The 57,671-nt window shown below is 61.5% G+C and carries 53 protein-coding genes and 2 tRNA genes (2 of these 55 cut by a window edge); 32 read left to right on the top strand and 23 right to left on the bottom strand.

Annotated elements, in window-relative coordinates; all coding sequences use genetic code 11:
• Window positions 1–857, bottom strand: the start of a protein-coding gene (locus HPY55_10520) for a HAMP domain-containing protein (GenBank protein NPV71061.1). Its footprint begins 1,003 nt before the window's first position; the window shows 857 of its 1,860 coding nt (coding positions 1–857); its start codon is at window positions 855–857; the stop codon falls past the left edge of the window.
• 240 nt (window positions 858–1,097) lie between these two features.
• Between HPY55_10520 and HPY55_10515 the strand changes: the two genes are divergently transcribed.
• Window positions 1,098–1,328: a DUF2164 domain-containing protein gene (locus HPY55_10515; GenBank protein ID NPV71060.1), complete on the top strand. Its 231-nt coding sequence runs from the start codon at window positions 1,098–1,100 to the stop codon at window positions 1,326–1,328.
• 3 nt (window positions 1,329–1,331) lie between these two features.
• Here HPY55_10515 and HPY55_10510 read toward each other — a convergent pair whose 3' ends face one another.
• Genes HPY55_10510 through HPY55_10475 form a run of 8 tightly spaced genes read right to left on the bottom strand, consistent with a single transcriptional unit; the run spans window position 1,332 to window position 8,841 of the window.
• Window positions 1,332–2,546, bottom strand: coding sequence for a phosphopentomutase (locus HPY55_10510; GenBank protein ID NPV71059.1), 1,215 nt, complete (start codon window positions 2,544–2,546; stop codon window positions 1,332–1,334).
• Window positions 2,539–3,735: a YhfX family PLP-dependent enzyme gene (locus tag HPY55_10505; protein ID NPV71058.1), complete on the bottom strand. Its 1,197-nt coding sequence runs from the start codon at window positions 3,733–3,735 to the stop codon at window positions 2,539–2,541. The genes HPY55_10510 and HPY55_10505 overlap by 8 nt, the downstream gene beginning before the upstream one ends.
• 28 nt (window positions 3,736–3,763) lie before the next feature.
• The gene (locus HPY55_10500; GenBank protein NPV71057.1) at window positions 3,764–4,687 is read right to left on the bottom strand and encodes a phosphotriesterase; all 924 of its coding nucleotides are present in this window, start codon (window positions 4,685–4,687) and stop codon (window positions 3,764–3,766) included.
• Window positions 4,632–5,072, bottom strand: coding sequence for a PRD domain-containing protein (locus HPY55_10495; protein NPV71056.1), 441 nt, complete (start codon window positions 5,070–5,072; stop codon window positions 4,632–4,634). Before HPY55_10495 ends, HPY55_10500 begins: the two co-directional genes overlap by 56 nt.
• Before the next feature lie 28 nt (window positions 5,073–5,100).
• Window positions 5,101–6,027: a hypothetical protein gene (locus HPY55_10490; GenBank protein ID NPV71055.1), complete on the bottom strand. Its 927-nt coding sequence runs from the start codon at window positions 6,025–6,027 to the stop codon at window positions 5,101–5,103.
• A gap of 58 nt (window positions 6,028–6,085) precedes the next feature.
• On the bottom strand, window positions 6,086–7,366 hold the full coding sequence (locus tag HPY55_10485; protein NPV71054.1) for a hypothetical protein: 1,281 nt from the start codon (window positions 7,364–7,366) through the stop codon (window positions 6,086–6,088).
• Window positions 7,367–7,381: 15 nt separating this feature from the next.
• Entirely contained in the window at window positions 7,382–8,455 is a 1,074-nt protein-coding gene (locus HPY55_10480) for an aminotransferase (GenBank protein ID NPV71053.1), read from the bottom strand.
• Between the two features lie 32 nt (window positions 8,456–8,487).
• Window positions 8,488–8,841, bottom strand: coding sequence for a DUF2620 domain-containing protein (locus tag HPY55_10475; protein ID NPV71052.1), 354 nt, complete (start codon window positions 8,839–8,841; stop codon window positions 8,488–8,490).
• 362 nt (window positions 8,842–9,203) lie between these two features.
• Between HPY55_10475 and HPY55_10470 the strand changes: the two genes are divergently transcribed.
• On the top strand, window positions 9,204–9,446 hold the full coding sequence (locus tag HPY55_10470; protein NPV71051.1) for a hypothetical protein: 243 nt from the start codon (window positions 9,204–9,206) through the stop codon (window positions 9,444–9,446).
• 99 nt (window positions 9,447–9,545) lie between these two features.
• Here HPY55_10470 and HPY55_10465 read toward each other — a convergent pair whose 3' ends face one another.
• On the bottom strand, window positions 9,546–10,418 hold the full coding sequence (locus HPY55_10465; GenBank protein ID NPV71050.1) for a LysM peptidoglycan-binding domain-containing protein: 873 nt from the start codon (window positions 10,416–10,418) through the stop codon (window positions 9,546–9,548).
• 59 nt (window positions 10,419–10,477) lie between these two features.
• A complete protein-coding gene (locus HPY55_10460; GenBank protein NPV71049.1) occupies window positions 10,478–11,350 on the bottom strand; it encodes an MBL fold metallo-hydrolase in 873 nt (290 codons plus the stop codon).
• Between the two features lie 291 nt (window positions 11,351–11,641).
• Between HPY55_10460 and HPY55_10455 the strand changes: the two genes are divergently transcribed.
• The 6 genes from HPY55_10455 to HPY55_10430 all read left to right on the top strand — a co-directional run bounded on the left by HPY55_10455 (window position 11,642) and on the right by HPY55_10430 (window position 14,470).
• Entirely contained in the window at window positions 11,642–11,884 is a 243-nt protein-coding gene (locus HPY55_10455; protein ID NPV71048.1) for a hypothetical protein, read from the top strand.
• A gap of 159 nt (window positions 11,885–12,043) precedes the next feature.
• Window positions 12,044–12,120 (top strand) — tRNA-Met (locus HPY55_10450).
• 71 nt (window positions 12,121–12,191) lie between these two features.
• Window positions 12,192–12,267, top strand: a tRNA-Lys gene (locus HPY55_10445).
• Between the two features lie 186 nt (window positions 12,268–12,453).
• Complete coding sequence (locus tag HPY55_10440; GenBank protein NPV71047.1) at window positions 12,454–12,825, top strand: hypothetical protein; 372 nt, start codon at window positions 12,454–12,456, stop codon at window positions 12,823–12,825.
• A gap of 407 nt (window positions 12,826–13,232) precedes the next feature.
• Entirely contained in the window at window positions 13,233–13,802 is a 570-nt protein-coding gene (locus tag HPY55_10435) for a flavodoxin family protein (protein ID NPV71046.1), read from the top strand.
• Window positions 13,799–14,470 carry a hypothetical protein gene (locus HPY55_10430; GenBank protein NPV71045.1) on the top strand — a complete coding sequence of 224 codons (672 nt, stop codon included), beginning with the start codon at window positions 13,799–13,801 and terminating at the stop codon, window positions 14,468–14,470. Before HPY55_10435 ends, HPY55_10430 begins: the two co-directional genes overlap by 4 nt.
• Before the next feature lie 380 nt (window positions 14,471–14,850).
• On the opposite strand, the gene HPY55_10425 is transcribed toward HPY55_10430, so the two are convergent.
• Window positions 14,851–15,672, bottom strand: a complete 822-nt coding sequence (locus tag HPY55_10425) for an HAD-IIB family hydrolase (GenBank protein ID NPV71044.1) — start codon at window positions 15,670–15,672, stop codon at window positions 14,851–14,853.
• A gap of 257 nt (window positions 15,673–15,929) precedes the next feature.
• Here HPY55_10425 and HPY55_10420 point away from each other — a divergent pair, with 257 nt between their 5' ends.
• Window positions 15,930–17,018: a hypothetical protein gene (locus HPY55_10420; GenBank protein NPV71043.1), complete on the top strand. Its 1,089-nt coding sequence runs from the start codon at window positions 15,930–15,932 to the stop codon at window positions 17,016–17,018.
• Between the two features lie 134 nt (window positions 17,019–17,152).
• Here the strand turns inward: HPY55_10420 and HPY55_10415 are convergent, their stop codons facing one another.
• The gene (locus HPY55_10415) at window positions 17,153–17,290 is read right to left on the bottom strand and encodes a hypothetical protein (protein ID NPV71042.1); all 138 of its coding nucleotides are present in this window, start codon (window positions 17,288–17,290) and stop codon (window positions 17,153–17,155) included.
• A 402-nt stretch (window positions 17,291–17,692) separates the two neighbouring features.
• Here HPY55_10415 and HPY55_10410 point away from each other — a divergent pair, with 402 nt between their 5' ends.
• The 5 genes from HPY55_10410 (at window position 17,693) to HPY55_10390 (ending at window position 23,230) form a co-directional block, all read left to right on the top strand.
• Window positions 17,693–18,397 carry a FadR family transcriptional regulator gene (locus HPY55_10410; GenBank protein NPV71041.1) on the top strand — a complete coding sequence of 235 codons (705 nt, stop codon included), beginning with the start codon at window positions 17,693–17,695 and terminating at the stop codon, window positions 18,395–18,397.
• Window positions 18,398–18,478: 81 nt separating this feature from the next.
• Window positions 18,479–19,600 (top strand): mandelate racemase/muconate lactonizing enzyme family protein, encoded by a 1,122-nt coding sequence (locus HPY55_10405; GenBank protein ID NPV71040.1) that lies wholly within the window; start codon window positions 18,479–18,481, stop codon window positions 19,598–19,600.
• Between the two features lie 57 nt (window positions 19,601–19,657).
• Window positions 19,658–20,998: a GntP family permease gene (locus HPY55_10400; GenBank protein NPV71039.1), complete on the top strand. Its 1,341-nt coding sequence runs from the start codon at window positions 19,658–19,660 to the stop codon at window positions 20,996–20,998.
• A gap of 105 nt (window positions 20,999–21,103) precedes the next feature.
• The gene (locus HPY55_10395) at window positions 21,104–21,511 is read left to right on the top strand and encodes a cupin domain-containing protein (protein ID NPV71038.1); all 408 of its coding nucleotides are present in this window, start codon (window positions 21,104–21,106) and stop codon (window positions 21,509–21,511) included.
• 6 nt (window positions 21,512–21,517) lie between these two features.
• Window positions 21,518–23,230: an aldehyde ferredoxin oxidoreductase gene (locus tag HPY55_10390; GenBank protein ID NPV71037.1), complete on the top strand. Its 1,713-nt coding sequence runs from the start codon at window positions 21,518–21,520 to the stop codon at window positions 23,228–23,230.
• A gap of 34 nt (window positions 23,231–23,264) precedes the next feature.
• On the opposite strand, the gene HPY55_10385 is transcribed toward HPY55_10390, so the two are convergent.
• A complete protein-coding gene (locus HPY55_10385; GenBank protein ID NPV71036.1) occupies window positions 23,265–24,926 on the bottom strand; it encodes an HD domain-containing protein in 1,662 nt (553 codons plus the stop codon).
• Window positions 24,927–25,097: 171 nt separating this feature from the next.
• Here HPY55_10385 and HPY55_10380 point away from each other — a divergent pair, with 171 nt between their 5' ends.
• The 12 genes from HPY55_10380 to HPY55_10325 all read left to right on the top strand — a co-directional run bounded on the left by HPY55_10380 (window position 25,098) and on the right by HPY55_10325 (window position 40,799).
• Complete coding sequence (locus tag HPY55_10380) at window positions 25,098–26,135, top strand: PilT/PilU family type 4a pilus ATPase (GenBank protein ID NPV71035.1); 1,038 nt, start codon at window positions 25,098–25,100, stop codon at window positions 26,133–26,135.
• Between the two features lie 22 nt (window positions 26,136–26,157).
• A complete protein-coding gene (locus HPY55_10375; protein ID NPV71034.1) occupies window positions 26,158–26,982 on the top strand; it encodes a GGDEF domain-containing protein in 825 nt (274 codons plus the stop codon).
• 196 nt (window positions 26,983–27,178) lie between these two features.
• The gene (locus tag HPY55_10370; GenBank protein ID NPV71033.1) at window positions 27,179–27,910 is read left to right on the top strand and encodes a GntR family transcriptional regulator; all 732 of its coding nucleotides are present in this window, start codon (window positions 27,179–27,181) and stop codon (window positions 27,908–27,910) included.
• A gap of 86 nt (window positions 27,911–27,996) precedes the next feature.
• Window positions 27,997–29,046 (top strand): TAXI family TRAP transporter solute-binding subunit, encoded by a 1,050-nt coding sequence (locus HPY55_10365; protein NPV71032.1) that lies wholly within the window; start codon window positions 27,997–27,999, stop codon window positions 29,044–29,046.
• A 61-nt stretch (window positions 29,047–29,107) separates the two neighbouring features.
• A complete protein-coding gene (locus HPY55_10360; protein NPV71031.1) occupies window positions 29,108–31,006 on the top strand; it encodes a TRAP transporter fused permease subunit in 1,899 nt (632 codons plus the stop codon).
• Between the two features lie 65 nt (window positions 31,007–31,071).
• Window positions 31,072–32,313, top strand: coding sequence for a hypothetical protein (locus HPY55_10355; GenBank protein NPV71030.1), 1,242 nt, complete (start codon window positions 31,072–31,074; stop codon window positions 32,311–32,313).
• A 1-nt stretch (window position 32,314) separates the two neighbouring features.
• The gene (locus HPY55_10350) at window positions 32,315–33,073 is read left to right on the top strand and encodes a cyclase family protein (GenBank protein ID NPV71029.1); all 759 of its coding nucleotides are present in this window, start codon (window positions 32,315–32,317) and stop codon (window positions 33,071–33,073) included.
• 278 nt (window positions 33,074–33,351) lie between these two features.
• A complete protein-coding gene (locus tag HPY55_10345) occupies window positions 33,352–34,140 on the top strand; it encodes a DNA adenine methylase (protein NPV71028.1) in 789 nt (262 codons plus the stop codon).
• A gap of 51 nt (window positions 34,141–34,191) precedes the next feature.
• Window positions 34,192–34,635 (top strand): hypothetical protein, encoded by a 444-nt coding sequence (locus HPY55_10340; protein ID NPV71027.1) that lies wholly within the window; start codon window positions 34,192–34,194, stop codon window positions 34,633–34,635.
• 418 nt (window positions 34,636–35,053) lie between these two features.
• Window positions 35,054–37,228: a SpoIIE family protein phosphatase gene (locus tag HPY55_10335; protein NPV71026.1), complete on the top strand. Its 2,175-nt coding sequence runs from the start codon at window positions 35,054–35,056 to the stop codon at window positions 37,226–37,228.
• Window positions 37,229–37,481: 253 nt separating this feature from the next.
• Window positions 37,482–38,900, top strand: a complete 1,419-nt coding sequence (gene tilS, locus HPY55_10330; GenBank protein NPV71025.1) for a tRNA lysidine(34) synthetase TilS — start codon at window positions 37,482–37,484, stop codon at window positions 38,898–38,900.
• A 54-nt stretch (window positions 38,901–38,954) separates the two neighbouring features.
• Window positions 38,955–40,799 (top strand): ATP-dependent metallopeptidase FtsH/Yme1/Tma family protein, encoded by a 1,845-nt coding sequence (locus tag HPY55_10325; protein NPV71024.1) that lies wholly within the window; start codon window positions 38,955–38,957, stop codon window positions 40,797–40,799.
• Window positions 40,800–40,926: 127 nt separating this feature from the next.
• On the opposite strand, the gene HPY55_10320 is transcribed toward HPY55_10325, so the two are convergent.
• From HPY55_10320 to HPY55_10280, 9 genes are all read right to left on the bottom strand, one after another.
• Window positions 40,927–41,334 (bottom strand): OsmC family protein, encoded by a 408-nt coding sequence (locus HPY55_10320; protein NPV71023.1) that lies wholly within the window; start codon window positions 41,332–41,334, stop codon window positions 40,927–40,929.
• Between the two features lie 83 nt (window positions 41,335–41,417).
• Window positions 41,418–42,350: a cysteine synthase A gene (gene cysK, locus HPY55_10315; GenBank protein NPV71022.1), complete on the bottom strand. Its 933-nt coding sequence runs from the start codon at window positions 42,348–42,350 to the stop codon at window positions 41,418–41,420.
• A gap of 32 nt (window positions 42,351–42,382) precedes the next feature.
• Window positions 42,383–43,090, bottom strand: a complete 708-nt coding sequence (locus tag HPY55_10310; protein NPV71021.1) for an ABC transporter ATP-binding protein — start codon at window positions 43,088–43,090, stop codon at window positions 42,383–42,385.
• Window positions 43,083–43,892, bottom strand: a complete 810-nt coding sequence (locus tag HPY55_10305; protein ID NPV71020.1) for an ABC transporter ATP-binding protein — start codon at window positions 43,890–43,892, stop codon at window positions 43,083–43,085. The genes HPY55_10310 and HPY55_10305 overlap by 8 nt, the downstream gene beginning before the upstream one ends.
• Entirely contained in the window at window positions 43,889–44,881 is a 993-nt protein-coding gene (locus HPY55_10300) for a branched-chain amino acid ABC transporter permease (protein NPV71019.1), read from the bottom strand. The genes HPY55_10305 and HPY55_10300 overlap by 4 nt, the downstream gene beginning before the upstream one ends.
• A gap of 7 nt (window positions 44,882–44,888) precedes the next feature.
• Window positions 44,889–45,758, bottom strand: a complete 870-nt coding sequence (locus tag HPY55_10295) for a branched-chain amino acid ABC transporter permease (GenBank protein NPV71018.1) — start codon at window positions 45,756–45,758, stop codon at window positions 44,889–44,891.
• 77 nt (window positions 45,759–45,835) lie between these two features.
• Window positions 45,836–47,044 carry an ABC transporter substrate-binding protein gene (locus tag HPY55_10290; protein ID NPV71017.1) on the bottom strand — a complete coding sequence of 403 codons (1,209 nt, stop codon included), beginning with the start codon at window positions 47,042–47,044 and terminating at the stop codon, window positions 45,836–45,838.
• Between the two features lie 71 nt (window positions 47,045–47,115).
• Window positions 47,116–48,363: a threonine synthase gene (locus HPY55_10285; GenBank protein NPV71016.1), complete on the bottom strand. Its 1,248-nt coding sequence runs from the start codon at window positions 48,361–48,363 to the stop codon at window positions 47,116–47,118.
• Window positions 48,350–49,357, bottom strand: a complete 1,008-nt coding sequence (locus HPY55_10280) for a M20/M25/M40 family metallo-hydrolase (GenBank protein NPV71015.1) — start codon at window positions 49,355–49,357, stop codon at window positions 48,350–48,352. Before HPY55_10280 ends, HPY55_10285 begins: the two co-directional genes overlap by 14 nt.
• A gap of 490 nt (window positions 49,358–49,847) precedes the next feature.
• On the opposite strand from HPY55_10280, the gene HPY55_10275 reads away from it, so the two are divergent.
• The 6 genes from HPY55_10275 to HPY55_10250 form a co-directional block, all read left to right on the top strand.
• Window positions 49,848–50,882 (top strand): GntR family transcriptional regulator, encoded by a 1,035-nt coding sequence (locus HPY55_10275; protein ID NPV71014.1) that lies wholly within the window; start codon window positions 49,848–49,850, stop codon window positions 50,880–50,882.
• A 179-nt stretch (window positions 50,883–51,061) separates the two neighbouring features.
• Window positions 51,062–52,363: an insulinase family protein gene (locus HPY55_10270; protein NPV71013.1), complete on the top strand. Its 1,302-nt coding sequence runs from the start codon at window positions 51,062–51,064 to the stop codon at window positions 52,361–52,363.
• A 24-nt stretch (window positions 52,364–52,387) separates the two neighbouring features.
• Window positions 52,388–53,677 carry an insulinase family protein gene (locus HPY55_10265; protein ID NPV71012.1) on the top strand — a complete coding sequence of 430 codons (1,290 nt, stop codon included), beginning with the start codon at window positions 52,388–52,390 and terminating at the stop codon, window positions 53,675–53,677.
• Between the two features lie 19 nt (window positions 53,678–53,696).
• Window positions 53,697–55,280, top strand: a complete 1,584-nt coding sequence (gene hutH, locus HPY55_10260; protein ID NPV71011.1) for a histidine ammonia-lyase — start codon at window positions 53,697–53,699, stop codon at window positions 55,278–55,280.
• Between the two features lie 109 nt (window positions 55,281–55,389).
• Window positions 55,390–56,430 carry a hypothetical protein gene (locus HPY55_10255; protein ID NPV71010.1) on the top strand — a complete coding sequence of 347 codons (1,041 nt, stop codon included), beginning with the start codon at window positions 55,390–55,392 and terminating at the stop codon, window positions 56,428–56,430.
• 17 nt (window positions 56,431–56,447) lie between these two features.
• On the top strand, window positions 56,448–57,671 hold the 5' portion of the coding sequence (locus tag HPY55_10250; GenBank protein ID NPV71009.1) for an imidazolonepropionase. 57 nt of this gene lie beyond the right edge of the window; the window shows 1,224 of its 1,281 coding nt (coding positions 1–1,224); the start codon lies at window positions 56,448–56,450; the stop codon falls past the right edge of the window.

The following is a 57,671-nucleotide window of genomic DNA, read 5'->3' as shown; positions in this document are numbered from 1 at the left end:
TGGATCGCGTTAGAAGCCTCCTCCGAGGTTGCTGACAACTGTTCACTTGAGGCCGCTACCTGCTCAGCCGATTTGGAAGTCTTCCTTACGATCTCTCTCAAGCTATCCAGCATTCCCTTGAACGCGGCGGTGAGTTGTCCAATCTCGTCCTTGCTCTTCACGACGGGCACGTCCACCGTCAGGTCCCCGCCCGCCATGGACGTCGCGGCCGCCGTCAGGGCGCCGAGCGGCCTCACTATCGACCGCGCCATGAGCATGCCCGTGCCGACCGCGAATACCGCCGCCACCACTGTGATGATGAGGGTCACTGTCTGAACCGAATCCGCCGTCCGCTTCGCTTCCACCCTGGCTACGTTCGCCTGTCCTTTGGCGAGCGTCACCCAGCTGTTCAACACGTCACTCAGGCGCTTTTCGAGTTCTGCACTCATGTAAAGGTCACGGTTAAGGGCAACCGTGTCACTGGCTTTCGTATGAGTGACTATGTCGGCGGCGACAGCGTTGTACTCATCGATCTGGGCGCGGGCGTTCGCCAGGAGCTGCCGGTCTTGTTCCGACTGCGCAATCTGTTCAGCCCGGGCAAGTAGCGCCGCGGTGTTGTTCTCATGCTCCTGCGCCTCGCTGAGATACGTCTCCTCGCGAGTCTCAGCGTAGTTGGTCACTGCGACGATTCTCTTTGCGACCTGGGCGTCCAGCTCGTGGATAACGGTGATGGCTTCAACGTGGTGGTCAAGGATCTGGTCGCGATAGGTGGAATCAACTTGCCGGATTCCGTTCGTTCCGTAGAGGCCCACTGCTGCCAGTGCCAGGACGAGCACGGCATAACCGCCCGCGATCCTGGCTCCTACCCCTATCTTCATGTCCAAACCCCCGTTTGCTCCCCGGCCGCTGCAAGTAGGAGTGCTGCTACTACAGCTCGATCCAGGGAGATCTCAGTAATACCGGTTTCTGGGTCCTACTAGACGGTATCGGGACAGCCGGAGAGATGCTTTAGGCCTGACTTGCAGCCGGGCAGGAGGGGGAAGAGCGCGGAAAGGTCTCCGCCGCCCGATGTTGAATCTGATTGGCTGCTAGCCCCGGGTGAAGGTGGGAGCGCGGATATGGATAGCAGGTTTAAGCTGAGCAAAGAAAAACGTGACGACATGATCTCATTGATCAAGGACTACTTCCGCAAGGAGAGAGATGAGGATCTGGGAGACCTGGCTTCGACGCTCATACTGGATTTCTTCATCGAGAAACTGGCCCCCGAGTTCTACAACCAGGGCGTCTACGATTCTTACAGGTACATGACTGAACGGGTCCAGGACCTGCTCGAAATCCAGAAGTTGTAGTGACTAGCCCCCCAGCATGCTCAGGAAACTCTCGCCGGTCTCGGTGGGTCCGGTCCCGAGATACTCCGAGATCGTCGCGCCGATATCGGAGAGGGTGCGGCGGAGTCCCAGGTCCCTGGCGGGTTGGGCCCGGTAGAGGGCGAGGAGCGGGACCATCTCCCGCGTGTGGCTGCGGTGGATGATGGTAGGGTCGTTGCCGTGGTCTGCGGCGACGACAAATAAGTCGCGGGCCGCCAGGCAGGCCAGGATGCGGCCGATCAGCTCATCCGCCGTCATCAACACCTGGGCGTACCTGGCGGTGTCCTTCTCATGTCCGGCAAGATCCGTCTCCTGGACGGTCGCCGCAATCAGCCCGTCCTCGATACGGTCCATCTCCTCGAGCACGTGGTGCAGTACTTCGCGGGTGGGCACACACGGCACGGCGTGCGCGCCGGGGCAGTCTATCACGTCGGCCATCTTCCCGATGAGCGTAACCGGAATGCCTGCTCTGGCGGCAAGACCCGGAGCCTGGCGACCGGGATTTACGCCGTATCCCATGTGGCGTACCTGGTATTGTTCGTTGTATATGTTCAGGTTCGGTGTGACCACCCCTGTCTGGCCCGATGCGGTCGACCTGACCTCGTTGACGATGTCGTGTATAGTGATGCGGGGTCCGCCGAGCGCGATCACGCGGCTCACGGGTACCTCCCCGCGGACTGCACGGGCAATGGCGAGGACGGTCTCGAACGGGATGGCATCCAGCGCCGCAGTCACGTTGAACACGGCTCCAGGGTCTGCCTCGAGGTTGTCCCCGACAAGCACGGCATCCTCGACTACAAGCGCCGGCCCACCGGCGGGGACCGCAGCGACCCTGTAACCCCGGCTTTCCAGGACAGAACGCACGCGCGCGGATACTTCAGAGAAAAGCATCCGGGCGGATCTTGGCGGGCTACTTCCAGCGATCTCGTTGTGACCCGCGTACGTGTCCGCACCCTCGTGACCGAGCATGCACCGGCCGTAACTGGACAAGGCGGCGGGACCGGCCGGCCTCAGGCCTGTGGCCCGGACAACATTCCCCAAACCCATCGCCTCCAGCACGGGGAGGCGGAGACCGGGCGATCTCTCGAGAATGTGAGCCAGCGTGTTTGCGCCGGCGTCCTGTGGTCTGAACCTGGTGACGTCGGGCATCTCGCCGATGCCCAGCCCGTCGAGCACAACCAGGATCGCTCGCCTATTCACGGGCCTCACGCGTCTCCCTCCGGTCACCACGCGGGCTGTAGACGGAGACCAGATCCGGATCATCCGAAGAAACCCGCCTGGCCAGGGCGAGGGACGAACGCGAGGCGAACATCTGCGCGCGAAAGGCGAAGACCACCGTGTCTCCGGTCCGGATATCGAGGCCCCGGGAGTTGATCAAGGTGCCATAATAGTCGATGCTCTCGTTGGAAATCCCCTCGAAGGTGAGGGTGCGGCCGAACAACTCGTCGGGGTCGCGACCACTAAGCGCCGCCCTGGCCTGGGAACGCGGGTAGAAGCCTCCGCCGAAGCAGTACACCCTGCCGCCGAAGACGTGGGACACCTCGGTCACATAGACGACCGCCGGAGTCTCGGGCTGGTCCGAACGGGCGTGCAGCGGAGTCGTGCCCGTGAGTGAGTGGCCGGGTTCAGCGTGTGTCGCTCCTTCGCGGGCGAGCAGGTCCATGGTGCCCACTGCAGTCATGCTGGGGGCGTTTACCTGGCTCACCCGTATACCCAATTCCTTCTCCAGCAATAGTGCGCAACGCCGGAGGGTCCTCATATTGGGGGTCGCGACCGCTGTCCGTCTACGCTCGTCGAACGTGACGCACGGAAACGACGTAACACCCGCTATCTTCACTCCACCGAGGTGTGCGATGGCGTTGGCGACGGACGGCAAGTCCCTCTCCGCTATGCCTCCCACCTGACCCGGGTGGAACCAATCACCACGGCCCACCACCCTCAGGAGTATCGGCTGCTCCATCCCCCTGTTTATGGCTTCCGCGGCGATCTCGGCCGCCTTGTCCAGGCTGAAGACCGTGATCACCTCGGGCTTCATGGAGAAAATGGGGCCGATCGCCTTGCACGGAAGCTGGACCAGGTGCCCCACGTGACCGACCCGGACGCCGGCCTGATCGAGGGTCATGGCCTCCTCCCAGTCAACGGCTACCGCCCTGGCGATCCCCTGCGAGGCAATAGCCCGCGCGATCTCGGGGTTACGGTTCAGCTGCTTGGTCATGAAGTATAGGGATATTCCGGCCGAACGGGCCGCCCCGGCGATGAGACGCGCGTTTGCCTCGACTGCGTCGAGGTCCACCACGTACGTATTGGGCCATATCCGGCCCGACTGGTGGAGCCTGACAGCCGCCCTGATGAGGCCGGGATTACGCCTGCATGTCACGTCCAGGAACAACCGCAATCACTCCGTCGCCGCAGCCAGGCTAGAAGGCGAGAAACCTCGCCGGATTGTCGTTAGTGATCACCTTGACGCTTGCCTGGTCCAGGCCCCCCGCCATCAGCTCCGGCAGGAAAACCCTGAAGAGGTAGTCGTAGCCGTTTCCACCGCTGGATTTCAGGTGGGACCTCCGGGTCACATCACAGGACAGCATCACCTGTCTCACGAAACCCCTGTCGAGCATGTCCAGAATGAGCCTGATTCGCACATCGTCCGGCTGGTAGTTGTGCTTGCCCACGGTATCGTACTGGACGAACGCCCCTCTCCTGGCTACTTCGGAATGGTACTCGATATCGTCGACCAGATCGAGGTGGCCTATCGCGACCCTGTGCAACTCGACCCCTTCGGATTCGAGAATGTCCAGTTGCTCCGTCGCCATGGTGCCCAGGGTGCAGTGGGTTGAGATCGGGACGCCGGTCCGGAGGTTGGCCCGTGCGGCCGCCCTCAGGACCCTCTCCTCCTCAGGGTGCACTCTACTCCTGCTCGTACCGATCTCCCCGATTACGCCCGCCTTCGCGGCCGTGCCGTCGATACCGCAGGTAACCTCGCGGACCATGATGTCCGCGATTTCGTCCACGGTCTTGCTGCGCAGCCATTCCGGATGATAGGACACCTGATAGAACCCGGTCGCCGCGATCACGTGACAGCCCGTCGCGGAGCTTATCTCGCGAAGCCGGTCGATGTCGCGTCCCATGCCGGTGTTGGTGAGTTCGACGATTGCCCTGCCGCCGGCACCGACCATGGCAGCTACCTCCGGGATCATGACCGAAGGGGTACCGATACAGGCGTCGGGGTCGTTCTTGGGGCCGGACAGGTCTATCACCAGGTGCTCGTGCACGAGCGCCGGCCCCAACTCATTCGGGTAAATCGGCCCGAGGACTGTCTGTATTTTCGAGTTCGTTCGGCCCACCTTCCTTCCGGCAGTCGCAGGGCCCTCCGCCGGGAAGATGCAGCATTCTCAAGTAGAGTGCGATATACCCGATCTCGGCTTCCGGAATAGGATGCTTAAATCGCCCTTCTACACGAGACGCGATTTTCTGAGCGAACTCCCACTCTTCTTTGAAGGTCCGTGCTTCTTCCAGTACCACGGGGGGAATGCTGTCGATCCCGCGGCCCAGCCTCAGCCTCTCCAGTGCAAGCGCGAGGTGGTTTACGAACATCCCGCTCTCCTGGTCGTCGACACGTACCCCGTAGTGACTCTCGATTTGGTCGACTATATCGTGCACTTCCGCGATTACCTCGTGGGATGCCTGTCCGCTTTCCTTCAGCAACCGTAGACGCAGTTCCACCGCCAAAACCGGGACCTCCTCGCGGACACACTCGTCAGTAGCTCGGGATCCTTTCGCCCGACAGAACCTGGCGCTGGACCTCCAACACTTCTGACGGCACCACGACGTGCGAGAGGATGCGTTCGATCTCCGTCCGGTCTTTTCGGGCCACCAGTACAGCCTCGGTGTTGCTGGACTGTGGCCCCAGATCGATCTGAACGACCCTGACCTTGCCCGACCTCGGGACTTCGTCTGCGTTCCAGACGACGGCATCGATCCGGCCGAGCTCCAGCATTTCAATGACCTGCGTGTACTTGATCTCGACCATCTCAACGCGCTTTCCCTCACACAGTCTCCGCGTCAGCTGGCACTGGTCGAGGCTGTGGGGGTCGACCCCCACCCGCATCCCCTCGGTGATTGCCCCGTGGACCCCCTTCCGCAGGACCAACGCATGCTCGCCGACGTATGTCCGCGGGCCGAAGCCGACTACGATCGTAATATCATGTTCCTTTTGCGCGGCTTCGACCGACATCCTCGACAGTACGACGAAGTCCCCCTGGTTTCGCTCGAGCGCTTGCAGCCGGTTGGCTGAACCGCGGATATACGCGAGATTGAACGGGACGTTCGCCTTGCGAAACGCCTCGTACACCCCTGTTGCCAGTCCCTCATACCTGCGACTGTACGGGAGGGGCATCAGGCCAAGTATGAATGCCTGTCCACTGATCTCCCACAGCTTCTTGCAGTCCATCGCAGCCAGGTACGTCCCCAGGTGCCCGCGGGCCTCCAGCGCTATCGCCCCGGCTTCTACGAGGAGTTTGAGGCCGTGCTGGATCGTGCCGTGGCCGGTCTGAAATGTCTCGGCGTAGTCCTGGACGCGCGGTAACCGTTCGCCCGGGCGCCTGCCGAGCAGGTCCCTGGCTATCTGCACCGCGACGTAGCCGTCTTTCCTGAGCAGACTCTGGCTGATGTCGGTCATCTTCATTGCCGCGATGCTCTCCTTGGGACCTGGGCCGGTTTCTCCCCGGCCCAGGCCGGGTACGTTACTTTACCGGGACTATGAACAGCCCCAGGACCTTCAGTATGTTGATGGCCACGCCCACAAGGATGGCCGCCACAGGGCCGACTGCCATGCGAGTGATGGGCATCCCCGCGATTTCGTTGAGAATGTAAACACCCGCCACGAGGAAGAACCCGAGGCCGGGGGCCATGGAGTTGCCCGCCGTCATACCTCCAACAAGCAGCGCGATCTCGAGCACCTTGGTCATAGCCGTCCGGATGTGCTCGCCGGCCCTGCGAATACCGGGGTACCTGTCCATAAACCGGGCCAGCACGTCCAGAAAAAGGACCTCGGCACCAATGACGGCTGCTCCGAGGATCCCCGCCACGACCGGATTGGGGGAGAGGAGGGCAGCGCCGAATACCAGTGTCATGCCTACGGGACCGTACACGCCGGTGGCGATGGCGGTTGTGCCCACGAGGGGAATGAAGCCGATCGCGCGGGCGAATGCCGCTATCGCCGCGTCAGTGATGTTCCCCTTCGCCACGAGATTCAGGGAAATGGGGTCGCCGGCGACGATATGTAGTTGAGTGGCGATACCTACAAGCGCCCCCATGACCGCGAGGTAGGGCAGGTTCTTCTTGATCCGCGTCACGCGGTTGGCAAATATCGATGCCGTGTCGACTTCGTGCCCGCCGGCCTTTTCACGCATGGCATACATGAGCAGGAACACCATGCCCGCCACAAGGGCCGAACCCTCAGGATTGATGTTGAGCTTGGCGGTGCCCAGCGGAATAGGACTGAATCTGACGACGAGCTGCCTGACAAGCAGCGAGAATAGGAGGGTGTAGATTCCCTTCCTGGCGCCGTACTGGTAGCCCACCGCAAGGGCTGGGAAGACTGCAAACGCCACCACGATCGGAGTCCCGACATCCCCGAGAGCCCCGAGGAAGTTGACCGGCAGCATTTTTATCAGGTTGACTATCCACTGAAGCCCGACCGCAATCCCGCCGCCGTACAGAGCGCCGATCGCTGCGGCGACAGGTGTACTGGGCGAGAACGCGGCTATGATGTCCGTCGCGAGGAAAACCGAGTGGATCAGCAAGAGTGCGCCCGTCAACGAGACCGGTATGCCGTAGCCGACCACGAGTCCGAAACTGAGGGCGAAGCTGGTCAGGGCGAGTTCTCTGCGCTTCATGCGCCCCTCCAGGAACTCCGGCATAACCGGCCTGAGCCCGTCGTGAAATACTGCGATACCCTTCTGTGCAAGTGCCGCCGCAAGCCCGCCCATCGCTGCCGCCACGATGATCTTCCCGAACAACATGGGATCGCCTCCCTCTCAACCAGAATTGCGCACGTAATCCAGGGTCTGGCGGAGGACCCTCAGGACGGTATCCGATCCGGCCCGCATGGGGTTGACCCGGATCATGTACGACTGCAGACTGGGGTCATCCTCGAGATAAGTTCCGGAGACACGATAGAACAGGGCAGCTACCTCATAACGGGACTCCGCTCCGACCGGGTGTGGCGCCGCTCCGAACCTCCAGGCGTGTTCGAGGACCCTTGGAGCGATTGGATCGCGGAATTCCACCAGCGCCACACTTGATTGCGCGTTGGCTGCGTGCGCGGCTTTCACCTCGGGGATCTCGCCTGCGCAGAGCCGTTCGACCACCTCCCGGACCACCCGGCCCTGGATAGCGAGGGCAACCGGAGCGTAGACCAGGCTGCGCAGCGCGTCCATGGCTTCGGGCCCCTGGACCTGACTGCCGCCGGAGTAGGTCTGTTCCCTTATCCGGCGGATCAACTCGCTCTTGCCGACTACGCACCCGATTCCCTCAGGGCCGAGGAGTTTGAACAGCGAAAAAGCCGACGCCGTGGCGCCGGACTCAAAACCTATCTTCGGCACCCTCATGACGGCATAGTTGTCGTCGCTGAGGATGAACAGACCCGGGTCGGATGACCTCAGCGTGGCGATAACCTCACCGGGACGGCAGCGGTCCCGTGGCGACTGCCGGGTGTGCTGGACCAGGGCCGCGTCGACCCCCCGGCAGGCCTCTCCCGTCTCGTCAAGGTCGTTGAAATCGCACTTCAGGAGGGTTACGCGCATCGATTCCAGGGTAACCCGGGTTGTGGGGTATATCGGGGCACTGTGGACCAGCACGCTCGCCCCCGGCCGGAGACCGGCCTGCAGTGCTGAGCGGATTGCCCCCGTCCCCGCTCCCCGTACGAGCACAGCGTCATCGGCGCCGAAGAACTCCGCGAGCGTCGACTCAACCATTGCGGTGGTCCGGGGCCTACCGAGGGATTCCACGACCCCGAGGTCTCCCGATCCTATGACGGAATACCCGTCAAAATGCCGCTGAATGGTATCGACGAGGCGGAACTGTATCCGAATCGCACTTTCGAGGTCCATACACTCCAAGGGGTGACTCTCGAGGCTCCCGGTCACTCCGCCACCTCCAGCAGGGCCTGGATGATTGCCGGCACGGCCGCTTCCGCATGGTCCGCCGTAAACCCGAAGGCTTTCTTGCCGGCCCTGACGTGTTTGCGGATTTCCTCCGGCTTTGGAGGCCTCCCGGGGGACGAGACGGTCACGCAGCGTTCGATCCCCAGCAGCGCGATGGCCATTGCGAGACCGCCTCCACCGGTGAGGCACGCGCCCAGGTAATAATCGGCGCGGCCCGACTTGACCTCCATCGCGGCCTCGATGTCGCTGAGCGCGATCGCCTCAACCCTGGCTCCGCCGTGCCGTCTTGCGAGGGTGAGGACCGTCCCCTTGTCGACCTGTCCGCCTATCATGATCCTTACGGTCACGGGGATCAGCCTTCTTTATACAATCTACTGATTTGTGTATATTCCACACGCCGGAGCAGAATCCTCTATGAGGGACTCACGTACACTCGCAGTGCTTAAACAGTGCAGCCATGCGTTCCGGGTCGACTACGGTCCTCCATCATGGGGGCCCAGATGTAGACAAGGCGTGCTTAGGGCGGTCATCCGACAGGCTGGATTAGTAGTGAAGGAGCTTAAGAATTTACTCGCCTGAGCAGTATTGCCATTCCCGCCCCCGGCCCCATTTTTGGATGTGGCCTCATCATGGAACTCTCCTGCCGGCAGGGCGTCTTAATCAGGGTTGCTATTTGAAGGGGGGCGTTTCCATAGTGTCAAGAAGAGGGGCTGGCGTGGCACTGGTAGCAGTGGCTGCCTTCCTGCAGGCGACGCGATATCTTAGCGCTGCCGTGTTCGGTTCCGGTATCTCATCATGGAGCAGTGAGCTGTTCGACGCGATGTTCCGGTATGTTGGGCCTGATCTCAGCCGGATGGCGTTGCTGTCGCTTTCGGCAGGGGTAGTGTACCTCCTCTGGGCAGAGATTACCGAGCGCCGGAGTGCTTCAAGGTCGTAATTTGGACAGGTTGATAGATGTCCTGTCTACCCGTTTACCCGGGTTAAGGCAATTCCCGGAAGATGTGCGTCAGCGGGAAAGCCGTGGGAGCGACCCGCGTCATGCCAGAGGTATGCAGATCCTCTGGCCAATCTGCAGGTTCAGCGGGTCGACACCGGGATTCGCCATCTGGATCCGTTCAACCGTCGTATTGAACCGTAGGGCCAGGTTATAGAACGTATCCCCGGGCCGGATTGTATACGCGAACGCGCCCGGCGGGCATAACCTCAAGGGCGTGGGGATGCATATCCGCTGGCCGACGAACAGCCTGTATGGGTCTATTCCCGGATTCAACCTGATGATAACTTCGACTGTCGTGCCGAAACGGCGGGCGATGAAAAAACACGTGTCGCCCGGGGCTACGACGTAGAAGGTCGAACCCGGCGGGTGGGACCTGTGCAGCGGTTGCGGGATGCAGATGACCTGACCTATCTGGAGGTTGTACGGATCCGCCCCCGGGTTCGCCGCCTGGATGGCTTCCACGGTGGTGTTGAACCGCATGGCCAGGTTCCTGAATGTATCACCCGACTTGATTACGTACCGGAAGTACCCGGCCGGGCAGATCCGCCGCACGTCGGGGATGCAGATCTGCTGGCCGATCAGAAGCGCCTCGGGGTTGACGCCGGGGTTTGCCTGAATAAGGGCACCCACGCTCACTCTGAAGCGCTTGGAGATGCTGAAGAAGGTGTCTCCGCGGGCGACGACGTACGTTATGGAGCCCGGCGGGCAGGCGGGCACGGGAACAGCCAGGGGTATGCAGATGACCTGGCCAACCTGGAGGTTCTCCGGGTCGACGCGACCGCGGTTGGCCTCAATGAGGTCGTCTACCGAGATATTGAACCTGCGCGCGATGAAGAACAGGGTATCGCCCGAACGGATTGTGTAATAATTGCCTTCAGGGCAGGGAGGCAAGCCGTTCGTGGAAACGCTCATGCCGCTATCCCCTTGTTTTTGCTACATAATATGGGGGACGCGGTCAATTGGTGAACGTACTACGATACCTTGACCTCCTCGCCGACCTCCACCTTCACGCCGGCCGCGTTGACGAAAACCTTGCCGGGGAATGCGTTACTGAATGCGACCATCGCCCGGAAACCGGTGCAGTGGCCGATGACGAATGAACCGGGGGCGTGGGCTCTAAGCCCCTTGGTGATGGACAGCAGCTCGTGCTCTTCCCTCTTCAGGAGGTGCAGGCCGCCTGCAACCAGCCTCAGCCTGGGGTTCCTGGATATGCATACAGCGTGATACAGGGAGTTCTCCAGCCCCGCATGACAGCACCCGGAGACCACGACCGTACCTGCCGGGGTCAAAGCCCAGAGGAACTGGTCGTCAGGCAGGTGGTCCTCGCACAGCGTCGAGTCGCGCCTCGCCCGGAACCTCTTCTCGACTGCCTCGGGACCATGACCGCGCGGTATCTCACCACTCGTCCAGATTCCGGGCGCGACCTCGAGCGGCTCTTCTGATAAGACCAGATCCGCCCCGAGTTCGCGGACTCCGTCAGGAGTCAGTCTCATACCAATGGAGCGAAGTCCTGTGTCTTCGCGACTGAACTTGGCCTCAACAGCGTTGGGGTGGGCGTACACCTTCACGCGGCGGCCCCGGCTCCTGAGATAGCGTAGAACCCGCGCGAGGCCACCCGTGTGGTCGATGTGTCCGTGGCTGAGTACGATCGCCTCGACTCTTCCGAGGTCGACCCCGAGCTTCCTCGCGTTGGCCAGGACCAGCGCTGTCCGGCCACAATCGAGCAGGACTGCGGAGTCTCCGGATTCAATCAGCATCGATGAACCATGCTCCGCCATGAGGCCCATCCGGCCGACGTAGTTGTCGACCAGCGTGGTAATTCGCAGTTCATTGACCACCGGCATCGGTAGTTCACCCTCCCGGGCTCTGGCACTCGAGCCATGGAACCCATCGTTCGTGGTTCGAGACTCCGGGCGTGGTTCCTCCAGAACCCATTTGGAACGAATACTATGAGAGCAGGACTGGGACGTCCCGTCCGGGAGACCCAACGCGCGCCGCCCTCGAAGCCGGGGGACCGGTTGAAGAGGCGGCTGCCATCTCGCCCTGCTGCGGCGGGGCCGTTGGAGGCGAGGCAATCCGTAAGCTCGGCCACAAGTCAAGAAGAAAGAGTCACCATCCGGATAAGGTGCTCCGCTTTGGTAGCGGAGATTACACACTGCCAGATCGAGGTCCTAACGCTGTACGGCAATACGCTGGGCGGACTGCTCGATTACCTGGGACGGCTATATGGCGGTGAGTTCCGAAAAATCGTGGAGGACTTCCGTCACGGCGACGGCTCGTATTATGTCGAGGTGAACGGGTCACGCACCGTCGACCCACTGCACGAGCTGCACGACGGAGACGAGGTCCATATCCGTATGCCGCTGGCCGGTGGTTGACGGGGGTTGTCGCGATGAGCGCGAGAATCGGGTTGGAATCGACTCCAGCGTCGATGGGATGCGCTCCTGGCGCAGTACGTTTGACCAGCCTGGAGCGCTTGACGCGACCATGGGTTGATGCTAGAATTGAACGTGCTGACCTTGGGGTTCGGACTTTGAGGCGGCGTAGCTCAGGTGGCTAGAGCATACGGTTCATACCCGTAGTGTCGCTGGTTCGAATCCAGCCGCCGCTACCAAATTGAATACGACGGCGGACGCAGGACGCCACGCAGGCGCGTGGCGTGAACGCTGAAGCCGCAAATCGCGTGGACCATTAGCTCAATTGGTAGAGCATCCGACTCTTAATCGGACGGTTGAAGGTTCGAGTCCTTCATGGTCCACCATATTATTCTCATGGAGCCGCAAGCCCTTGCGCTGACAGGGGTCGAGGAGTTGTTGGGCACGGCGGACAGGAGAACCAGACTGTCTTGCTGAATGCGCAAGGGCTGTGGGTCACCCCTGTATCGAGACTCACCCCGGAAGAAGTCGCCAGATGGGGACCTCCGCGGTACGGTGAAGGGAGTGGGGGATTGTGGGTCAGTCTGTCTACGCCGGCAGGTTCGAGCATAGATGTGGTCACTGCTGACGATATCGCCCAAAAGGGCGTAGAGCCCGCACTGGGACCCGTTCTGGAGGCAGTGGCCTCACGTGTTGGAGGCGTTTATCTTCACGTTGACATAGACGTAGTGTCGTGGTCCAAGGCAACAAATGATTTCCCTACGGTGCGTGGCGGGGTGAGCCTGGATGACCTCGAGGAAGCTATAGCAGTGGTAGCACGCTGCACGAGGATCAGAGCGGCAGCACTGTCGGGGTTCAACCCGGAGCTCGACGAGCAAGGCGAGGTGCTCGCTCCTGGAGGGACCCTTGTCCTGTGTCGTATGGTTGCTGAAGAAAACACGTAGCCGACGCGGCGATCCCCACTGATATAACGCAACACCCCCCAGGCCATATTCGAGAACAACATGCTCATCAGATTCAACGTGTTCGAGGCGTGCAAGGACTGGAAGATCGTCGGCCTGAGGTTTGCCAACATAATATGAGCCCGACGAGTACGCGAAGGTCCCCTCTCATTGGACAGAGAGAGAGAAGGAGAAACAGAAAAAGAACCTCTGGGCGTATTGTACAGTTTGAAGAGGTTTCAAGGTGCTGTTCATTGAGGCGGATGGGATATGGGTATCGCGGCAGAGGATTGGCAGCCATACCTACACCGGAGCGGCTTGTTGAAAAGTTCTCTAGACTTCTACCCGATTCCGTTTCACTCTATAATGCACATGCGTAGGAGCCATCTTTGCATTCACGGGAGGTTGACGTGGGCACAGTCATACTGAACGGCGCTGCCATCGAGGACAGCATGGTTGACGAGTTGGACAGGATCCTGGTACAGATACTGACGGGAAAAGGCGAGTCATTTCGGGATTTTAGGCTAAGAGAGTATGATATTTCGCCGTGCAGATCCTGTGGGTCTTGCGCCTTTAGGTCGCCAGGGAAGTGTACCTTTGATGATGACATGCCTCAGATCATTCGTGCCGCAGCGAATAGTCCGCTTCTGGTCATGCTCACGCCTGTTAGATTTGGAGGCTACTCATCTCAGCTTAAGAAGGCTGTTGACAGACTGATGGTGATGGGACTCCCTCTCTACATAGTGAAAGGGGGACACTTGCTGCATCCAACGCGCTACGGCAACCCTACCGCACTTTTGGGGATAGGTGTGGCAGAAAATCCCCTGCCCGGAGAGGAAGACGCTTTTGGAACTTTGGTGGCAAGAAACGCCCTGAATATGCTGGTTAAATCGCACAAGGCGCTTGTACTCCACCCCACGGATTCCATAGCCGACATGGAACACAGAATCCGGGAGGCGCTCGAGGGGGTAGGGTATTGATGAAAGCCCAGCGACTACTCATTTTCGTTGGAAGCCCTCGAAAGAAAGGAACCTCCTACAGCTTCTCTCAAACCATTAAGGCCCTGGCTGAGGAATCCGGCCATAACGCAGAGATCGTGTACGTTATCGACTATTTTGACGGCAAGCAAAGCTTTGATGACCTGAAGAGCATTGTCTCGCAGAGTCATGTCATAGGCCTGGTGACACCTTTATACGTAGACACACTTCCCTACCCCGTTATCTGGTTCATGGAACAGCCAGCCACGAACCTTCGCAATGAACTCAAGGGGAAAAGTCTATTTGCGATCGGGCAGTGCGGCTTTCCGGACGTAACCCTATGTGGATCACTGCTTGAGTCCTGCAGGTACTTCGCTGAATCAGCGCAGATGAGTTGGCTGGGGGGTCTGAGCTACGGGGGTGGACCGATCATCAATGGAGCTCCGCTTGAGAGTCTGGGTGGCAAAGGCAGAAGAATCTCTTCGGCCCTAAAACTTGCTCTGGAAGACGTTTTGGACGGTAAGACGATATCTAGCAGGGCACAGCAGTTGATTGCCGAGAGAATCCCCAAAGCCCTGTATTTCCCTCTGGCAGTTTTCTTGAACTATAGAGCGAGAAAGACTGCCCGAAGCCTCGGCACGGACCTAACCAGGAAAGCTTATCTCGAGTAGCCGAGAAGACGAGGCTTGCGCCCAACTCAAAGCCGGGTGGAAACCCCGCCAGTCTGACAATCCGCTGCGCCACCTGACAGAGACTATTGGGCACGAACTTCGCAGGCCACACCGATGTACACGTGGCCCTGACTGCGGGCCTGCGATTCCCTTGCCCGGGATCTTCGCACAACGGGCCAAGCACAGGCCGAATCCCATCGGCCCAATTACAGGCCCAGGACTGCACCTCGCCGCGACAGAGCCTCGTCTGAGGATAAGCTCAACTTGGTCGAATCACTAATCGAAAGGGGGGCAGCCCTCTCAGGGGACTGCTCCGCTGTCTCTCCTGGAAGGACTACCAAGCGTCCTTTTGCAGGGCGGGACGCCTCCTTGACGGCGCCTCAACCCGCCGACTCCTTGCCGAGTTCATCGCCACGCCAGCCTTCGTCCTCAGGCGTCGCACCGAGGTCACGTTCATCCATGAACCCGTGGTGGCACAACCCTTCAATGATTCCTTCGGCACACTGGCCGCAGGCTCTGTAAACAGCCTCCGGCAGCCGGACTCCCAGAACCTCCTCGGTGGCGTTCCCGACAACAACCCCGTTCAGGCCGAGCAGCAGCATGTCGAGGTCGTTCCCGCTGTCCCCGCACACGATGACACACCTGTCCTCCCAGCCCATTACCTGCATGACGTACCGCAGCGCACGCCCCTTGCCAGCCTGAGCAGGTATAACGTCCATGAAACCGCCCGTGCTTACTACCACCGTAGCGGGCAGGCCTGCGTTCCGTAGAGAGTCGGCAACCGCAGCGCGGGTTTCCGAGAGGCCCGAGTCCGTATGATAGGCTAGCCGCAGCTCCGTGGGCAAGTCATGGTAGACCAGGTGCGGGAACTTCGCCTTGAGATGTGCGCACACCAGGGCCTGGTTCCACCCTTCGCGGACTCGTGCCTCCCAGGCTGGATCGGGGTCGTACGACGGTGCAAACCGTATCTCCGCCCCCACGTTGCACACCAGGACGTCAGGTCGGACCAGTCCCTCGCATTCAATCAGCCCAGAGGCCGAGCCCGAGTGCCGGCCGGTAAGATAGACTACCGCCACCGCGTCGCGCCTGTCGCGTATCCACTTGTTGAGCCGTACCAGCGAAGGCCCGTCTCCCACCAGCGTGCCATCCAGGTCCGTAGCCAGTACCAGGCGTGACTGGCCGCCGGCGCTGTCGCGTCGCACCAAAACCACCCCATATCAGAGAATCTCTCGTTGCCCAGAGGTAGTTCTTCGTAACCACCCCGCCGAACTCCTCGAATTACCCGCGGAACCCGGCGGGTTCACGCGCGTCTGTAGTGACGGGAGCACGGCCGGGTCGTGACGGCTGGTCATGCAGCAAGCCACACTGTACGGTCCAGAACTGCGGGGATTATCCGGATGCCGCAGCGCCGGATGGGTATGCGTGGGTTTAGCGGATAGACCACAAGGAGTGACCCATTATGCGTTCCGTGTTGAAGATGGCTGTTAGCGCTCTCGTTATCTCGGTTACTCTGGCCGGATGTTCGATGACTGGACCAGCTGCGGCGCCGTCGTTTACATGCATGAACATGGTTGACGATACCACGGGATGGGCCTTGACTGAGTCGGCAGTGCTGTGCACCACCGATGGCGGGCTTACCTGGAAGTCCGTGACGCCGGCGGGTTGCCGGTTGAACCAGTGTGCCAGGGGCTTCTTCATGGACGGAAATCGGGCATGGGTTGGGGCTTACGGAGATCGTTCGACGCTCGTCGTCTACCGGACGTCTGATGGTGGCCGGACATGGGATAACTCGGCAATAGAACTCGAAACCGTGGAGGGCGTGGCGCCTCAAATGCAGTTCATCGACCCCTCTAACGGGTGGATGATGGCGCATCAAGGTGTCGCCATGCACCACGAGGTGGTCACTCTCTTGCGTACGACCGACGGGGGCAAGACGTGGTCGGTCGCGTCCAAGACTGATCCCCGCGTGTTCAAGCCGGGCGAGATACCCTTTGCCGGCCACAAGACGGGGTTCGCGTTCCGCAATGCTGAGGAAGGGTGGATTACGGGTTACGAACCGGTTGATGGTACGGCTTACCTGCTCAGGACTGTTGACGGCGGGCGGACCTGGGAACGCGTGAGCCTGATGCTCCCCGAAGCGCACAAGAAGTCGCAACTCACAACGATGCAGCCGGTGTTCTTCAGCGCTAGCGACGGGCTGATTCCGGTCTCGTTTGCCGGCAACCAGATGGAGATGGGATTCTACGTAACCCATGACGGCGGAAAGGCGTGGGCTGTCGGATCCATGTTGAAGTCCGTCGGCGAGTACGGGCTGGTATGGACCTTCGCCAGCATTACTAATGGGTTTGCAACCGACGGGACGCAGGTGTACGTGACGACGAATGGTGGCCGCAACTGGACCGCGGTGAAGCCGGACCGCAGACTGAAGGACGTGAGGGCACTGGAGTTCGTATCTGACAAGACAGGGTGGGCCATTGGCGAAGGCCTCTTGCTCAAGACCGCCGATGGCGGTCACACGTGGGCAGAGGTTCCGGCCAGGGTACAGTAACCGCAACCATCCAGTAGGAGTGAGAGGCCGGCGCAGGAAAGTCTCAGCGAACCATGCTCGCGCTTCAGGGGGCCGGGCGACAGAATCCGGCCCCCGTTCCTCCTTAGTGCGGATTCGGCCGGTGACTGCTAGTGCTATACAAACAACCGCGAAAACCCGGGGTACGGCTTCAACGGGATTACGTCGAACTCGATCAGTCCCTGTTGGACCAGGGGCAGCGTGGCGAGGATCTCGGGCGCCTCTGCAGGGCCCGTGCACTCGAGGATCAACACAGCACTGGCTTGGTCCTGCTTGGCCGGACAGGGGTCGACTCCTCGGCAGGTCGAAGTCCTCGCACTTGTCGCGCAGGGGAAAACGCATATGGAGGTGGCAGATACCCTTAATCCCAGACCCCATACGGCGACGTACCCACATGACAAAAATCCTCGAGGACCTGCATCTTAAGGATCTAGCGCAGGTCATCGCGTACGCCGCGAATATGGGCTTAGCCCCCCAGAGATGGAGGCCCACATCAGGAAGATCCGGATGAGTCCGCGCAAGGAGGATTTCCTCGAGTTGCGTCCAATTGATATTAATGTAATACATTATTACCTTCGTACATGAGCCCGAAGCGGACTCGTGAACGGCCGAGAGCGCCGGGCGCGCACGAAAGCCTTACACGCGGGGTGTTGAATTTGCAGCTCACCAGGGTCGACTTCACGAAGAAATCCACTCACGTGGCAGAACAGCTTCTGGCCCAGATCGAGAACGGGGGCCTGAGAGTGGGAGACAGGCTTCCTTCTGAGCAAGTCATCTGCGAAGAAGTGGGGGTGAGCAGGACCGCGGTCAGGGAGGCGCTGTCCGCACTGGAACTGGCGGGCGTGCTGGAGCGGAGACCGGGGGACGGGACGTACGTCCGGTTCGCCGCGCCGCTCGCATTCGCCAGGGCCGCTGCGATGGGCACTCTCGAAGAAGGGCAGGGGGCCTACGACGCTGTCGAAGCAAGACTGGTGGTGGAACCCGGTTTGGCTGAGATGGCGGCGGAGCGTTTCACCTACGACGATGTTGTCAAGATGAAATCGGCGCTCGCCGGAATGGAGACCGCAGTACAAGTGGGCGACGTCGAGGGTTACTTGCAGAGCGACTATGATTTCCATGAGGCCATTGCCAGGGCCTGCAAGAACCACGTGCTTCTCAACACTGCTCAACAATACCTCGCCTTCATGAAACGTGGGCTCTGGGGCTACATGAAGGCCAAGTGCTTCTCCAGGGAAGGCCACCTGGAGGAATCGCTGGACATACACCGTCGCCTGCTGGACGCGCTCTCCAATCGCGACGGTGCGGCTGTGAGGCAGATCATGGTCCGTCACTTCGACCACATCTTTGAGGGCCTGAAGTAAGCCCCGCGGGGTCGCCACATCGCGGTGGAAGCGGGGCAAAAGACGCCTCATCTGGGCATCTGGTCTGGAGGAAGAGCATCAATGAAGATAACCGGCGTTAAATTCTACGGCCTCAAGTATAAATTGGCACAACCCCTGAGCTTCAGCCTCGGCACCATCACGCATCGGAACTTCGCCCTCGTGAAGGTGGAAACCGACGAGGGTATTGACGGCTGGGGCGAGACGTTCGTGAACTTCCCATTCTGGGCTCTCGAGGAGCGCCGGATCACGGTTGAGAAGGCGGTCTCCCCGCTGCTGATTGGGCGCGATCCGCTAGACCCGCCGGCGACCACAAAGTACCTCGAGTCCATGCTATACAGGCTGGCCCTACAATGGGGCGCCAAGGGCCCAATCTACCAGGCAATCGCCGCGGTGGACATCGCAATGTGGGACATAAAGGGCAAAGCCACCGGCGAGCCCATATATCGGTTGCTCGGGGCCGAGAAACCTTCCCCGATCCCCCTCTACGCCACCGGTCTTGACTCCTCGCGGATCGTCGATCACGCGCTCGATTGCCTGGCCGAGGGCTACCTTGCTGTGAAGGTCCGCGTGGGTTTTGACGAGCGCCAGGACATGGACATGGTGCGCACTGTTTGCTCGGCCGTTCGTGGGGCGGGCAGGGGAAAGGTCTACGTGGACGCGAACCAGGCCTGGACGCGGGAGCAGGCTCTGAGGCTCGCGCCGGTCGTCGACCACTCCGGTGCATCCTGGCTCGAGGAACCGGTCCCCTGCGACGACATCGAGGGCATGGCGCAGATTGCCTCCTCGGTTAGGGTGCCTGTCGCGGCCGGTGAGAACTACTTCACGGTTGACGAGTTCCACCGCGCGGTGGCGGCGGGTGCGTTGCGGGTGGCAATGCCGGACATAACCAGGGCCGGTGGCTTTACCGGGATGAGGGAGATTGCCGGCACGGTGCGGTCGCAGTCGATACCCTGTTCACCGCACCATTTCGGGACTGATCTTGGATTGGCCGCATCACTGCATCTGATGACCGCCGTGCCGGCAGGTCTTGAAATGCTGAGGGATGTCTCGAACTGTTCTTTGAAGTGGGAGGTTATCGGAGAACCGCTACCAGTCAGGAACGGCCAGGCGTGTGCGCCCGATGGCCCGGGTCTCGGCGTACACGTCGACGAACAGGCCGTCGCCAGGCACCTGTCGACCTGATACCACATCCGTCGACCGCGACACCGCTACACCGGCATACTAAGGAGGGGAGAAGACATGTTGGTGCTCCATCTACTCATCGCTGTTGCCATTGCGCTGGTCCTCGTCATCAGGTTCAAGATCTCACCCGTTTTCGGCCTCATTCTCGGCGGCTTCTACTACGGCATAGCCTCCGGCGTCGGCGCCATGAAGACCGCGGGTCTCATCGCCGAGGGCTTCGGGGGTACGATGCGCGGCATCGGGCTGACCGTGGGTTTCGGCGTGATCATCGGCCAGCTGCTCGCGGATTGTGGCGGGGTACAGAGGATAGTCAAGTCGACCCTCAGCGTGTTCTCCGCCAGGAAAGTCCCCGAGGCGCTGTGCACCACCGGTCTCATAGTGTCAACACCGGTTTTCTTCGACGTAGGATTCATCATCCTGACTCCCATCGCCAAGAAGCTCGGCAAGGCTATTAAGGCCGCGCTGCCCATCGTAATCGCGCCGCTCGTCATCGGGCTTGGGACCGCTCACATGCTGATCCCGCCGACGCCCGGCCCGCTGGCGGTCGCCGACACTCTCAAGGTCCCGCTCGGTCAGATGATCCTGGGCGGCGTCATAGTCGGTGCGCCGGCGGCTTTCCTGGCTCTCTACGCATACAACTTCCTTGCCAAGCGGCAGGCGTTCTGGAACCCGGATCAGGATGAGGAGCCGTCACTGTCCGACGCCAAGTTCGAAGAGATTGACGAGAAGAACCTCCCGTCTCTCCCCGCGTCCCTGCTTCCTATTGCCGTGCCGGTAATCCTTATAGTGCTGGCCTCTATCGTCCCCATAGCCTTCAAGGGACAGCAAAGCGCAGTGATAGATACACTGAAGTTCATTGGTGAGCGCAACGTCGCCATGCTGCTGGGCGCGGTCGCAGCACTGTTTGTGGCGTATAGCCGGATGAACTCCGATCAGGTATCCAAGTCGGTCAACGTTGCGCTGGCCGACGCTGGACTCGTACTCCTCGTGACCGGCGCGGGCGGCTCGTTCGGCCAGGTCCTCGGGGCAACCAACATCGGCAAGGTACTGGCGCAGGGGATGATCTCATACAACGTTCCGGCTATTCTCCTGGCCTGGTTCATCGCGGCCGCCATCAAGTTCGCGCAGGGGTCGGGTACGGTGGCCATCATCACGACCGCTAACCTCATCGCCCCCGTGGCGGCGCAGCTGGGCTTGAGCGGAATATGGCTGGCACTGGCCATCGGTTCGGGCGCCCTCCTCGGTTGCCACGTGAACGACAGCGCGTTCTGGGTCGTGGCGAAAATCGCCGGCCTGAACACGCGAGGGGCGTTCAAGGCATACACCCTGCCTACGGCGATAAACGCGATCACCACGCTGATTATCATACTCGTGCTGAGCCCGTTCCTGTGGAGGTGAGCCCACGCCCGAGGGCAGCCTGAGAGCGGCACGAGGGCGGTGCAGCGGCCACGGGGTCATTTGAACGTGCACGTATGCTCGTTCTAGCAAATGGAGGGGAGAACCATGGCGGAAAAGGTCGTAATCAAGAAGAGCGAATTCATTGGCGGCGCACCGATGGAGTCCAGAAAAGGCGTGAGGGACTGGAAAGTCATCTATCCCGAGACCGGCTTCACGCCGAAGTCGCTCATCGTGGGGATCGTGGAAGTTCCTGCGGGGAACCACTCACCCCTGCACAAGCATGCCTGCGAGGAGTGCTACTACGTCCTGGCTGGGAAGGGGGAGATCGAGAACGACGGCGTGAGGTACCCGTTCGAGGCGGGGGACGCCATCCTCAACAAGGAAGGTGTACCTCACAGGGTCTGGTGCACCGGTGACGAAACGGTGAGGCTGCTGGTGACAGCGGGGATCATGCTCATCGGGCTGCTTCCTAAGTGGCCGACGGAAGGCCCGTACGAGATCCTGGAGAGGTAGAGGCGCTTGAGACTGCTGAGGATAGACGCCGGTGCACGGACCTGGCGTTACGAGGAACCAGGTGATGATCGCAGACTGACCGGCGGGCGGGCTCTGATCGGAGACATCCTGCTGGCCGAGGTTCCGCCCACCTGCGACGCATTGGGCGATTCAAACAAGCTGGTAATCGCCGGCGGCGCGCTCGCCGGAACGGGGGTCTCCAGCGCGGGCAGGCTTTCGATAGGCTGCAAGAGCCCGCTCACCGGCGGAATCAAGGAGGCAAACGCCGGAGGGACGGCGGCTGCGGCCCTGGCGCGTCTCGGGCTTCGCGGGCTTGTCATCGAGGGGGCGGCGGCCCCTGACTGGACGGTCCTCCTGGTCACACCCGACGGCCTGCGCTTCGAGGATGGGACAGCATACGCGGGACTGGGCAATTTCGACCTGGTCAAGCGGCTGCTTGGCGAGTATAGGCGCGACTACTCGGTCATTTCAATAGGACAGGCCGGTGAGATTGGGCTTCACGCTGCCACCGTGGCCGTGACCGACATGTTCGGGCGGCCGAGCCGCATGGCAGCAAGGGGCGGTGTGGGCGCGGTGATGGGGTCGAAGCGCGTGAAGGCAATACTCGTGGCGAACGGCGGCAAACAGGCGCCGTCCGCGGTGGACCCAACCGCATTCTCCGAGGCTAGAAAGCGGTTCAACCAGGCCGTGCTCGAGAACGACCGGAGCAAGAACCTGGCCAAGTACGGGACCGCAGTCACGCTGCGCGGGGTCAACGTCCTCGGCGGCCTCCCGACTCGCAACTTCAGTGGCGGGGCATTCGAGGAGGCCGAGACCCTCACCGGCGAGCACATGTACGAGGTCATCACATCGCGCGGCGGCGAGGGGACTCCTACCGAGACCTGTATGCATGGTTGCGTGATCCGCTGCTCAAACTGCTATCCCGACGAGAGCGGCAGGGAGCTCGTGGCCCCGCTCGAGTACGAGACCATCGCGTTGATGGGTTCCAATCTGGGGCTTGCCTCGCTGGACGACGTCGCTAGGCTGAATTACGCCTGCAACGACTTCGGCCTCGACACCATCGAGGTCGGGGCTACCCTGGGCGTGATGGCGGATGGCGGCTTGGCGCGCTTTGGGGATGCGGCGTCGTTCCTGGAGATACTGGACGAAGTCCCATCAGGCAGCCTGCTTGGGCGGCTCGCGGGTATGGGCGCCGGCGTCGCCGGAACGGTTCTCGGGGTCCGCAGGGTCCCGGTAGTCAAGAACCAGGCGATTCCCGGTTACGACCCGCGGGCCATCAAGGGCACGGGCGTTACGTACTGCACCTGCCCGATGGGCGCGGACCACACCGCGGGGCTTACGCTGGCCGCTAAGGTCGATCATCACAAGCCCAACGGGCAGGTTGCCCTGTCGAGGGGGATACAGCTGGTCAGAGCATCGTACGACTCGCTTGGCCTGTGCATCTTCCTGATGGGCGCGACGGGTTCGCAGCCCGCGCTCGTGCTCGATCTTCTCCGGACATTCCACGGCGCCGCGCTCCCAGATAATTTCCTGACACGCTGGGGCGGAGAGATAATCTCGGCCGAGGTCACGTTCAACAGGCGGGCCGGCATCGGCCCCCAGGCCGACAGACTGCCGGAGTTCTTCTCCCGTGAGAATCTCCCGCCATACGGCGTAGTGTTCGACGTCCCCGAAGGCGAACTCTCAGCGACGTGGGAGTCACTGCCGGAACGACTGTGAGTCTGCAGGGGGCAGGCCCCTCGCGGCCTGCCCCTTAGTCTTCGCCAAGTACCCGCATGAAGGCGACCACTGCCTGAGGGTCGAAGTGCGTCCCCGCCTGCCCGCGGATGTGCTCGAGGACCTGGTCCTCCGGCCATGCGGGCCGGTAGGGCCTTTCGGACAAGAGGGCGTCGTACACGTCGACCACTGCAAATGCCCGCGCAGCCAGCGGTATCTCCTCCTCTTTCGCCCCACACGGATACCCAGTCCCATCCCATTTCTCGTGATGGAAATAGGGGATAACCAGCGCGTTACGCAGGTAGCTGATAGGGTGGAGGATCTGGAACGCGAGCACAGGGTGCCTTCGCATTATCCCCCACTCTTCCTCATCCAAGGATCCGGGTTTGAGCAGAATACTGTCCGGTATCCCGATCTTCCCGATGTCGTGCAGCAGGGCGCCACGCCGGGTATCGACGAGATCCTGACCATCCATCCCCAATTCCCTGGCGACCTGCACGGTCATCTCCGTCACGCGCCACGAGTGGCCCTCGGTCTCGTGGTCGCGAAGGTCGAGTGCCTTGACCAGCCCCTCGAGGGTTTCCTCGTAGGCGCGTTGGAGTTCGGCATGGGAGCGCCTGATCTCATTGAACAGCGCCGCGTTAGCCTCCGCCATCCTGTCGAACGCCCGGGCGAGTTGGCCGAACTCGCCGGTACTCGCCAGTCCGGTGCGGGCCTCGAAGTCCCCTGACGCCAGCCGTTCGGTAGTCCGGACAAGTACCTTCAGGGTTCGCAGGAAGAACAGTTCCCCCCCCACCCAGGCAGCCAGGACTGCAAGGACCGTCACCGAAGCCAACCCGATCAGATTCCGCCGGTACAGCCGGTCGACATCCTCGAACAGCAATCTGGTCGGTATACTCAGGCTTGCGCGGAGATTCCCGGTGCCGGAGTGAGCGCCGAGCCGCGTGAACGCCAGCATGTATGACTCCGGCCCGGGCACGATCGCGGTGCCCGCCTCTTCGGCGGAGAGGACCGCCGGTGGCAGAGCCGTTTCGGAAGCCGTCTGCCCCCTCACCGCGGTGCCGGACGGCTGGCTGGCAAGTACTTTACCGCTGTCGTCCATGACGGTGAACACTACTCCCGGCGGTAATGAGACATCGGACACCTCGCGTTCCAGGTACGTAAGATCGAGCGCGACGTAGAGAACCGACGTGATTCCACCCTCGTCGTCCGCCACCGGGTAACCGAAATACAACGATGCCCTTCCTGCGATGCCGCCGGTCTGGTAATCCCCTATGATGAAATCCTGCTCGTCCAGTGCCTTCCGGAAATAGGAGCGGTCGGAGATGTTGGTCAGGCCCGGTACTTCGGGGACACTGCATACGACGTTGCCTTCAAGGCCGGCAATCCCGAATGCAAGATAGGGAGTTGACGGGCCGGCCAGATCCCGGAGGAGCGCCGTGCAAGCCCGGTAATCCCCCCTGCGGACTTCGGGGAGTCGCGCCAGTGTCGAGAGGAGGTTTCGCGTCCCCTCCATCAGCTGGTGCTGGTGCATGGACGCGAAGTCGAGCAGCTCGAGGGCATGCCTCTTCGCTGAAACCACCGCAAGCCGTCGCTGCTCGGACGCTGTGTGACACACCAGGGCCAGCATTGGGACGAGAGCCACCAGAACGAGCAGGAACAGACGCACGCGCACTCTGGAGAGCAGACTGTGACGCATGGTACACCCCTTCCACGGGAAAACCGCCACGGTAGAGCTTATGCGTCGCCCTGCTTTATGTTAACAGTGGATTACAGCGTGTGGGCCAGGTCGCCCAGTGCCCGGCGGCGCGCCTGAAGCGTAATGTGCAATGGTAAGTCATTACGAACCCCGCCGAGAGGTTGAACGGAATTGGATATAGACGACCTTCTCAGGACCGCGATCCAGCGGCACGCCTCGGACGTGCACGTTACCGTCGAGTCGAGCCCCGCGTTGCGGATCCACGGTGAGCTGGTGCGGATCGATGGCAGGCCGCTCACGCCGCGAGAGGTTGAGGAAACCCTGCGCTCGATGTGCCGCGCGGAGCATTTCGACAAGTTCCTCGCCTCGGGGCAGGTCGACTTCTCGTACAGCATCCCGGGACTCAGCAGGTTCAGGGTTAATGCGTTCAGGCAGAGGGGCTCGGTCGCGATCTGCGTGAGGATACTCTCGTCACAGATGCCCACGCTGGATGACCTGTCTCTCCCGCCAGTGGTGGCCGAACTGGCGTCGAAGGAGTACGGGTTGGTGCTCGTAACGGGGGCTACAGGGTCCGGTAAGTCGTCCACGCTGGCCGCCATGATAAACGCGATCAACGAAACGAAAGCCTATCATGTGATTACCCTCGAAGACCCAATCGAGTATCTTCACCGGCATAAGAGGAGCATAATCAATCAGCGGGAGATCGGTTCCGATACGGAGTCGTATGCGGACGGGGTCCGCGCCGCCCTGAGGGAGGACCCCGATGTCATCGTAATCGGGGAGCTGCGTGACCTCGAGACTGCCACGACGGCGATAACGGCCGCGGAGACCGGCCACCTCGTGCTGGCCACGCTTCATGCTACCAGCGCTGCGCAGGCGGTAAACAGGGTGGTGGACATCTTTCCGCTCGAGTACCAGCGGCAGGCCTACAGGCACCTCGCCGCGGTAGTCGAAGGAGTCGTTTCGCAGCAGCTTGTCCCAAGGGCCAGTGGTCCGGGTCGCGTTGTCGCGTGTGAAGTGCTGGTTGGGAATCCCGAGGTCAGGGCCATCATCCGCCAGGGCGAGACACACAACCTGAGGGCAGCCATCGAGGCCGGAGAGGCGCTGGGAATGAGGACGATGGCGCGATCGGTCGAAGAGCTCCACCAGATGAGGGCCATCAGCGAGGATGAGTTCCGGGCCAGGACGGCTGCCGCGCTCGGAGTGTAGCCATACGGGGAGGGTGACGCACGTGTCGGCTCTGTGGGAAACCGGCCGCATCCTGGTTTACTTCGCGGCCGTTGGTTGGATGATCTGTTTCACGAGGTCCGTTTCGCCGCGCGTGCGGCGAGCCGCGACGCTGTTCTATGCCGGTCTGGGCATCGAGGTCCTGAGCCTATTCCTCCGCTGGGGCAGCGGTCCGCAATATGGCGCTGGCTTGGCCCGCTGGCCATACGCCATCGGACTGCTGGCTATCGTCAGTGCAATCCTGGTGCTGGGCTCCATGTTCCTCATCATGCTGGAGATAAGCCGCACGTCCCAGCGACTCAAAAGGGACGCCGAGATCGACCACCTCACCGGGCTGTTCAACCGGAGAGTCTTCTTCGAGAGGGCGGAAGAGGCCCTGAGCGACGCGCGGGCGGGCCGGTGCAGGCCGTCAGTGGCCGTGCTCGACGTCGACAACATGAAAGAGATAAATGACGTGCACGGCCACCAGTGCGGGGATGAGGTGCTCAGGCACGCAGCGCGCGCGCTGCGCCTGAGCGTCCGTCACGATGACGTCCCGGCCAGGTATGGCGGTGACGAGTTCGGAGTTCTGTTTGTGGACTCGGGTCCTAACATCGAGACGCTCAAGGACCGTCTCGCGCACAACCTGGCGGGGAGCCGCGTGTGCGGTGGCAGCGTCGCGGTGAGCGTGTCGGTGGGCATCGCCAGGTACCCCGTCGACGGTAAGGACATCGACGCCCTGCTGTGGGTGGCCGACTCCATGATGTACGCGGATAAATCAAATAACCACCGCGCACGCCGCAGTCCCCTCGGCGACCCCGTTCACCAGACCAACCTCTCGCAGTCCTGACCAGTCCTCCCCCGCCCGGCCTCCGGGCGATGCACTTTTCTTGCCGAGCCACTGTGCTATGGCCGCGGTCCGGCCGTCGTCGCCCGGTAGCATTATCACCTTCCTGGCGCCGATCCACCTGAGAGAACAGGAGGAAACAAGCAACCCATGCCGAATACACAATATGCGGTATCAAATATATTTGCTGGCATCCCTTGTGATACTGACCCAACTCGAGGTGATTTGCGTGCAGGCGATGGAGATGGGCAAAATCGTTTACCGGACTAAAAACCAGATGGTTTACACGGCTCTGCGCGAGGCTATTGTCAGCGGGAGACTCCAGCCGGGTGCGAGGCTGGTCATCAAGGAACTCGCCCTTAGCCTGGGCACCAGCGGTATCCCTGTACGCGAGGCCATCAAGACGCTCGAGGCGGAGGGCCTGGTCGAGGTGACGCCGCACGTCGGGCCCCGCGTTGCAGGCATATCAATCGAGGGACTCAAGCAGGCTCTCCCCGTGAGGGCGCAGCTCGAGGCGTACGCCACCGAGACTGCCGCCCCCAACGTCGGGGCGGCGGAGCTGCAGCAACTTGAGGCTGTGATCGACGAAATGGCATCGGCCGTCTCCAGCAACGACCCCTACGCGTACGGGACCCTCAACAGGCGTTTTCACCTCACCATATATGCAGTCTGCGGGAACGAGTTCCTCCGGAAAATGATCAACGACCTATGGGAGAAGACGGAAAGGGCGCGTTCGCTCTTTCCGATGATGCCCGAGATCCTCGCAGACTCGCTCGAGGCGCACAGGAAGATCGTACGCCTGCTCAGAGAGCGCAGGATCGAGGAACTCAGGGAATTTGCTTATCAGCACAAGAAGCGCGCGTTCGACCGGATGATCGAGCGGTTGGAGCGGCTCGAGGGGGTGAGTGATTCACCACCAGAGGGCCTCTAGAGAAGGTCTTTCGAATCGAAATCCCGTCGTTTGCGGCAGAGAAGACGTACTTATCCCAGCGGTTCACCCAGCGAGGAGGGAATACCATGTCCAAACACATCCACAGCCGGATACTGACCCTCGTAGTGGTGGTGGCGGTTGCCGCCCTCGTGGCCCTGCCCGGTTGCTCTCAGCGGCCGGCCGGCCAGCCACAGGCTACCCAGCCGCAACCTGGCCAGTCACAGCCAGCGCAGCCGGGGCAGTCGAAGGAATGGCCCAAGTCGATCGTTATAGCATCCGGGCCCGTCGGCGGGCCCTGGTATCCCACGATGGTCAAGTGCTCGGAAATCCTGATGCGGGAGATCAAGGGGCTTACGGTCAACGTCATCGAAGGCGGCGCCGAGAGCAACATCAAGCTCGTGAACGCCGGCAAGGACGCCCAGATCGGGATGACCAGCTCGGCCGTGCTGTACCCTGCCATCGAAGGCAAGTCCGGCGAAAAGGCTTCGAATATCACTGCCATCGGGGCGGTCCTTACGAGCTACGCGCAGTTCGGCGTGCCCGAGAACAGCAGCATCAAGTCGATACCCGACGTCGTGGGGAAGAGGGTCGCCCCCGGCAAGAACGGGTTCATCTCTGAAGTAATCTTCAGGAACGTGCTCGAGGCGTACGGCATCACCTACGACGACATCAAGAACAAGGGCGGCTCGATCAGCTTCGTAGCATGGGGCGAGTATCCGTCATTGGTGAAGGACAACCACATCGACATGTTCAGCCTGTGCGGCGAGGTCCCGCACGCCACGATCATGGAGATCGAGTCGAGCAAGCCGATGAGACTCCTGTCCATCGCCCCCGACAAGCTCCAGGTAATCTTGAAGAAGTTCCCGTATCTCTTCGCCATCGAGAAGCCCGCAGGGATCTACAAGGGCCAGAAGACCCCTGTGACTCTGCTCGGCTACTCGGGTGTCCTGGTAGCCAACAAGAGCCTTCCGGACGACTTCCTCGCCAGGGTTATCGAGGTCCTCGTCAAGAACAGGGCGGAGATCGTGAAAGAGCTACCGTTCGTGGACCTACTGTCCTGGGATAAGGTGATGTCGGGGCTCGAGAAATCCATCATGAGTCCCGGCGCGCTCAAGGTGATCGAGGCGAACAGGTAACAGCCGCGGGCAGAGCGGAGGAGAGCATCAGGTTCTCCTCCGCTCACGGGAGGTGAGAACCGTGGGAAACACGTACCTCGAAGAATTTCTCGAGCCCGAAAACGCTGCAGAGGCGGGCTCGTCACGCCTCGTGCGGTGGCTGGGCATTGCTGTAGCGGTAGTGGCCATTCTCATGTCTGCCTTCCACATCTACCGCGCGCAGGTCGGGGTGCTCGAAGCGTGGAGGCAGCGGTCCGTCCACGTGCTGTTCACCCTGGCGCTCGCATACCTGCTGTCCGCCAGGAGGTCTCTGAACAGGGATCGCAGCCCGGTGCTGGCCGCTGCGGGGTTCCTGATCGCCGTCTCGATTGCTCTGTATACCTTCGTAGATTACAACGGTATCATCATCCGCGAGGGGACACCCAATCTGTACGACCAGGTAGCGGGCACGCTGATGATGGCCCTGCTGTTGTGGGCGACCCGCGAGCATGTCGGCACGACAATCGCCGGGCTGGCAGGCCTCTTCTGGTTGTACGGACTCTTCGGCTGGATGCTTCCGGGACGTCTTGGCAGCCCGCAGTTCACCTATGTCAAGGTAATCGATCAGATGTTCAACTCCACGGCTGGCATGTTCGGCGTGTCGACCAGCGTCTCGGCGATCGACGTCGTGATGTTCGTCATCTTCGGGGCGTTCCTGGAGAGATCGGGCGGGGGGGAGTTCTTCAACGACCTGGCCATACGCCTCACCGGCAAGACTCGTGGCGGTCCCGCCAAGGCGGCCGTCGTGGCGAGCGCGCTGGTTGGGACCATCGAGGGCAGCGCCGTTGCCAATGTGGTCACTACCGGCACGTTCACTATCCCCCTCATGAAACGCCTGGGATTCAGGCCGGCGTACGCCGGGGCCGTCGAAGCGGCGGCCTCCACCGGAGGCATGATAATGCCCCCCGTCATGGGCGCCGCGGCATTCATCCTTGCGGAGATGACGAAGACGCCTTACAGCAAGGTGATGCTCAACGCGCTCATACCCGCCTGCCTGTACTTTCTGGGCATCTTCATCACGATAGACCTCCGGGCTGAGAAGGAGGGTCTGAAGCCGCTGGGCGATTCGGTGAAAGACATCAACCTCAGCCTCTGGAAAGCTGCCACGTGCCTGATACCGCTTGGGAGCATCGTCAGGGCACTCCTGATCGGGTACTCGCCGATGAAGTCGGCCCTGTTCGGAATGATATCGCTGACGGTCATATGGGTCCTCAGGCCCGAGAACCGCTTGACGCTCGTAGACTTCCTGGCCGCGCTCGAGCGGGGCGCAACGGTCATGGCGCCCGTAGCCCTGGCGTGCGCGACGGCAGGTATCGTCGTGGGGTTCATCAGCCTCACCGGGCTCGGCGTCAAGTTGAGCGCCATGGTCAGCATCATGGGTGTGTCCAAGATCTACGCGCTCATGCTGGCCATGATCGTATGCCTGATCCTCGGGATGGGCATGCCGGTGGCGGCCGCGTATATCCTGGCAGCTTCCACAGTGGGCGGCATGCTGATCAGGGTGGGCGTCCCCATAATTCAGGCCCACCTGTTCATCCTGTACTTCGCTACGATCTCCGCCATTACGCCGCCCGTCGCGCTTGCGGCGTATGCGGCTGCGGGGATTGCAGACGCGGACCCCAACGCCGTCGGGTGGCAGGCGTGTAAGCTCGCCCTATCGGGGTTCATCGTCCCGTACATGTTCGTGTACGGCCCGAGTCTCCTGAGCATCGGTGCACCGGTGAGGATAGTACAGGCCGCCATAACGTCCGCCATCGGCGTCTTTTGCCTGAGCGTCGTGGTGGAGGGCTGGTTCAGGGGGCGGATGTCCGCCCCGGAGCGCGCGCTGTTCTTCCTGGGGGCGCTCCTGCTCATCGACGCTGGAATGGTTACTGACCTTGCAGGACTGGTAGTCATCGCGGTCCTGCTAACGAGAAGGTTCGTGAAGCGCTCCGCGGCATGATGGCGGGTCGCAATGAGAGATGTAGCAGCATTTGTGAGAAAACCGGATTATCGGAGGCGGTTGGCTTGCGTGACGAGCAGAAATGGATGACGGACCAGTACTGGATAACGCCGTTCAACTACATGGAGGAAAGCCGGTCGCAGCTCACGTTGCCGCCCGGAAACAGAGTCTACATTCACGACGTGACTATCCGCGAAGCCGAACAGGCCCCGGGTATCGCGTTCACGAGGGACGAAAAGATAGCGATCGCCAGGGCGCTCGACAGGCTCGGCGTCTTCAGCATAGAGACGTTCCCCGTGGTCTCCAAGGACGACCTGGAGGTCACCAGGCAAATAGTCGACCTGAAGCTGGATTCGAAGGTCATCTGCCTGGCGAGATGGCTGAAGGAGGACATAGACGCCGTCGCAGACTGCGGCGCGTACGGCATAATCGTCGAGAACGTCGCCAACCCCTGGACCTGCAACGTGATGTGGGGTCTCAGCGAGGATGACATCGTCAGGAGGTTCGTCGACGCGGTTTCCTACGCGAAGAAGCAGGGACTCCACACGGTAGCGATGCCGTGGGATGATTTCAGGGCCCCGCTCCCGTTCCTCGAGAGGTTGTACAAAGCGATAGTGTTCGAGGGCGGCGCCGACGGCGTGGCCATATCCGACACGTCTGGCAACTCCCTGCCCTGGACCACCATGTTCATCATCCGTAAGATGCGCGAGTGGCTCCCCAATACGCCAATACACATGCATGCTCACAACGAATTCGGTCTTGCGCATGCCGATATGTTGTCCGCCGTGGCAGGAGGCGCATCGTTCGTGCATACCTCCATCAACGGGCTCGGCTCGAGGGGTGGCAACGCCGCCACTGAGGAAGTCACGATCGCGCTCGAGTTGCTGATGAACGTTGACACGGGTGTGCGCCTCGACCAGCTGTACCCCACCTGCCAGCTTGTTTCGGAACTCGCGAAGGTACCCATCCCCGCAAATAAGGCCGTCGTTGGGAATAACCTGTTTACCTACGTCGCGGGTCTCAGCGTGTTCCTGTTTGAGAAGATCACGACGGCCGGCCGCCCATCCGGATACGTGCCGTTCGTGCCGGAGATGGTCGGCAGAGAGGGTTACGAGATAGTTCTGGGTAAACTCTCGGGGAAGACCGCGGTCCGCAGGTTTCTCGATGAACTGGGGATCCATCTCAGCGAATCGCAGATATCCCGGCTGACTGAGCTCGTCAAGGAAGAGGCCACGGTGAGGAAGTCCACGATATCGCGGCAGGTGCTCAAGCAACTCGTGAAGCGGCTTTCTAAAGAAGGTGCCTGACATGCCGAGAATAATCGATCTCAGCACGACGCTGGCTACATTCGGGTTTGACCCGCGGCCGCCCCAGATCGTTTACTGGAAGCACGGTGAGAACGCGCGCTACTACGCGAAACTGGCGGGCGTGCCGCTGGAGGCCTTCCCCGACGGGTTGGCCCTGGCTACGGAAGAGGTGCACGCGATTACGCACACCGGCTCCCACCTTGATGCCCCGTGGCATTTCGGGCCCACGGCGGAGGGCCGGCCGGCGAAGACGATCGACGAGGTGCCGCTCGAATGGTGCTACGGTGATGGGGTGCTTCTCGACTTCAGGCACAAGAAGAGGGGCGAGATCATCGGCATCCTCGACCTCGAGAGGGAACTCGCGAGGATAGGCTACACGATAAAGCCGGGCGACATCGTGCTAATCATGGTTCTTGGCGGCGACCTGTACCTCGAGGACCCCGAGTATCCGGGTAAGCACGCCGGTCTGAACCGTGAGGCCGTATTGTGGCTTTGCGACAGGGGCGTCAAGGTCATGGGTACGGACGCCTGGAGCCTGGATATTCCCCTGAACATCATGGCCCAGCAGTTCAAGAACGGCGGCAAAGACGCCGTGTGGCCGGCCCACTTCGCCGGCAGGGAACGGGAGTACTGTCACATCGAGAAACTCGCCAACCTCGAGCAACTGCCACGACCGTTCGGTTTCAAGTTTGCTTGCTTTCCCATCAAGATCGCGAGGGCCAGCGCTGCCTGGTGTAGGCCGGTTGCCATAATCGAATAGGGCGATGGCAACGGCCGTCAATCGGCCGTCGCATTCAGGCTGACAGCGCATAGTACGCAGGGCGTATCATGAAGGTACAACCCCAGAGTAGACAATCAGGACCGGAGATGCGTTAACTGCGCAGGGGCTCGTTCAGACCGCCTGCAGGAAATGACGAATACGCTGAGAATTCGTCTGTGGAAAGGGGCGGCCGCGAGCGCGTGGTTCCGAACACATTTAAACCAGGCATAGAGGCAGGCGCCAGACCCTTCGTCAAATGGGCGGGCGGCAAGGGACAGATGCTCGCGCATCTCCTCGAAAGGGTTCCCCGGGAGTTCGACACGTACTTCGAACCTTTCGTGGGCGGTGGGGCCCTTTTCTTCGCGCTTTCCCCGGGGAAGGCCTCGCTCAATGACAGGAACGAGGAACTGATGAACGCCTATTCGGTGGTGCAGAGCGGAGTCGACGGGCTTATCGAATCCCTCAGGCGCCACGAGGCCGAATTCTTCGACCCGGAACGCGGGGGCTCCACGTACTACTACCGAGTCCGGGCGGTCGACCCCGCTACCCTTTCGCCGGTCGAACGGGCGTCGCGGTTCATCTTTCTGAACAAGACCTGTTACAACGGCCTCTGGCGGGAGAATGCCGCGGGGCAGTTCAACGTCCCGTTCGGACGGTACAAAAACCCGAGAATCGCGGACGCGGACAACCTCCGTAAGGTATCCGCAGCGTTGCGGGGCGTTACGTTCACGTGCAAGGACTTCGAGGAGGCCGTGGAAGGCGCCGGACGTGGCTCGTTCGTATACTTCGATCCCCCGTATCACCCACTCAGCGAGACGGCCAGCTTCACGAAATACGTCGACTCTGGATTTGGCCCGGACGACCAGAAACGGCTGGCGCGTGTGATCGCTGACGCCGGCGCTCGTGGAGCTTATGTCATGCTGAGCAACTCCGCCACCTCGTTCATCAAGGAGCTTTACGCGCATTACCCCGGCTTCGGAGTCGAAATCATCCAGGCGAAGCGGCCGATAAACTGCAGGGCCGACGGCAGGGGATTCATCGACGAGTTCATCATAAGGAACTACTAGGACGGGTTTCGCCGGCGGCGCGGCCGCGGGCGAGCCGGCGGGGGTGACGACGTGGCCGAGAACGCCACCAGGTTCAGGCGGGCGATCGTTCGTTACATTGGGTCCTGGGACGCGCCCATCGGCGTCAGGGAAGAGAAGAACGTCGGGTACCGCTTTGTAGGCACGCCCCGCAAGCTCGACATCGTGCTGGGGTGCCGCGGCAAGTACCTCGGGATAGAGGCGAAGCTCCAGGAAGGGCCCGGCACTGCCTACCAGAAACTCAGCTACACTCTTGAAGACGCAAGGGCCTGTCCGGTACCGGTAATCATCGTGTTCTCCGGAAGCGGGATAAAGGACGACATGAAGGCCGCGCTCATTACCAGCGGGATCGGCATCGAGGTCGGGTTCAAGCCCCACGAATCCGATGAGGCGCAGGACTCCATCATCGACCACCACAGCCTGCTCAGGCAGCGGGTCTACATCGAACTCGGGCTGGACTGGTTCGACATCGCCTGAGTGACAGCGCCGGGCCGCGAGGCCGGCGGCGCTCACCGCCCCTCGGCGTACAGCTATTCCAGCCTCATGGCCTGCGGGTGATTGAGCACGAGGTAGCACCCCCACGAACACGACCCGTGCGCACGCGTGCATACGCATGGCGGACTTACTCTCACGTATATTCTCCAACATCTTTGTGGTGTCATTTGCGCGCGCCTTCGTCGAAATGACGCCCCTCGACAGCTTTAGAACGATCTGTCTTGAAACGGGTGTTTCGGTGGTCAGGGCACCGGGCTGCGTGTCGCTTTTTTGGCCCTGCGTTGTGGGGCGTTACGACAAATACCACAGACTTCCAGTTGTAGAATCGGGACAGGCTGGATGGCTCAGGCGTACAAGAACCGCGGCCTATCCAAGCACGAGTGGGGCGGTGGTTTCGGGAATGCCGGCTGGAACGGGTAGGGCTCGTGAAGCGGGCGGGAGGGGGTTTGTAGAGCCGGCCGTGCGATTCGCGCGGACGAGCCTTCCCGTGGTGGCGCTCGGGCTGCTCATGGGCCGGGTAACGGTACTCGGTAACCTGTCACCGTTCGGCCTCGCCTTTTTCGCGGCCGTGGAGTTCCTGCTGTCGCAATCTGCGATGGCAGCGGGGGTTTCGGTGGCCATGGGTAGCCTCACGGTCGCTGGCCCTGGCGGGGCAGCCGAGTCGGCAGCAGGGTTGGTACTGGCCTATTTGATGTTTCTGGGAGTCAGGTCGTCGGCGGGCGCCGCGAGGCTCATCAAGACGGCGGCAGGCGCGGGGATAGCGCGCGTGACCGTCAGGTCCGTGATGCTAATCATCGGCGGTTGGAGCCCATACGCCATGTTAGTGGTGGTGTTTGAGGGGCTCCTGTGCGCCACCCTGACCGTGATGTTTGCGCTGGGCTTGCGGGCGATCTGGTCGGGTACTCCCCTGCACAGGGCGTATTCGGCGGAGGAGACCACGCCGGTCGCGATTCTGCTCGCCGCCGCTGTCGCAGGGATCGGCCCAGTCCGGGCGGGACCCCTCCTGCTCAAGAACGCGGTCGGGAGCGCGCTCACCGCCACGGTTGCATACGCCGGCGGAAGCACAGCCGGGGCCGCGGCTGGGGTCGCATACGGGCTGGTCGCGAGCATCTCGGGGACCGCCGCCCCGGTTTACATCGGGGTTCAGGCGCTTTCGGGGCTGGTGGCGGGGATGTTCAGGGACCTCGGGCGTCTCGGCAGCTTCAGCGGGTTCCTCCTCGGCTCTGTGGCGATGAGTCTCTACACCTCCAACGTGGCCAGCCTCGCCCAGTCCATGACGGAGGCGCTCGTGGGCGCTGCTGTCGTGCTGGTGATCCCGGGGGGAGTAACCTCGGCGCTCCGGCGGATGCTTACTCAGGAGCCCGCGGGCGTGGGGGAGCAGGGCAGGGCGCCGGCCGCCGCGACGATCGACGTCGCGATCGCGAAGCTCCGCGGCTACTCCCTCGCTCTCAGGGAGATATCCCGCGCATTCGAACAGGCTTACACGGTTACCCGGGACGAGCAGGACAAGATGCCCAGGATGTTCGGGTCGATCACGTCGAGGGTCTGCGAGAGGTGCACGGATTTCAGGCGATGCTGGGAGGACGAGTTCAGGAGCACTTACAGGTGGATGTTCGACCTGATACGCAAGGCGGCCGGGGGAGCGCCCAGCGCGCCTGGGTCCGGCGGCGCGGGGAACCCCGACGGCGCTCGTTCCGCCGCTTCGTTCAGGTGCCGTTATCCGGAGATGGTCGCGCTTTCCGTCAATCACCTCGGCGAACTCGAAGTGTGCTCGAGGCGGTGGGAGAAGCGGGCGGGTGAGGGCCGCCACGTGCTCGGGGCGCAACTACGTATGGCGTCGCGGTTCATGGACGAGGTTGCGTCCGAACTGCTCAGCGGCGCCCCCGCCGTGGCCCCGCCCGAGCAGAGGCGCATCGGTTGTAGTGTGGGCGTGGCGAAGGCTAACAAGGGCGGAACCGATGTCTCGGGAGACAGCGTCGCGGTGAAGGATCTGAAGAACGGCCGCGTGATGATCGCCCTGAGCGACGGGATGGGCGCGGGACCGGCCGCGGCGGGCGAGAGCGGCGCGGCGCTGGCGCTGGTCGAAACCCTCATGGATGCGGGTTTCGACCGCGAGGCGGCTGTGTCCACCGTCAACTCCGTTATGGTGGCGCGGGCTACGGGGGAAGCGTTCGCCACGCTGGACCTGGCGTTCGTGGACCTTTCCACGGGGGACGCCGAATTCGTCAAGATAGGTGCGTGTCCAAGCTTCATCAGGAGGGGAAACGAGGTGGCGGTCGTCCGCGCGCAGTCCCTCCCCGCCGGGATAATCTCGGACATTCCCGTGGAGACAATCCCGCGGGTGATCCTTCCCAACGACATGCTCGTCATGGTTACGGACGGCGTGCTCCAGGCGAGAAAAGACCCCAACCCCAGGGAACCCTGGGTCGCCTCGTTCGTCTCGAGGTCCAGGTGGGCGTCATCACAGGAGATGGCAGACAGGATACTCGAGCGTGCGCTCGCGGCGTGTAAGGGGGCGGACAAGGAGATCAGGGACGACATGACCGTGGTCGTCGCCCAGTTCCCTCCCGCGTAACGTACGGCAGTCGCGGGGCCGGCGTAAGCCTCAGGTTCCTCCCCCGGTGCGGTCGCGAGGCCGCACCGGTTCGCATTGTACCAGTGTTAGAAGTGCCGCCCGCGGAGGAATACTTATCCTGTGCGGGAAATAGTAACCCCTAGCCTGTTCGAATACTCCGGGGGTATGGCGTCTGGGCTTCTCACCACGGGCTTTTGTCGGCAAAGTAAGGGAGACCATCGTCCGGCACTCCATGGTCCGGCGGGGCGAAAAGGTGCTCGCCGCAGTCTCCGGCGGTCCGGACTCCGTGGCGCTGCTCCTCAGCCTCATGGAGCTCCGCGACGACCTCGGGTTCAGCCTGGCGGCGTGCCACCTCGACCACGGGTTTCGTGGCGAGGAGTCGCGGCGGGACGCCGAGTTCGTGGCCTCGCTTTGCTCGGGCCTCGGGGTGGAGTGCGTAGTTTCGCACGTCGACGTCCCGCGACTCATGAATGAGTGGGGAGCCGGGGCGGAGGAAGCGGGGAGGCGGGCTCGCTACCGCTTCTACGAGGAGACCGCCGCGAGTACAGGCTCGCAGCGGGTCGCGCTCGGGCACACTCTCGACGACCAGGCCGAGACGGTGCTCATGAGGATGATACGAGGGTCCGGCATCGAGGGGTTGGCGGGTATCCCTCCCGTGAGGGGGATGTACTTCAGGCCGCTGCTGAACGTCACGAGGGTGGAAATCGAGGAATATTGCGCCACACGCGGCATTTCGCCGCGTATCGACAGGACGAATCTCGAACCGTTGTACTTCAGGAACCAGGTCCGCCTGCAAGTGATCCCGTCGCTCGAACGCTGGAACCCCAGGCTCAAGGAGGTACTCGCCGGGACGGCGGAGATCCTGCGCGAGGACGACCTGTACCTTGAATCCGCCGCGCGCGGGGCGTCGGAAGCCCTGGCGGAACGCGACGCCGGGGGCGTGAGGATCGACAGGCGCGGGTTCCTCGAACTTCAACGGTCCATCCAGCGGCGCGTTCTCCGCATGGCGGCTCGCGACGCCGTCCTGGGAGGCGCGGCGACAGCTGCACCGGAGGCTTCGTGTATCGATGCGCATGACCCCCTTGGATTCGGGCACGTTGAGGCAGTGATAGGCATGATCGAGTCCGGCAGGGCCGGCGCGAGCCTCGATCTGCCCGGCGGACTGGTGGCGAGACTCGACCGCAATGCCCTCAGGCTGACCCGGTCACCCGGGGGCACATCGGCGGGGTTGCGAAGCCCGGTGCCGCTCAGGGTCCCCGGCGTGACTCATTTGACGGACTTGCGCATGAGCATCGCGGCTGAGATAATACCTGTTGCTGAGGCAGGCCCGCGGGTAGAGGCCAACGATGACCCGCTCAAGGCATACCTGGATTATGCGCTTGTAGAAGGACCGCTGACCGTCCGCTCCCGCGCCGACGGGGACTTTTTCTACCCGCTCGGGCTGAAGGGCGGCAAGAAGGTCGGGGACTTCATGACCTCCCTCAAGGTGCCGCTCGCCGAGCGAGATTCGGTCCCCATCGTGCTGTCGGGAGACCAGATCGCGTGGGTGGGTGGTTACAGGATAGACGAGAGGTTCAAGGTCACGCCTGCCACCACCACCGTACTCGTCCTGACCATCCTGGAGAATGCGAGCGATAACCGCACCCGAACTGGACTGCCGGTTTCGTTGTAACGATGTATGAGTTATGATAGAATTATCCGGCACGCTTGAGAGGAGGGCTGGTGGTTGAACAAGGTGTTCCGGGGGGTAGCGTTCTATCTCCTGCTACTTCTATTGACACTGTCGCTCGCCAACATGCTAACCAGCCCGGGTTCGGCGAAGAAGCACGTCACATACAGCGAATTCACGCGCATGATCGAGGAGAACAAGCTCCAGTCAGTCGTCATCGTCGACGGGAAGAGCGTGACCGGAAAGACGCGTGACGGACAGGAGTTCGAGACGGTCATAATGCAGGACCCCGGACTCGTCGACATGCTCGTGAAGCGGGGTGTGGCGGTCGACATCAAGACCGCGCCGCAGCCACCGTGGTGGATGACCCTCGTCACGAACATACTGCCGGTGATCGTCATCGGCGCGCTGTTCTTCTTCATCCTGCAGCAGACGCAGGGGGGCGGCAGCCGGGTGATGCAGTTCGGCCGGAGCAAGGCGAGGCTGCATTCGCCATCTGACCGGAAGAAGATCACGTTCAGCGACGTGGCGGGGTGCGACGAGGTGAAGGAGGAGCTGCAGGAGGTCGTTGACTTCCTGAAACACCCCAAGAGGTATCTCGAACTCGGTGCCAGGATCCCCAAGGGAGTCCTGCTTTTTGGGGCGCCGGGTACCGGCAAGACCCTGGTAGCCAGGGCAGTCGCCGGCGAGGCCGGGGTGCCGTTCTTCAGCATCAGCGGCTCCGACTTCGTCGAAATGTTCGTCGGCGTGGGCGCGTCGAGGGTGCGCGACCTGTTCGACCAGGCCAAGAAGAACGCCCCCTGCATCGTGTTTATCGATGAGATAGACGCGGTCGGTCGCCAGCGCGGCGCCGGCTACGGCGGGGGCCACGACGAGAGGGAGCAGACCCTGAACCAGCTCCTGGTCGAGATGGACGGCTTCAGCGTGAACGAGGGCATCATCATAGTGGCGGCGACGAACCGGCCGGACGTCCTGGATCCAGCCTTGCTGAGGCCCGGTCGATTCGACCGGCAGATCGTCATCGAGAAGCCCGACCTGAAAGGCCGGGTCGAGATATTCAAGGTACACGCCAGGGGCAAGCCCCTCGACAAGGAAGTAAACCTCGAGACCCTCGCGAAGAGGACTCCGGGGTTCACGGGGGCGGACATCGAGAACATCATGAACGAGGCGGCGCTACTCACGGCCAGGCGCCGGAAGAAGAAGGTCGGCATGAACGAGCTCGAGGAGGCTATCGACAGGGTTATTGCGGGTCCCGAGAAGAAGAGCCGCATCATCAGCGAGCGGGAGAAGAAGGTAATCGCCTACCATGAGGCGGCGCACGCTCTCGTCGCGCGGATGCTCAGGCACACCGACCCTGTGCACAAGGTATCGATCATACCGAGGGGCGGCGCTCTCGGCTACGTGCTGCAGCTGCCCATCGAGGACAGGTACCTCGTGATGCGCGCCGAGATACTCGATCGCGTAACGTCCGCGCTCGCGGGCCGTGCGGCTGAAGAGATGGTGTTCGGCGAGGTATCGACGGGCGCTTCGGACGACCTCGAGAAGGCGACCAAGATGGTCAGGCGCATGATAATGGAATTCGGCATGAGCGAGGAGCTCGGCCCCTTGACCTTCGGAAACAAGCAGGACCAAGTGTTCCTCGGCCGGGACATAGCGAGGGACAGGAACTACAGCGAGGAAGTGGCGGCGGCGATCGACAAGGAGGTACGCAACATCGTGACCTCGTGCTTCGACCGCGCCAAGAGACTGCTCAAGGAGAACGAGAAGAAGCTGAATCTCATCGCCGAGACGCTTATCGAGAGGGAGACTATCGAGGGACCGGAGCTGGAGCGGCTCCTCAACAACGTCGACGCTCCCTCGCCTGCCGCGGTTGTCGGCGAGGCCACCGCTCCGGCGGTATAATCCCCGCGAGGCGGGCCCGGCAACAGCCGGGTATAATCGACTGCGGCCGTTGTCAACATTCTGAGGGTGTCCACTGAGGGCACCCTCAATTGTGACTCGCTACTCATGGACGATACACAACGTGGGCTCAAGACTGCCTCGGGGGGTTGATCTCGTACGAATACTCGATCGGGCCGGCCTTTTCCAGGGTATGGTGTACCGAACAGTACTCCTTCGCAAGGTCGACCGCCCTGGATACCTGTTCCTCCTTCAGGTCCTTCCCCCAGAAGCGACACCTCAGCCGAGCGCCCAGTATCAGGCGGGGTTTATCCTCCGTGAGTAAGCCCTCGACCTCGATAGCCATGTCGTCCACGTCAATCCTCATCTTCTTGAAAATTTCCTCCAAAGTGAGCGCGCTGCATCCACCCAGGCTGGCTATGATCATTTCAACAGGTTTAGGGCCTTCACTACTCATGACGATGCTCTTGCCCGAGGGCAGCGAAGCCTCAAAATCGGCTTGACCTTTACGAGAGACTGCAACGGTTTGTATCAACACTCCAAAGGCCTCCCATTCACGTGTACAGGGTGGAGGATCTTAAGGCCTACGGCATGCGTGCCCCCGGCCATTTCTTGCCCGGTTCAGTCGAAAAGCCCGGTGCTCAGGTATCGTTCGCCCGTATCAGGCAACACCGTCACGATTGTCTTACCATCCCCGAGTTCTTCAGCCAGGGTCAGAGCGGCCCACACGTTGGATCCACTTGAAACACCCACAAGAAGGCCTTCCTCTCTGGCAAGGCGCCGTGCCGTGTTTCTGGCGTCCTCATCCGCCACGGTAATCACCCGGTCAATGACGGAGGTGTTGAGTACGGGAGGGATCATGCCATCGCCAATCCCCTGCTGTATGTGGTTTCCCATCTTTCCTCCCGACAGGACTGCCGCGTTATCCGGTTCCACTGCCACTATGATCACGCCCGGGCACTTTTCCTTGAGAGACTCTCCTACGCCGGTCAGCGAGCCGCCTGTCCCGACCCCCGCCACGAAGGCGGAAATCGGCTCTCCAACCTGTTCCATGATCTCGGGACCGGTGGTCCTTCTATGGATGTCGGGATTGGCGGGGTTCTCGAATTGCTGCGGGATGAATACCCTGGGGTCGTTGTCTCTCAGATCGTAGGCCTTCCTGATACACGCTTCGAACGTTTTCTGCATATCCCCGCAATCCGGGGTCAGCACGATTTGCGCACCATATGCCCTTATGAGGCGCCTCCGCTCGATGCTCATGGTTTCCGGCATAACGATTATGGCCTTATATCCCTTTACCGCCGCAACCATCGCCAGGCCGATGCCCTGGTTACCGCTGGTCGGCTCAACGATGATGCTGTCCGGGTGGAGGAGCCCTCGACGTTCGGCCGCCTCGATCATCCCCAGGGCAGTCCTGCTTTTGATGCTACCGCCCGGGTTCACCGCTTCCATCTTGGCGAGAATGCGTGTTCGGTTTTTCGGCCTTACCCTCCGAAGCTCGACCAGCGGGGTTCCGCCGATTGCTTCGAGCAAGGTGCCGGCGATTCTGGGCACGGGCAATTCCACCTTTCGTGAAAGACCGGGCGCTACTCCGCGCCCAGGTACGTCTTCTTGACCTTCTCGTTTTCCAGCAGGTCTTTCGATATGCCTTCGAACGCCACGGAGCCGGTTTCGAGCACGTACGCCCTGTGAGATATCTCGAGGGCTATCCTGGCGTTCTGTTCGACCAGGAGTATGGGAAGGCCGCCGGCCGCGATTTCGACGATCTTGTCCGCGATCCGTTCTGTCAGCACGGGGGACAAGCCCAGCGACGGCTCGTCCAGGAGAAGCATCCCGGGCTGAGCCATTAACCCTCTGCCGATAGCCAGCATCTGTTGCTCACCGCCGCTGAGAGTTCCACCTGGCTGGAATCGCCTATCTTTCAGCACTGGAAACATGTCATAGACCCTCTCGAGTTCGGCTTTGATGCCCGATCTGTCGCGAAGGCGGTGCGCTCCCATCATCAGGTTCTCCTGGACAGTGAGCGTGGAGAATATCTTGCGCCCTTCAGGTACGTGGATTATTCCCAGGCTGGTTACAGCATGAACCGGCAGGTGATCGATCCTCTTGTTCTCGAAGCGTATTCTGCCTGACTTCACCGGATGCAGGCCCGAGATCGCCCTCAATATGCTCGTCTTTCCCGCCCCGTTGTTGCCGATGAGCGCCACGATTTCCCGCTCACCGACGTTCATCGTGACCTGCCGGACAGCGATATTTTCGCCGTACGCCACTTCGACCTTCGATAGCTCAAGCATGGGAACTACCCTTTCTGTACCCCCTGCCCAGGTACGCCTCGATAACCCTCGAGTCCTGTTGAACCTGGGCCGGAGTCCCCTCCATGATCTTCTCCCCCTGGCTGAGGACCAGGATGGTCTCGCACAGTGTCATAGCGAGTCTCATGTCGTGCTCGATAAGCACGATCGTCTTGCCGGCCTCCTGGTTGATGGCCCTGATCAGATCGGACAGGGATGCCTTCTCCCCGGTGTTGAGCCCCGAGGACGGCTCATCGAGCAGCAGGAGCCTGGGCTGAGTGGCCATCGCTCGAGCGATTTCCAGCCGCCGTTGAAGACCGTACGCCAGGTTCCTGGCCGGTTCATCCTGGAGATGGACGAGGCCCACGAATTCGAGCAACCGCATACTTTCCTGTCGAGTCCACGCTTCTTCGTCCCTGAACCGCCTCGTACGCATGACCGCATCTCTGACGCCGGTCCTCATGCGCGAGTGCAATCCAGTCTGAACATTCTCCAAAACGGTCATGTCGCTCAGTATCCGGATGTTCTGAAAGGTCCGGCTTATTCCGCGTTCGCAAAGCCTGTACGGAGCCAAGCCGGTGCACGGCTTTCCGTCAAAAGCGATAGTGCCTTCCTCCGGCCTTACCAGGCCTGATATTACGTTGAAGAGCGTGGTCTTACCCGCGCCGTTTGGGCCAATCAGGCCGTGGATAGACCCTTCCTTGACATCCGTGCTGACGTTGTTCACGGCGATTAGCCCGCCGAACTTCACGACGATGCCCTTTACAGAGAGGAGGCTCTTTCGGTCCTTGACCTGGGGGTTCATGGTTCTTCACCTGTCTCGAATTCGGGTCCGGTCTTGAGCCGGCGTACCATCCGCCGGAACCTCTCCCTCATGTCCCCTTCCTTCGCGATTATGGCCACTATCATGATGGAGCCTACCAGCACCATCCTGTACAGATCGGCAAACCTCAGCATCTCGGGCAGCAACCCCAGGACTATCGCGCCCGCCACCGGCCCGAAAAGCGTGCCCGCCCCGCCGAGAATCACCATACTGAGCATGGTGACCGAATCGGCCATCGTGAAACTGGGGCTGACGAATGTCATGTAATGAGCGTAAACACTGCCGGCAACCCCGGCGAAGAACGACGACAGCATGAACGCGAATACCTTGTAATAGACGACGTTGATTCCCAGGGACGCCGCTGCAATATCGTCGTTCTTAATGGCCCTTAGCGCCCGCCCGATCCTGGAATTCACGATGTTCCTTATTACGAGCAACTCCGATACCAGAATGGCGAGTGCATAGTAGCCGAACCCTACCTTACTGAGCTCGAACATGCCCATCTCCGCCCCCGGTATTCCGGGCAGACCCATAGGCCCGCTTGTGAGTGAAATCCAGTTTATCTCCACGAGCCGGACGATTTCTCCGAAGCCTATCGTGGCGAGGGCGAGATACATACCCCTCAGCCTCAGGCTGGGCAGGCCCAGCAGGAATCCAGACACCGTGGCGACGACACCGCCCGCGAACAACGTGAGATAGAACGGAACGTGGAGCCTCAGGGCCAGCAACGCGGCGGCGTATGCCCCAATCCCGAAGAATGTCGCGTGGGACAGGTTCGCCAGGTCGGTATATCCTACGGCGATGTTGAGGCTTGACGACAGCATGGCCCAGAGGACCACCATGAAGTATAGGTGTGTCCAGTACTGATTCGGCAAGAGTGGCGGTAGTGCCAATGCCACGGCCAGGGCTGCCGGGGTCAGCCAGCGACTTCTTTTCCAGCGGTTGATGGTGGCACGCAATTCGACGGCCATTATCGCCTCACACTTTCGATATGGTTCTTCCGAGAAGGCCTGCGGGTCTAAGCAGCAGGGTCAGGATCAACATGAAGAATGCTATCGCGTTCGTATACGCGGTCGAGATGTACGCCCCACCGAGGCTCTCGACAAGCCCCATCAACAAGCCTCCAACCACGGCCCCGGGAATGCTTCCGGCGCCTCCCAGGATGACCGCTGTGAATGCCTTGATCCCGATAATCGAACCCATTGTGGGATAGACCGTACCATAGTAGATCGCAATCATGATAGCGGCGATGACGCCGAGGCCCGACCCTATGGCAAAGGTGAGGGAGATCACGTTGTTAACATTCACTCCCATCAACCCTGCGGTGTCCTTGTCTAGGGAGGTAGCCCTCATGACCATCCCCACCCGCGTTTTCTGGACGAACAGGTGGAGGCCGCTCATGAACACGAGCGACAGCAGGAGAATGAGGCCCTGAACCGAGTTGACGGAGGTGTTGAGGATCTGGTACGTATGGATCTCGAATACTTCCGGCATGTGCTTCGGCTCGGTCGTGAACGTGAGCTGCAGCATGGTGGCTATCACGAATGAGAATCCCAGCGAGACGAGTATGGCTGCTAGACGGGACGCCTTCCGGAGGGGGACGTACCCGATCTTCTCCATGAATACGCCGAGAGCGACGCCGCCGGCTATGCCGAACAGCATCGAAGGCAGAAAGCCCCATCCCCAGTTCACGTATGGAAGCCAGGCGAGATATGCACCGACCACGGCAACATCGCCGTGAGCGAAGTTCACGAAAGACAGCACACCAAACACCATGCTGTACCCCAGGGCCAGCAAGGCATATGTCGACCCAAGTGTGAGACCTGCAATCACTTGTTCCAGGAACATAGTACCACTCTTCCTCGAACCTGAGCGGGCCGATGACTGGCGATGGCCCGCTCAGGTCATGGCTTCACATCCGCCCGTCACTTCTTCTTGGGTGTATACTCGACGAATTTCCCGTCCTTTACCTGGACGTATATGGTCGGTACCACGGTATCGCCGTTCTCGTCGAAGCTCAGTTTCCCTAGAGCACCATCGAAGTCCTTAAGATTGGTCAGGTAATTCTTGACCCCTTCACGTGAGACACCGCTCTTCTTGAGCGCTTCGATGATCATCATGGCGGCATCGTATCCGGCCGGGGCTATCACGTTCGGCTCGACGGAGCTCCCATCACCCTTGTACCTGTTCGCATACTTGTCGAAGAATGCCTTGAGGCTTGGCCTGATATTGTCGGGGTGGAACATCGCGTTGCCGATGGCTCCCTCCATGGCCTTGCCTCCAAGCCTGATGACATCGGGATTGTATACGCCCGCGCCGACAAGCTGTGGCTTGTATCCGACCGCGTGGCACTGCTTCATGAAGAGCGCGAGGTCAGACTGGTCGAGATGCCCGTAGATCGCAGTGGCGCCGGCCTTACGGAACTTCGCGATAATAGTCCCGAAGTCTTTGGTCTCGTCGAGCATGAACGACTCGGCCGAAACGGGCCTGATCCCTGCTTTCTCGAGGGTCTTGACCGCGACGTCATAGCCCCCACGGCCGTAGTCGTTATTCTCATACAGGATACCGATCTTCTTGTATCCCTCGTCAATCAGCAGCTGAACATTGAAGCGAACATTGTGCTCGTCCGTGTTGCACACCCTGAACGTGTAAGGACCCGCTTCGGTCACTTTGGGCGAACTCGACGTCGCGGTAATCTGGACCAGGCCGCCCTTGTTATAGATCGGCGCGGATGCAAGCGTGCACGAGCTGTTGAGGTGACCCACCACGGCCACCACCGTGGGATCTGAGACGAACATATTGGCGATTGCCGCCGCTTCCTTCGGGTCCGCGCGATCATCCATGGCCACGAGCTCGATCATCACGCCGTTGATTCCACCGGCCTTGTTGGCCTCTTCGATCGCCAGCTGCACGCCCTTCTTTACCCAGGTGCCCAGTTGCGCGGGACCACCGGTCAGCGCTCCTGCGTTGCCGATCTTGATGGTCTTCGGCACCTCGGGTTTGGCCGCCGGAGCTGCCGGAGGTTGTGGCGCAGCTCCAGGCGTGGCCTCGGGTTTCTTCTGAACGCACCCAACGGCCAGCATGCTCACCAGCGCCAGGAGAACCACTGCCAGTCTTACCGTACTGCTTCTCATTTCTTCCTCCCCCTTTGTTTTCGTCAAGAGTGCGTTGACCTCGACGCGGTAAATCGAGCCGTTTGCGGATGTCAAGAGGCGATTCGTTTGAGGAGAGCATTGAGGCTCTCCATGTCCGGGGTGACTATATGTGGCGATGGCGCCCACGGTTCTATCGCGTCAGGATCGTTCAACCCTTCTCCCGTAATGGACGCAACAACTATGTCCTCACGTGAAAGACGCGATTCGCTCACCAGTCTGATTATCGCAGCTACGCCCACCGCGCCCGCCGGTTCCACGAACAATCCTTCCTTGCGGGCCAGCAGCGCCTGTGCCTGAAGGATGAGTTCTTCCGAGACTCCGGCTACGCCGCCATGAGATTGCTCGGCCACCTCCAATACACGCTTGCCCCCGATTGACGGGTCGCCGACTGCTATTGACGTTGCCACTGTGAGCGCCGGCGCCACTGGACGGACGTCGCGGTCCCCCCGTTCGAACGCGCGAGCAATGGGGCCGCACGCCTCCGGCTGCGCGCCAAAGACCGCCGGCTTACCGCTACACCACCCGAGCGCCTCAAGCTCGAGGAACCCCCGCCATGCCGAAACCAAGCCGTTACCGAAGCATGTGGGCATCACCACCACGTCAGGCACTGACCAGTCAAGGCTCTGGCACACCTCATGGGCGAGCGTTTTCTTTCCCTCCAGCCGGAACGGGTTGATGAGCCCGTTGCAGTCGTACCAGCCGTACGCCTGGCGAGCCTCGAGGTACAAGGCCTCCACCTCAGAATACGGTGCATCTACATGTATGAGCATGGACCCATATGAGCGGCACTTGGCGAGCCGTGCTGACCTGCCGCCTGCCACGAACACCACTGCTTGAAGTCCGGCGCGGGCGGCGTATGCGCTGAGCGAGGCAGCCGCGTTTCCGCTGGACACTATCGACACGGAGCTGAAGCCGAACTCGAGCGCCTTCAGAACGACGAGCGGCATGGAGCGGTCCTTGAGGGAACCCGTGGGGAATCTCGTTTCGTCCTTGAAGAAGAGGTTATCAAGCCCAAGGTACTGTCCAAGGTGCCTCGCATGAATGAGCGGAGTAACAGACTCACCCAGGGACACACGAGGAACCAGCTCGGGTTTTTCGATTGGCAAGAATTCGAGCCAGCGCTCCATTATCCCCTGTGGCCGGCACTGGAAATCCCGCCGGTTCAGGCTTTCCTTCATTCTGTCAATGTCAAACACCACCTGCAAGTAGCCGTTGCACTTGGCGCAGGCGTAACGGTGCTCTCCCGCCGGGTACGTGCTCCCGCAACTGACGCATTCCAGGTGCTTAACGAATCCCAACTGCAGTTCCTCCTTTTCCCATCCCTGCGATGTCATTCCCCATTGATATCAGCGCGTGGGCTACGATATCTGCCGTCACCTTGAGGTCATTGGCATTCACATGTTCGGGTAGATCCTCGTCAGTGTGAACGCGAGGGTCGTCTGGTTTAAAAAGCCAGGACGCAGGAATACCAGCGTCAAGAAGCGGACCGGTGTCAGCCAGGCCTATCGATATCTCGTACGAATCCAGATGGTAATTCAAGGACGCAGCGCTCCTGGCAAGATACTCGTTGATGCGTGCGCTGGTACGGCTCCGCTTATCGCCAGTGACTATGCGGAGATTGCTTCCCACCGAGATCATGTCAAGATTGATCGCCCCAAGAACCGTGTGAGAGTTGCCCTTCAGGTGCTCCCTCGCATACTGGGCCAGGCCGATGCCGCCGCCTTCTTCCGCCGCCGAAAACATCGCACGCAGGCCGAATGGTAGGGGTTGATCGCGAAACGCGCGCATGATCTCGAGCACTGCCGCCATGCCGGAAGCGTTATCGTTTGCCCCGGGGCTTATGTGAGTGGTATCCCGGTGGGCTACAAGCATGAAAACGCGCCCACTGCCATCAGTCCCCGGTATCTCCATGAACAGGTGGTCACTGTATCCGGGTTCGCCGGCTACGTCACAGTCGAGGCGCACGACGACAGGACCTTCCTGGCAGGCCCGGCGCAGCCGCTGACCGTCTTCATACGACACGCAAACGACCGGCATTGACGCCGGTTCCGCTGTAAGTCCCCATGCGGCGAGCTTCCCGCCCGGGTGGGCGTGTATCCAGATCAAGCCTGCGACGCCGAAGTGGCGCGCGATCGACAGTTTCTCCGACGAATCCAGCCCCCAGGTTTCCTGCAGCGCGATTTTTCCGGCTGCGTTGTTGCCAGCGTAATCGGATTCGCGTCCGTAGCCGGCATATACGACCTCTGCCGTCAGACCGCCGGGGGGAGCGGCTCCGGTCCTGTCCTGGGGCATGCAAAGCACGGTTCCTGGCGCCGGAGCGATACACTCGAGAGTAGCTGAATGTGGCACAAACTTTGAAACGCGGCAGGGCACGGTCCAATGATCGATACCCCACTCGTCAGCCAGTCTGATAATATAGTCGAGAGATGCCCTATCACCTTGCGTACACGGGTTACGAGGACCGAAAGACGCAAGGCGGGTCACGTGTTCAAGAATCCGGGGTGCATCGAGTTTCCTGACGATGTCGTACGTATGCATACCGACGTTCCACCACACCAGACGAGTTTTGAGGTAACGACGCCGGCAGCGGTAGAACAACGCCATCCGGCACGGCTTGACACAATAGGCACAATGTGTTTCTATTGTTATGTTTAGTGGGCTATGTTCAACGGACTTGGCCGAATTCCTTCCGCGTTTCTGTGAGAGTGAGAAATTGTCTCTCGGAGGGGACCATCCTAATAGGCAAGGTCCTTTGCTAATGCCGGGAACTGGGGGAATCCTGTTGATCGACACCAACTTATTGCAGGAATGGCAGATCAACAGAAGTCTACCTACGCCTCTATGCAAGCAGCTGGCAATGAACATCCGCTGGAGTATCTCGACCGGCAAGCTTGTGTCCGGGATGGTGCTACCCCCTGTACGTGACCTCGCGCGCCATCTCAGCCTCAGCGTCCATACCGTGCGCAGTGCCTACAAGATCCTCGAGGAAGAGGCGCTTGTCGTTGCCCGTCCGAAGCGGGGCACCGAGGTAATCGGCAGCCCAAATGCGGGCAATGATGTCCTCGCTCCCCCCGTTGGCGGCCAGGTAGAGGACGTTTTGTTCCGGGCCGTGTTACGAGCGGTGTCAAGCGGATACACCATTCAAGAGTTGAGGACCGTGTTCGAGAAGGTGCTGGACAGGGCGGTTCTGAACCCACGCAGCTGCGTGGCATTCGTTGAGTGCACGGCTTTTGATGCGGAGAAGCTGGCGGATCAGCTCTCGCGGGAACTCGATGTTCTGGTAGAGCCCGTGGTCCTCGATCACCTTCAAAGCTGGCTTAATCTAGAGGTCGGCGTCTCCAAGGCGCCCAAGGCGATTGCGACTACATTCTTCCACTATGCGACAGTGCTGCGCGAAGTCCAGAAATACAACATACCAGTGTTCGGAGTGGTAGTTGAGAGCGACCCACAGACAATCGAACAGGTCTCCACTATGCCGCCAGCAAGCAGGCTCGGCGTGGTCTGTCGCCGCGAAGACTCGACGCAGTATTTACTCAACAGGGTCAACGATATCGTGAGGAACGGCGCTCAAGTAAGGACTGCACATTTGCACGAGACCGAGGAGCTGAGAAACCTGCTGGCCTGGGGCGATGCTTTCTTCGTTACTCAGCCCTGCAAGGCTACGGTTGAGAAACTGGCGCCGGGAGCGAACATCTTCTTGTTTTACGATAGGATTAACGACCAGTCCGTCGCTATGCTTCGTCAGTATGTGGAGGGTCTGTGTCCTCACACTCAGTTGCAGGCGAATGAGAACCCAACCCCATCCACACAGGATTGATCTGATAGGCGTTAGAGACTGAAAGTCCACTGACAAGGTGGGCTTTCCTATTTCAACAGGAATATCCTGCAGTAGAAGCGAATTAGGCCGGGGTGCTGCCGGATATTCACGTGACGCCTAGACACACTAAGGCACACCAAGGTACGTAGGACAATTAGGTCGCTTCTGGAGGAACTCTGATGGTTGGCGACTTCTTCCCTGCCACGCTTTCGAACGGAGTCAGGGTCTACATATATCCTACGAGCAAGTTCAAGACCAACACCGTAAAGGTATTCCTTCACAACAGGCTCGGCCGGGATACTGTCACCCATATGGCGCTTGCCCCCATGGTGTTGAAACGCGGGTGCAGCGGGCTGGAGACCAGGAAGGAGATCGCGCGGCACCTGGACGACATGTACGGCGCGCGGTTCGACGCCGGCGTGTTCAAGCTCGGCGAGCACCACATGATGCAGCTCGGCCTCGAGGTCGTGAACCACAAGTACGTCGGCGCCGGCGAGGATCTGCTGGCACGCGGGCTGGATTTCCTGAGGCGGGTGACCCTGGAGCCGGTCACGTCGGGGGCGACTGGAGGAGCGGCTGGGGGAGAAACCGGCCCGTCATTCAAGAGAGAGTACGTCGAGCAGGAGAAGGACGTCCTCACGCGCGAGATCGCGGGGATCATCAACGAGAAGTCACGGTACGCCGTGGTGCGCTGCGTGCAGGAGATGTGCGGTGGTGAACCGTTCGGGCTCCACGAGCTGGGCGTTGCCGAGGACATCCCGTCCATAGACGGCGCCTCGTTGTATGGACTCTACAAGGAATCCCTCGAGACCAACCCGGTCGACGTCTGTGTGATAGGCGACGTGGACCGTGAGTACGCCTTCGACCTCGTGGAACGCGCGTTCAGCTTCGACCGGCGAGGCGGTGGGGAGATCCCCGGCACGATAAGGAAGAAGGCACCGGGTGAGCCGCGGTTCGTCACGGAACGACAGGCTGTGAACCAGGGCAAGCTCTGCCTCGGTTACAGAGTGGACGCCTCACCGAGGGAGGACCTGTACCCGCTCATGTTCTACGACGGCGTATTCGGCGGGTTCGTGCACTCCAAGTTGTTCACCAACGTCAGGGAAAAGGCCAGCCTGGCGTATTATGCGAGTTCCACGTACAACCCGGTCAAGGGGCTCCTCCTGGTTACCTCGGGAATCGACGTGGATAAGAAGGACCAGGCATTCGACATCATCTGCCGGCAGGCCGAGGACATCAGGAAGGGCGACGTCAGCGACGAGGAGATGGACTACACCCGCAAGGCGCTGGTAAACCGGCTGCGCTCGTGGGAGGACAATCCCGCTTCGATAATCGCCTCGTTCCTGGAGCTCCTCGCCCTGGGAAGGCCCGAGACCCTCGACGAGCGGATCGCCGCCGTCATGGAGGTCACGAAGGACCAGGTGATCGAGGCCGCATCCAGGGTGGATCTCGACACGGTGTATTTTCTCACCAACAAGTGAAGGGCTGGCAGGGGGTTGGACCGATTGCAGGGTGACAGGATCGTGAGCGAAACGCTTGATGAACGCATCCACGTAAGGCGGCTGGACAACGGTCTGCCGGTCTACGTTATGCCGAAGAAGGACTACAACAAGAAGTATGCGACGTTCGCCACGAAGTACGGCTCGATCGACAACCGTTTTGAGGACCCCCGGACCGGCAGTGTGGTCGAGGTCCCCGACGGCATAGCCCACTTCCTCGAGCACAAGCTTTTCGAGGAGGAGCACGGTAATATATTCCAGGAGTTCGCGGAGCTCGGCGCCTCCGCCAACGCCTACACCACCTACACCAGCACGACCTATCTTTTCTCGACGACCGACAACTTCTACGAGTGTCTCCGGATACTCCTCGGCTTCGTACAGCGGCCCTATTTCACGGACGAGAACGTAGAGAAAGAGAAGGGCATCATCGAGCAGGAGATCCGCATGTACGAGGACATGCCCGAGGTTAGGGTCGGATCGAACCTGATGAGGGCGCTGTACCACTCCCACCCGGTCCGCATCGACGTGGTGGGCACGGTGGACTCCATACGGCGGATCACCAAAGAGATGCTGTACCTGTGTTACGAGACGTTCTACTGCCCGGAGAACATGGCCGTGTTCGTCGTGGGCGCCGTCGAACCGGAACGCGTATTCGACGAGGTAGCAGCCCTCGTTGACGGCCGGGACAGGGCCCGGCGCGGCGAAATCAGGCGGCTCTATGGAGATGAACCGGACGGCGTCAAGGAAGGCACAGTGATCCAGGACATGGTCGTGGCCACCCCGCTCATCGAGATCGGATTCAAGGATGTGGCGGGTGGAGTTCGCGGCTTCGACCTTCTGAAGACGGAAGTGGCTTCGCGTGTCCTCCTCGAGGCGCTGTTCGGCCGCGGATCTGATCTGTATTCCGAGCTATATGAGGAAGGGCTCGTGGATGAGAAGTTCGGCGCGGCTTACGAGTCCGAGCTGGAGTTCGCGGGCTCGTTTGTCGGCGGCGAATCGAAGGACCCCGAGGCGCTGCACTCGCGGATCATGGACCACCTTTCGAAAGCCCGCGAGGTGGGACTGCGCCACGAGGACATTGAACGGGCCAGGCGCAGGATGATCGGCGAGTTCGCATCACTGTTCAACTCGCCTGAGAAGGTCTCTTACAGGTTTAATCAGCACCTCTTCAAGGGAGCGGACCTGTTCAGCTACATGCGCGCGCTTCGCGAGTTGACCCCGGGGACGGTGGAGAGACGCCTGGGCGAGCACCTGATCGACTCAAGGCACGCCGTTTCGATCATTCGACCGAGATAGTGTTTCGGGAGGGACCGGATTGGACCTGATATTGCTTGATGGCCGGAGTCTGACCGTCGGAGACGTCGTATCCGTCGCCCGCGGCGGGCTCAGGGTAGAAGTGTCGCCCGCCGCCGCCGAGAGGGTGAACGTCTCCAGGACCGTCGTGGAGCGGGCCTTGACCGAGGGTCGCGCTGTCTACGGCGTGACCACGGGTTTCGGGAAACTCAGCGAGGTCACGATCGACCCCGGGCAGGTGCAGGCCTTACAGGAAAACCTGATCGTGAGCCATTGCGCCGGGGTTGGACAACCCCTCGACGCCGAGTACGTCAGGGCGACAATGCTCCTGAGGGCGAACGCCCTCGCCGTCGGCAATTCGGGCGTCCGGCTCACCACCCTCAATACCCTCGTAGACATGCTGAATGCCGGAGTGCACCCCATTGTTCCGGAGAAGGGTTCCCTCGGCGCAAGCGGCGACCTGGCGCCGCTCGCTCATCTTTGTTCCGTGATGATCGGCCGCGGCGAGGCGGTTTACCAGGGGCGGAAGATGGACGGGCTCTCGGCGCTACGAGCCGCGGGCATTGAGCCGGTCAGGCTGGAAGCCAAAGAAGGGCTGGCGCTCATAAACGGGACCCAGATAATGACGGCGATCGGGTGCCTGGTGGCCCACGATGCCTGCGTTCTTCTCAAGACGGCCGACGTCGCCGCCGCGTTGACGCTCGAGGCCCTGCGCGGTATCCCGGACGCGTTCGACGAATTGATCGTATCCGCGAGGCCACACGCCGGCGCGCGCGAGTCCGCCGCGAACGTCAGGACGCTCACGAAGGGTAGCGGACTCACTACTGCCCCGGGCGAGAAGCGGGTGCAGGACGCTTACGCGCTGAGGTGCGTCCCGCAGGTCCATGGCGCCTCGAGGGACGCCGTACGCCACGTCGTTTCGGTGCTCGGGACGGAGATTAACTCCGCCACGGATAACCCCCTGATATTCCCCGCGACCGGCGAGACCGGGGATGGCGGACGCCCCGGTGGCGCCGTGGGTGGCGCGGCGGGCGGGACGATAATCTCCGGCGGGAACTTCCACGGGCAGCCGGTGGCGCTCGCCATGGATTACCTCGGTATCGCGGTCTCCGAGATCGCCAACATATCGGAACGGCGCATCGAGCGGATGGTCAACCCCGCGTTGTCAGGGGGACTCCCACCATTCCTCGTCGTCAGGAGCGGCCTCAACTCCGGATTTATGCTGGTCCAGTATACCGCAGCCGCGCTGGTGTCGGAGAACAAGATCCTGGCGTCCCCGGCCAGCGTCGACTCCATCCCGTCCTCGGCAAACCAGGAAGACCACGTGAGCATGGGCACGATCGCGGCCAGGAAAGCCAGGGAGATACTGTGGAACGCGGCCTGCGTGGTGGCGATGGAACTGCTCACGGCCGCGCAGGCGGCCGAGTTCTGCGGGCCGGAGAGGCTCGGGGCCGGGACCAGGGCGGCGTACGACCTCGTGCGGTCGAGGGTGCCCTTCCTCGAAGTGGACAGGCCCCTGACGCCTGACATCGAGGCCGTTCGCGACATGATCCGCAGCGGCGCTGTGGTTGAGGCCGTGGAGAAGGCGGCCGGGCCGATGGCGTAGCCGCCACGCGTGGACCACAGCGAACCTGAACCGTACTAAGGGCCCACCTGCTGGAATAGCGCTGGAGTAGACAGACTAACCGGCAGCGACCGGCAGGGGGGCGTCCGGAATGCTTCTCATACTGAGGAGGTGCCGCCGCGCGGCGGTTTCGATAATCCTGGCGCTGGTTACCGGGTGCGTACTCCTCTTCGCTCTCGAAGTGGGGGAAGAGTACACCGAGGCCTCCAGGGTTGAAGTGTCGTGGGGCCAGGGCGACGGCCAGGTGCCTGTGGCGCTCTCAAAAGGCGGCAGCCTTTTCGGGGTCAGGGCTTTCGGCTGCGGCCTGGATGGGAGCGTTTACGTTGTCGATTCGGCCAGGGGGCGCGTGCTGAGGTTCACCCGGGCCGGCGAGCTCCAGGGCGTGCTCGAGACCGGTCGCGCGCGGATGGCGGTCGACGACGTCTGCGTGATAGAGGACGGGACCGTTCTCCTGGCCGACAATTCGTCGGTCGCCGTCATAGCCGTCGCAAGTGAGCGTCCGCCCGTCGTGCTGTGGAACGGGAAGGGCGAACCGGCCCCCGTCAGGGTGATCGAGTCGATACGGGCCGGTGGCGCCGGGAGCGCGTTCGTGGTGTATTCGACGTGGAGCAAGGAGCGATATGTAAGGACGCTTTCCGCCATCCGGCAGGGAAGCCCGGAGCAGAAGGTCGTCGAGTTCGTCGTAACGTCACCCGGGGAAACCGCTCAGGGTTCCGTCACCGGCCTGTGGGCGCCGGCGCGCGGGGGGTATTATGCACAGGTGCACGAGGGGGACCCGTTCACGAGGACGATCAGGCGGGTGGGCCCCGGGGGTGACGTCCGGACGGAATACGTGGTGAACGCGGACAGGGTGCTGCAGAGCGTGACCGTGCTCGGCGACGACCGCAGGGGCAGGCTTTACGCCGGGGTCGACCTCGGTACTCCGGAGGGCAGGGTGATGGTGTTCGACGGCAGGGGCCGTATGGTCGCTGTGGTGCCCGCCCCGTATTCCGGGAAGCACAAGTCCAGCACATACGCGAGGGTAGATGACGCGGGCAACATATATCTTCTCGAATCGGGGGAGCACTCGGCCTGGATAAGGCGGCTCGAGGCACGGAGGCGCTGGTCGGTCGGGGTGCGAGGGAGGAGTTAGAGTTGGTCGGGGCGGACCTGGTGGTGCTCAATGCCGGGCAGCTGCTGACAGTTTCAGGGCAGTCGCGGCCCCGCGCGGGCCGCGCCATGCGCGATCTGGGCATCATTGAGGACGGGTACTTCGCATCGCTCGAGGGTGTGATCGTGGACGCCGGCCCTCAGCGCGAGTTCGAGCGGCGCGTGGAACCACTTCCGGGTGCCACCGTGATCGACGCCAAGGGCGGCGTGGTTTCGCCCGGGTTTGTCGACCCCCACACTCACCTGGTGTTCGCCGGGTGGCGGGCGGGGGAATTCGCAATGCGCATCGAGGGGAGGACGTACCTCGAGATCCACAAGGCGGGGGGCGGCATCAACAGCACGGTCGAATCTACCCGTGCCTCGGACGAGCCCACCCTGCTGTCACGGGCGCTGGAAAGGCTGGATGAGTGCCTCAAGTGGGGCACTACAACTGTCGAGGTGAAAAGCGGCTACGGTCTCGATACCGGGAACGAGCTCAAGTGCCTGCGCGTGGTCTCGAAGGCCGCGCAGGTTCACCCCGCCGGAGTCGTGGGCACGTTCATGGGGCTGCACGCGGTGCCGCCCGAGTTCGCGGGTAACGCGGACGGGTACGTGGACCTGATCGTGAACGAGATGCTCCCGGCCGTGCAGCAACAGGGGGTCGCGCGGTTCGCGGACGTATTCTGCGAGAAGGGCGTGTTCACCCCCGGGCAGTCGAGGAGAGTGCTCGTAGAGGCCGGGCGAAGAGGGATGCGGGCGAAGGTGCACGCCGACGAGCTGGCGCCTTCCGGAGGGGCTGAACTGGCTGCGGAGGTTGGCGCGATTTCGGCCGAACACTTGATGATGGCTTCCGACAGGGGGCTCGAGGCGATGAGGGGCGCTGGATGCGTCGCGGTTCTCCTGCCCGGCACGCCGTTTTTCCTGGGCGGCCATGCTTATGCGCCGGCGAGGAGGATGATAGACATGGGCCTGCCGGTTGCGCTGGGGACGGATTTCAACCCCGGTTCGTGTACTCTCCAGGTGATGCCTGTGGCGATGACGATTGCCTGCACGCAGATGAGAATGACTCCCGAGGAATGCTTCACCGCGGCCACAGTTAACGCCGCCTGCGCCACCGGGATAGGCGACCGCGTGGGCAGAATAGAGCGGGGTATGGCGGCTGACGCAGTGGTGTTCGACGCCGGTGATTACCGGGAGATCCCGTACCGCTTCGCAGCGAACCTCGCGACGTGCGTGATTAAGTCA

It is taken from the genome of Bacillota bacterium, from assembly GCA_013178305.1.
Lineage (GTDB): Bacteria > Bacillota > Sulfobacillia > JABLXB01 > JABLXB01 > JABLXB01.
The sequence above is the reverse complement of the archived record's forward strand: the minus strand, read 5'-3'. Positions and strand labels throughout refer to the sequence as shown.

Coding starts and splice junctions, on each gene's coding strand:
- HPY55_10515 (NPV71060.1), top strand. CDS start 1,098: ATGGATAGCAGGTTTAAGCTGAGCAAAGAAAAACGTGACGACATGATC.
- HPY55_10490 (NPV71055.1), bottom strand. CDS start 6,027: ATGAAGATGACCGACATCAGCCAGAGTCTGCTCAGGAAAGACGGCTAC.
- HPY55_10485 (NPV71054.1), bottom strand. CDS start 7,366: ATGTTGTTCGGGAAGATCATCGTGGCGGCAGCGATGGGCGGGCTTGCG.
- HPY55_10480 (NPV71053.1), bottom strand. CDS start 8,455: ATGGACCTCGAAAGTGCGATTCGGATACAGTTCCGCCTCGTCGATACC.
- HPY55_10475 (NPV71052.1), bottom strand. CDS start 8,841: ATGATAGGCGGACAGGTCGACAAGGGGACGGTCCTCACCCTCGCAAGA.
- HPY55_10465 (NPV71050.1), bottom strand. CDS start 10,418: ATGAGCGTTTCCACGAACGGCTTGCCTCCCTGCCCTGAAGGCAATTAT.
- HPY55_10460 (NPV71049.1), bottom strand. CDS start 11,350: ATGCCGGTGGTCAATGAACTGCGAATTACCACGCTGGTCGACAACTAC.
- HPY55_10420 (NPV71043.1), top strand. CDS start 15,930: ATGCGTTCCGTGTTGAAGATGGCTGTTAGCGCTCTCGTTATCTCGGTT.
- HPY55_10405 (NPV71040.1), top strand. CDS start 18,479: ATGAAGATAACCGGCGTTAAATTCTACGGCCTCAAGTATAAATTGGCA.
- HPY55_10400 (NPV71039.1), top strand. CDS start 19,658: ATGTTGGTGCTCCATCTACTCATCGCTGTTGCCATTGCGCTGGTCCTC.
- HPY55_10395 (NPV71038.1), top strand. CDS start 21,104: ATGGCGGAAAAGGTCGTAATCAAGAAGAGCGAATTCATTGGCGGCGCA.
- HPY55_10385 (NPV71036.1), bottom strand. CDS start 24,926: ATGCGTCACAGTCTGCTCTCCAGAGTGCGCGTGCGTCTGTTCCTGCTC.
- HPY55_10365 (NPV71032.1), top strand. CDS start 27,997: ATGTCCAAACACATCCACAGCCGGATACTGACCCTCGTAGTGGTGGTG.
- HPY55_10350 (NPV71029.1), top strand. CDS start 32,315: ATGCCGAGAATAATCGATCTCAGCACGACGCTGGCTACATTCGGGTTT.
- HPY55_10345 (NPV71028.1), top strand. CDS start 33,352: ATGCTCGCGCATCTCCTCGAAAGGGTTCCCCGGGAGTTCGACACGTAC.
- HPY55_10335 (NPV71026.1), top strand. CDS start 35,054: ATGCCGGCTGGAACGGGTAGGGCTCGTGAAGCGGGCGGGAGGGGGTTT.
- HPY55_10310 (NPV71021.1), bottom strand. CDS start 43,090: ATGCTTGAGCTATCGAAGGTCGAAGTGGCGTACGGCGAAAATATCGCT.
- HPY55_10305 (NPV71020.1), bottom strand. CDS start 43,892: ATGAACCCCCAGGTCAAGGACCGAAAGAGCCTCCTCTCTGTAAAGGGC.
- HPY55_10300 (NPV71019.1), bottom strand. CDS start 44,881: ATGGCCGTCGAATTGCGTGCCACCATCAACCGCTGGAAAAGAAGTCGC.
- HPY55_10295 (NPV71018.1), bottom strand. CDS start 45,758: ATGTTCCTGGAACAAGTGATTGCAGGTCTCACACTTGGGTCGACATAT.
- HPY55_10290 (NPV71017.1), bottom strand. CDS start 47,044: ATGAGAAGCAGTACGGTAAGACTGGCAGTGGTTCTCCTGGCGCTGGTG.
- HPY55_10280 (NPV71015.1), bottom strand. CDS start 49,357: ATGCCCCAGGACAGGACCGGAGCCGCTCCCCCCGGCGGTCTGACGGCA.
- HPY55_10270 (NPV71013.1), top strand. CDS start 51,062: ATGGTTGGCGACTTCTTCCCTGCCACGCTTTCGAACGGAGTCAGGGTC.
- HPY55_10255 (NPV71010.1), top strand. CDS start 55,390: ATGCTTCTCATACTGAGGAGGTGCCGCCGCGCGGCGGTTTCGATAATC.